At 61.8% G+C, this 57003-nt stretch carries 50 protein-coding genes, 1 tRNA gene and 1 riboswitch (1 of these 52 only partly in view); of the genes, 28 read left to right on the top strand and 23 right to left on the bottom strand.

What is annotated here, in order from left to right; genetic code table 11:
- From Q0025_RS03835 to Q0025_RS03820, 4 genes are all read right to left on the bottom strand, one after another.
- A protein-coding gene (locus tag Q0025_RS03835) for a carboxylesterase family protein (protein WP_297296187.1) crosses the window boundary here: on the bottom strand, positions 1 to 907 show its 5' portion. It extends 740 nt beyond the left edge of the window; 907 of the gene's 1647 nt are visible here — the first part of the coding sequence; its start codon is at positions 905 to 907; its stop codon lies beyond the left edge, outside the window.
- 251 nt (positions 908 to 1158) lie between these two features.
- On the bottom strand, positions 1159 to 2493 hold the full coding sequence (locus tag Q0025_RS03830) for an MFS transporter (protein WP_297296185.1): 1335 nt from the start codon (positions 2491 to 2493) through the stop codon (positions 1159 to 1161).
- A gap of 173 nt (positions 2494 to 2666) precedes the next feature.
- Positions 2667 to 3182: a flavin reductase family protein gene (locus tag Q0025_RS03825; protein ID WP_297296183.1), complete on the bottom strand. Its 516-nt coding sequence runs from the start codon at positions 3180 to 3182 to the stop codon at positions 2667 to 2669.
- 2 nt (positions 3183 to 3184) lie between these two features.
- The gene (locus Q0025_RS03820; RefSeq protein WP_297296181.1) at positions 3185 to 4678 is read right to left on the bottom strand and encodes a 4-hydroxyphenylacetate 3-hydroxylase N-terminal domain-containing protein; all 1494 of its coding nucleotides are present in this window, start codon (positions 4676 to 4678) and stop codon (positions 3185 to 3187) included.
- Between the two features lie 171 nt (positions 4679 to 4849).
- Between Q0025_RS03820 and Q0025_RS03815 the strand changes: the two genes are divergently transcribed.
- On the top strand, positions 4850 to 5464 hold the full coding sequence (locus Q0025_RS03815; RefSeq protein ID WP_297296179.1) for a MarR family transcriptional regulator: 615 nt from the start codon (positions 4850 to 4852) through the stop codon (positions 5462 to 5464).
- A gap of 15 nt (positions 5465 to 5479) precedes the next feature.
- Here the strand turns inward: Q0025_RS03815 and Q0025_RS03810 are convergent, their stop codons facing one another.
- Positions 5480 to 6070, bottom strand: a complete 591-nt coding sequence (locus tag Q0025_RS03810) for an amino acid synthesis family protein (RefSeq protein WP_297296177.1) — start codon at positions 6068 to 6070, stop codon at positions 5480 to 5482.
- 354 nt (positions 6071 to 6424) lie between these two features.
- Here Q0025_RS03810 and Q0025_RS03805 point away from each other — a divergent pair, with 354 nt between their 5' ends.
- Positions 6425 to 7102, top strand: a complete 678-nt coding sequence (locus Q0025_RS03805; protein ID WP_297296175.1) for a GntR family transcriptional regulator — start codon at positions 6425 to 6427, stop codon at positions 7100 to 7102.
- Positions 7103 to 7121: 19 nt separating this feature from the next.
- Here Q0025_RS03805 and Q0025_RS03800 read toward each other — a convergent pair whose 3' ends face one another.
- The 3 genes from Q0025_RS03800 to Q0025_RS03790 form a co-directional block, all read right to left on the bottom strand.
- Complete coding sequence (locus Q0025_RS03800) at positions 7122 to 7727, bottom strand: UbiX family flavin prenyltransferase (protein ID WP_297296173.1); 606 nt, start codon at positions 7725 to 7727, stop codon at positions 7122 to 7124.
- A gap of 48 nt (positions 7728 to 7775) precedes the next feature.
- Positions 7776 to 9200 (bottom strand): UbiD family decarboxylase, encoded by a 1425-nt coding sequence (locus Q0025_RS03795; RefSeq protein WP_297296171.1) that lies wholly within the window; start codon positions 9198 to 9200, stop codon positions 7776 to 7778.
- Positions 9201 to 9275: 75 nt separating this feature from the next.
- Entirely contained in the window at positions 9276 to 10658 is a 1383-nt protein-coding gene (locus tag Q0025_RS03790; RefSeq protein ID WP_297296169.1) for an NAD-dependent succinate-semialdehyde dehydrogenase, read from the bottom strand.
- A 378-nt stretch (positions 10659 to 11036) separates the two neighbouring features.
- Here Q0025_RS03790 and Q0025_RS03785 point away from each other — a divergent pair, with 378 nt between their 5' ends.
- Genes Q0025_RS03785 through Q0025_RS03770 form a run of 4 tightly spaced genes read left to right on the top strand, consistent with a single transcriptional unit; the run spans position 11037 to position 15827 of the window.
- A complete protein-coding gene (locus tag Q0025_RS03785) occupies positions 11037 to 12233 on the top strand; it encodes an amidohydrolase family protein (protein ID WP_297296167.1) in 1197 nt (398 codons plus the stop codon).
- Positions 12230 to 13441, top strand: a complete 1212-nt coding sequence (locus Q0025_RS03780; protein ID WP_297296165.1) for an FAD-dependent monooxygenase — start codon at positions 12230 to 12232, stop codon at positions 13439 to 13441. The genes Q0025_RS03785 and Q0025_RS03780 overlap by 4 nt, the downstream gene beginning before the upstream one ends.
- A gap of 42 nt (positions 13442 to 13483) precedes the next feature.
- A complete protein-coding gene (locus tag Q0025_RS03775; protein ID WP_297296163.1) occupies positions 13484 to 14161 on the top strand; it encodes a DUF4286 family protein in 678 nt (225 codons plus the stop codon).
- A gap of 22 nt (positions 14162 to 14183) precedes the next feature.
- Positions 14184 to 15827 carry an asparaginase domain-containing protein gene (locus tag Q0025_RS03770; protein WP_297296161.1) on the top strand — a complete coding sequence of 548 codons (1644 nt, stop codon included), beginning with the start codon at positions 14184 to 14186 and terminating at the stop codon, positions 15825 to 15827.
- A 113-nt stretch (positions 15828 to 15940) separates the two neighbouring features.
- Here Q0025_RS03770 and Q0025_RS03765 read toward each other — a convergent pair.
- The 3 genes from Q0025_RS03765 to Q0025_RS03755 form a co-directional block, all read right to left on the bottom strand.
- Positions 15941 to 16015: transfer RNA gene (locus Q0025_RS03765), tRNA-Gly, on the bottom strand.
- 231 nt (positions 16016 to 16246) lie between these two features.
- Positions 16247 to 17863 carry a Na+/H+ antiporter gene (locus Q0025_RS03760; RefSeq protein ID WP_297296159.1) on the bottom strand — a complete coding sequence of 539 codons (1617 nt, stop codon included), beginning with the start codon at positions 17861 to 17863 and terminating at the stop codon, positions 16247 to 16249.
- 80 nt (positions 17864 to 17943) lie between these two features.
- Positions 17944 to 19119, bottom strand: coding sequence for a 2'-deoxycytidine 5'-triphosphate deaminase (locus Q0025_RS03755; protein WP_297296157.1), 1176 nt, complete (start codon positions 19117 to 19119; stop codon positions 17944 to 17946).
- A gap of 115 nt (positions 19120 to 19234) precedes the next feature.
- Positions 19235 to 19314: riboswitch (SAM riboswitch) on the top strand.
- A gap of 96 nt (positions 19315 to 19410) precedes the next feature.
- Here Q0025_RS03755 and Q0025_RS03750 point away from each other — a divergent pair.
- Positions 19411 to 20646 carry an O-succinylhomoserine sulfhydrylase gene (locus Q0025_RS03750; RefSeq protein WP_297296155.1) on the top strand — a complete coding sequence of 412 codons (1236 nt, stop codon included), beginning with the start codon at positions 19411 to 19413 and terminating at the stop codon, positions 20644 to 20646.
- Between the two features lie 102 nt (positions 20647 to 20748).
- On the top strand, positions 20749 to 21774 hold the full coding sequence (locus Q0025_RS03745) for a cytochrome c peroxidase (protein ID WP_297296153.1): 1026 nt from the start codon (positions 20749 to 20751) through the stop codon (positions 21772 to 21774).
- 1 nt (position 21775) lies between these two features.
- Here Q0025_RS03745 and Q0025_RS03740 read toward each other — a convergent pair whose 3' ends face one another.
- Positions 21776 to 21937, bottom strand: coding sequence for a hypothetical protein (locus Q0025_RS03740; RefSeq protein WP_297296151.1), 162 nt, complete (start codon positions 21935 to 21937; stop codon positions 21776 to 21778).
- Positions 21938 to 22185: 248 nt separating this feature from the next.
- Between Q0025_RS03740 and Q0025_RS03735 the strand changes: the two genes are divergently transcribed.
- Entirely contained in the window at positions 22186 to 23229 is a 1044-nt protein-coding gene (locus Q0025_RS03735; protein ID WP_297296150.1) for a DoxX family membrane protein, read from the top strand.
- Between the two features lie 91 nt (positions 23230 to 23320).
- Here Q0025_RS03735 and Q0025_RS03730 read toward each other — a convergent pair whose 3' ends face one another.
- Positions 23321 to 23692, bottom strand: a complete 372-nt coding sequence (locus tag Q0025_RS03730; RefSeq protein ID WP_297296148.1) for a hypothetical protein — start codon at positions 23690 to 23692, stop codon at positions 23321 to 23323.
- Positions 23693 to 23982: 290 nt separating this feature from the next.
- Here Q0025_RS03730 and Q0025_RS03725 point away from each other — a divergent pair, with 290 nt between their 5' ends.
- The 5 genes from Q0025_RS03725 (at position 23983) to Q0025_RS03705 (ending at position 30007) form a co-directional block, all read left to right on the top strand.
- The gene (locus Q0025_RS03725) at positions 23983 to 26742 is read left to right on the top strand and encodes an EAL domain-containing protein (protein WP_297296146.1); all 2760 of its coding nucleotides are present in this window, start codon (positions 23983 to 23985) and stop codon (positions 26740 to 26742) included.
- A 75-nt stretch (positions 26743 to 26817) separates the two neighbouring features.
- Positions 26818 to 27498, top strand: a complete 681-nt coding sequence (gene rpe / locus Q0025_RS03720) for a ribulose-phosphate 3-epimerase (protein ID WP_297296144.1) — start codon at positions 26818 to 26820, stop codon at positions 27496 to 27498.
- Between the two features lie 15 nt (positions 27499 to 27513).
- The gene (gene purB / locus Q0025_RS03715) at positions 27514 to 28821 is read left to right on the top strand and encodes an adenylosuccinate lyase (protein WP_297296142.1); all 1308 of its coding nucleotides are present in this window, start codon (positions 27514 to 27516) and stop codon (positions 28819 to 28821) included.
- A 4-nt stretch (positions 28822 to 28825) separates the two neighbouring features.
- The gene (locus tag Q0025_RS03710; protein WP_297296140.1) at positions 28826 to 29455 is read left to right on the top strand and encodes a hypothetical protein; all 630 of its coding nucleotides are present in this window, start codon (positions 28826 to 28828) and stop codon (positions 29453 to 29455) included.
- 3 nt (positions 29456 to 29458) lie between these two features.
- Positions 29459 to 30007: an alpha/beta fold hydrolase gene (locus Q0025_RS03705; protein WP_297296138.1), complete on the top strand. Its 549-nt coding sequence runs from the start codon at positions 29459 to 29461 to the stop codon at positions 30005 to 30007.
- Positions 30008 to 30105: 98 nt separating this feature from the next.
- Here the strand turns inward: Q0025_RS03705 and rpsD are convergent, their stop codons facing one another.
- Together rpsD and Q0025_RS03695 are read right to left on the bottom strand one after the other, a co-directional pair.
- Positions 30106 to 30723, bottom strand: a complete 618-nt coding sequence (gene rpsD, locus Q0025_RS03700; RefSeq protein WP_297296136.1) for a 30S ribosomal protein S4 — start codon at positions 30721 to 30723, stop codon at positions 30106 to 30108.
- A 285-nt stretch (positions 30724 to 31008) separates the two neighbouring features.
- A complete protein-coding gene (locus Q0025_RS03695; protein ID WP_297296134.1) occupies positions 31009 to 31860 on the bottom strand; it encodes an MOSC N-terminal beta barrel domain-containing protein in 852 nt (283 codons plus the stop codon).
- Between the two features lie 264 nt (positions 31861 to 32124).
- On the opposite strand from Q0025_RS03695, the gene Q0025_RS03690 reads away from it, so the two are divergent.
- Positions 32125 to 33285, top strand: a complete 1161-nt coding sequence (locus Q0025_RS03690) for an NAD-dependent formate dehydrogenase (protein ID WP_297296132.1) — start codon at positions 32125 to 32127, stop codon at positions 33283 to 33285.
- Positions 33286 to 33351: 66 nt separating this feature from the next.
- Here Q0025_RS03690 and Q0025_RS03685 read toward each other — a convergent pair whose 3' ends face one another.
- Positions 33352 to 34299: an AraC family transcriptional regulator gene (locus Q0025_RS03685; RefSeq protein WP_297296130.1), complete on the bottom strand. Its 948-nt coding sequence runs from the start codon at positions 34297 to 34299 to the stop codon at positions 33352 to 33354.
- Between the two features lie 114 nt (positions 34300 to 34413).
- On the opposite strand from Q0025_RS03685, the gene Q0025_RS03680 reads away from it, so the two are divergent.
- The 3 genes from Q0025_RS03680 (at position 34414) to Q0025_RS03670 (ending at position 36594) form a co-directional block, all read left to right on the top strand.
- Positions 34414 to 34704 (top strand): hypothetical protein, encoded by a 291-nt coding sequence (locus Q0025_RS03680; RefSeq protein WP_297296128.1) that lies wholly within the window; start codon positions 34414 to 34416, stop codon positions 34702 to 34704.
- On the top strand, positions 34701 to 36176 hold the full coding sequence (locus Q0025_RS03675; RefSeq protein ID WP_297296126.1) for a multicopper oxidase family protein: 1476 nt from the start codon (positions 34701 to 34703) through the stop codon (positions 36174 to 36176). The genes Q0025_RS03680 and Q0025_RS03675 overlap by 4 nt, the downstream gene beginning before the upstream one ends.
- A gap of 64 nt (positions 36177 to 36240) precedes the next feature.
- Complete coding sequence (locus Q0025_RS03670) at positions 36241 to 36594, top strand: carboxymuconolactone decarboxylase family protein (RefSeq protein WP_297296236.1); 354 nt, start codon at positions 36241 to 36243, stop codon at positions 36592 to 36594.
- A gap of 10 nt (positions 36595 to 36604) precedes the next feature.
- Here Q0025_RS03670 and Q0025_RS03665 read toward each other — a convergent pair whose 3' ends face one another.
- Together Q0025_RS03665 and Q0025_RS03660 are read right to left on the bottom strand one after the other, a co-directional pair.
- Complete coding sequence (locus Q0025_RS03665; protein WP_297296234.1) at positions 36605 to 37612, bottom strand: NAD(P)H-quinone oxidoreductase; 1008 nt, start codon at positions 37610 to 37612, stop codon at positions 36605 to 36607.
- Between the two features lie 251 nt (positions 37613 to 37863).
- Entirely contained in the window at positions 37864 to 38376 is a 513-nt protein-coding gene (locus Q0025_RS03660; protein WP_297296124.1) for a DUF1097 domain-containing protein, read from the bottom strand.
- A 166-nt stretch (positions 38377 to 38542) separates the two neighbouring features.
- On the opposite strand from Q0025_RS03660, the gene mobA reads away from it, so the two are divergent.
- A complete protein-coding gene (gene mobA, locus Q0025_RS03655; RefSeq protein WP_297296122.1) occupies positions 38543 to 39205 on the top strand; it encodes a molybdenum cofactor guanylyltransferase MobA in 663 nt (220 codons plus the stop codon).
- Here mobA and Q0025_RS03650 read toward each other — a convergent pair.
- Positions 39177 to 39410, bottom strand: coding sequence for a sulfurtransferase TusA family protein (locus tag Q0025_RS03650; protein WP_297296233.1), 234 nt, complete (start codon positions 39408 to 39410; stop codon positions 39177 to 39179). The two genes, mobA and Q0025_RS03650, sit on opposite strands and share 29 nt — an antisense overlap.
- A 31-nt stretch (positions 39411 to 39441) precedes the next feature.
- Between Q0025_RS03650 and Q0025_RS03645 the strand changes: the two genes are divergently transcribed.
- Together Q0025_RS03645 and mobB are read left to right on the top strand one after the other, a co-directional pair.
- Positions 39442 to 40209, top strand: a complete 768-nt coding sequence (locus Q0025_RS03645; protein WP_297296120.1) for a class I SAM-dependent methyltransferase — start codon at positions 39442 to 39444, stop codon at positions 40207 to 40209.
- Positions 40210 to 40716, top strand: coding sequence for a molybdopterin-guanine dinucleotide biosynthesis protein B (gene mobB, locus Q0025_RS03640; RefSeq protein ID WP_297296118.1), 507 nt, complete (start codon positions 40210 to 40212; stop codon positions 40714 to 40716). It abuts the gene before it with no gap.
- Positions 40717 to 40939: 223 nt separating this feature from the next.
- Here the strand turns inward: mobB and Q0025_RS03635 are convergent, their stop codons facing one another.
- A complete protein-coding gene (locus tag Q0025_RS03635; RefSeq protein WP_297296116.1) occupies positions 40940 to 41794 on the bottom strand; it encodes a LysR substrate-binding domain-containing protein in 855 nt (284 codons plus the stop codon).
- Between the two features lie 147 nt (positions 41795 to 41941).
- On the opposite strand from Q0025_RS03635, the gene Q0025_RS03630 reads away from it, so the two are divergent.
- Complete coding sequence (locus tag Q0025_RS03630; RefSeq protein ID WP_297296114.1) at positions 41942 to 43153, top strand: cupin domain-containing protein; 1212 nt, start codon at positions 41942 to 41944, stop codon at positions 43151 to 43153.
- Positions 43154 to 43361: 208 nt separating this feature from the next.
- Entirely contained in the window at positions 43362 to 45002 is a 1641-nt protein-coding gene (locus Q0025_RS03625) for an OFA family MFS transporter (RefSeq protein WP_297296112.1), read from the top strand.
- Here the strand turns inward: Q0025_RS03625 and Q0025_RS03620 are convergent.
- Positions 44999 to 46993, bottom strand: coding sequence for a P-loop NTPase fold protein (locus Q0025_RS03620; RefSeq protein WP_297296110.1), 1995 nt, complete (start codon positions 46991 to 46993; stop codon positions 44999 to 45001). The genes Q0025_RS03625 and Q0025_RS03620 overlap by 4 nt on opposite strands.
- A 357-nt stretch (positions 46994 to 47350) precedes the next feature.
- Between Q0025_RS03620 and ettA the strand changes: the two genes are divergently transcribed.
- A complete protein-coding gene (gene ettA / locus Q0025_RS03615; RefSeq protein WP_297296108.1) occupies positions 47351 to 49003 on the top strand; it encodes an energy-dependent translational throttle protein EttA in 1653 nt (550 codons plus the stop codon).
- A 101-nt stretch (positions 49004 to 49104) separates the two neighbouring features.
- On the opposite strand, the gene Q0025_RS03610 is transcribed toward ettA, so the two are convergent.
- Entirely contained in the window at positions 49105 to 49389 is a 285-nt protein-coding gene (locus tag Q0025_RS03610; protein WP_297296106.1) for a hypothetical protein, read from the bottom strand.
- A 570-nt stretch (positions 49390 to 49959) separates the two neighbouring features.
- Between Q0025_RS03610 and Q0025_RS03605 the strand changes: the two genes are divergently transcribed.
- From Q0025_RS03605 to Q0025_RS03590, 4 genes are all read left to right on the top strand, one after another.
- Complete coding sequence (locus tag Q0025_RS03605) at positions 49960 to 50988, top strand: metalloregulator ArsR/SmtB family transcription factor (RefSeq protein ID WP_297296104.1); 1029 nt, start codon at positions 49960 to 49962, stop codon at positions 50986 to 50988.
- A gap of 59 nt (positions 50989 to 51047) precedes the next feature.
- On the top strand, positions 51048 to 51908 hold the full coding sequence (metF, locus tag Q0025_RS03600; RefSeq protein ID WP_297296230.1) for a methylenetetrahydrofolate reductase [NAD(P)H]: 861 nt from the start codon (positions 51048 to 51050) through the stop codon (positions 51906 to 51908).
- Positions 51909 to 55628, top strand: coding sequence for a methionine synthase (gene metH, locus Q0025_RS03595; RefSeq protein WP_297296102.1), 3720 nt, complete (start codon positions 51909 to 51911; stop codon positions 55626 to 55628).
- A gap of 198 nt (positions 55629 to 55826) precedes the next feature.
- Positions 55827 to 56177: a helix-turn-helix domain-containing protein gene (locus Q0025_RS03590; protein WP_297296100.1), complete on the top strand. Its 351-nt coding sequence runs from the start codon at positions 55827 to 55829 to the stop codon at positions 56175 to 56177.
- 4 nt (positions 56178 to 56181) lie between these two features.
- Here Q0025_RS03590 and Q0025_RS03585 read toward each other — a convergent pair whose 3' ends face one another.
- Positions 56182 to 56997 carry an N-acetylmuramoyl-L-alanine amidase gene (locus Q0025_RS03585; RefSeq protein WP_366939394.1) on the bottom strand — a complete coding sequence of 272 codons (816 nt, stop codon included), beginning with the start codon at positions 56995 to 56997 and terminating at the stop codon, positions 56182 to 56184.
- Positions 56998 to 57003: the final 6 nt, after the last annotated feature.

The raw sequence follows: 57003 nt of genomic DNA, 5'->3' as shown, positions 1-57003 counted from the left end.
CCACCTTCGGCAGGATCGCGCCATCGGCAATGTTGTTGGCCATGAACGACGGGCGCGCAAAGGAAAGAATCTTGGCCGCCGGAAGCTTGCGTAGACACGCCGCAACGGCCGACGCTGTGCCAGCCCCGCAGCCTGCAGCCACGGAAAACGCCACGCCCTTGGCTTCCGCAAAGGACAAGGGTGTCAACGTCGGCATCGCACCGCTTTCGAGGATAGCGCGTGTGAACAGACCTTTGTCGAGCGGCGAGAGAACCTCGGCGCCGACATTTGTTGCGCCCGCCGATTGACCCGCGATTGTGATGTTTGTCGGATCGCCGCCAAAGGCCGCGATATTGTCATGCACCCAGCGCAGCGCGAATTGATTATCGAGAATGCCATAATTGCCGAACAAATGGCCTTCATGATCAAGCGCCGGACTGGCTAGAAAGCCGAAAAGGTTGAGGCGATAGTTGAAGGTGACGATTACGGCGTGTCCCTGAAGCGCGAGCTTGCTTCCGTCGTAATCATTGCTTTCCCCTTCGAAGTCGCCACCGCCATGACTCCAGAGGATCACCGGCAATTTCTTATTCTTCGCGGCCGCGGGCGCAAAAATATTGAGGTAAAGACAATCTTCGCTCGTCGAGGTCGGCCCGGAAAAGGGCGAATTCTCAATCTGCGCGCAGGTTGGTCCAAAGGCCGTTGCCCTGAGAACGCCTCTCCACGGCGCATGCGCGACGGGTGGCCGCCAGCGCAAACTTCCGATGGGTGGCGCCGCGTAGGGAATGCCGAAAAACTCGGCGAGACCGTTCTTTGTGACCCCCTGAACACGCCCCTGCGTCGTCTGAACTATGGAGCTGTAGCCATATTCGGAGCCATTCTTGGCGCGAGCGCGCTCAATCGTCTGCGCACCGAAGCAGCCGATTAGCATCGCTGTAACAACCAGGCGCCAAAAAGTTGGGCCGCCTTCCGTCATCCCGCCCCCAATCGTTTTCCAACCCGAACGCCAGCTTATTCGACCGCCAGCTTTAGCTATCCGACTTGTGACTTATTGTCTTATTGTCGGACAATCCCAAATAGACTAAGCATGGTTTTGTCGAGAAATCCAGCGCACGACGCGGTCGCTTCGGATTTTTTTGATGGAATTTTGCGAATTCGGCTAAATCGCAGCCGGGTTCGCTCTCATGCAGCCGGCTTGAATTTCAACATCGGCAAAAGCGCCAGGGATCCGAGCGCGCTCGCAACTACGATCACGAGCAGACCGGACCGATAGCTCCCTGTTCCTGCGACGATAAAGCCGATTACCGCCGGCGCGCAGGCGCCGACGAGATTGCCGACGCCATTGATGATTCCAATGCCTGTTGCCGTCGTGCCAGCCGGGAGAACGCGCAGAGCAAGGCCATATTGCGTGGGCGTCGCAACCCCCCAAGCGGCGGCACCGAAGGCAATGATCACCGCCGCTGCCTGCGGATCGGCGACGTGCGTCCCGATGAACGCAAGCGCACCTGCCGTCAGCAGGCCGCCGCAAGCCAATAACGCATATTTTCCGGTACGATCTGCGACGTATCCCGCAATAATTTCCGCGAAGAACATCAAGACGAATGGCAGCGCCGAATAAATCCCCATATGGTGCAGATCGAAATGGCGCACACGCTGCAGATAAGTCGGCAGCCAGCTGTTCAGGCCCCAAAGATAGGTTAGCAACCCGGCCCCGAAGCCCGTTAACATCCACACTTTCTTGTCGGAAAGAAGCGAGCGAATGTCGGCGACCTGCAGCCGATCGCTTGGTCCAACCGGTTGGGAAAACGCATTCCCGGCAACGGGTGGTTTATCGCGCACAATGCCGAGTACGAGCGGCATGACCACGAAAAAATTGAAGGCCCCAAGTACGTAAAACGAAGCGCGCCAGCCATAATTTGCGACGAGCCAAAGGGTTAGCGGAAACCCGACGGCTGAACCAACCGGGCTCCCCATCATCCAGACCGCGTTGGCGCGCGTTTGCTCGTTTTTTGGGAACCAGCGTTGGACAGTTTTGGAAATCAGCGAGAACTGCGGCCCTTCCGCGAGGCCAAGCAGGACACGATAGAAAATCATGCCGGCAAACGAACTGCAGGCGCCCATCGCGAACATGAGCAAGCCCCAGACGCCTGAGGCGCATCCCAGCGTGCGTCGTGGTCCAAAAAGATCGCCACCGACGCTCAAAAGAAGCGCGGAAGCGGCGTAAGCGAGGAGAAACGCCGTCATCAACATACCAAGAACGGCCGGATGAAAATTCGTCCCCATCGCGGCATTGAAGCCCGGATCGGTGAACAACACGGCAACACTGATTCGATCGAAAAAGCCCGATACCACCGAAACGAAAAGAACGGCCGCGATCCCCCAGCGCAACGGCGAATATCCCGATTTCTCTGAAAGCATGGACGGCGCCGCGGCGTCTTTTTTGTGCAAATCACTTTTGTCGTGCACAGCGAACTCCGTCATGACATGCCCTCCGCCGAGCCAATCGGCATCGACCATTTTGTTTTAATGTCTGACGATTTGCAATCAAGAATCAGGCCATCGAGGCGGACTCTGGAGGAGGCGCGAAAAAAACACCCGCCGGGCGGCGGCGGGGCGAGACGGCTGCATATCGGCGAGGTTTGACCGGAAAAATGCCGCAACGTGACTTTTGCGATATCAAACGGCGCCCTTCACCGTTTCGCCTCGCCTAGCCGATGATAGGCGCTCTTGAAAAAGACGAGCGGGCGCTTGCCCTCGTGCGGATTGCGCGCCAACGAAAGAATACGTCCAAGAATGAGAAGGTGATCGCCGCCATCGTATTGGGCGAACTTGACACATTCGAACCAGGCGAGCGCCTCTTCGAGAAGCGGTGCTTCGATAACGAGCCCATGGCGAGGCGAGAGGTCGCTCCATTTATCGCTGAGCGGCCGCGCAAATTTCGACGACAGATGTTCTTGCTCTTCGGCCAGGACATTGACCGCAAAATGGGCCGTCGCGAGCCAGTCGCCAAAGGAATGCGCTGACTTTGCGAGGCCGAAGGAGATCAGCGGCGGGTCGAGCGAGACCGAAGCGAATGAACTCACGGTCACGCCGAGTCGTTCACCTCCCGCATTCAGCGTCGTGACCACGGCGACACCGGTTGGAAAAAGGCCAAGTGCGTCGCGAAATTCGCGCGGCGTGAAGGGAGACATATCCCGGACGCTCACTCTCACGCCGGGAGAGCCAGCGCCGTATCGACGAGCTTTGTGGCGCGATCGAAATCGTAGGCGCGAAACATATTTTGCTTCACGAGGAACGACGCGCCTCCATAGAATTTTTCATATTGCTGAGAGCGGTTGCCGAATTCGGACCCGATGAAATCCCACGCCATGCGCATGAGTTGGATGCGCTCGCGCGCCCCGGCCGTCGCGCTCTGCATATAGCGCTCCATATCCGCCGCGGTTTCCGGGCTTTCGAGATCTCTGACCGATGAAGGCAAGGTGATCATGGCGGCGCCGCTCAATTCGCGAATGATCTCGACCATGCGCGGATTGATCTCCGACTGTAGCGCCATGACCGCATAGAGAGCTTGCCGCGATGGCCAGACGACACCATTGCCGTCGATCTGCGCCTTCACCTCCTGCGCTTCCAGCATCGTCTCCACAATGGAAACGAGCGCAGCAAGTTCACCCATCTGCACCATAACCGGAGGCACGGCATCGTTCCCGGTCATTTCGTTGATGCGTTTGGCAAGGCCGATCATGAAGCGCAGTTTCGTGACGTAACGCGCCTGCGCCTGTAAGTTGCCATAGAGATGCGCGGGTGTCTTCCACCACTGGTTCCAGCAGACCTGCAGGTTCCGATAAATGAAGACCCGCTCCCACGGAACGACGACGTTGTCGAGCACGACAAGACAATCAGATTCGTCGAAACGGCTCGAGAGCGGATGATCGAACGTGTTCGTCGCCTGCATGGCGAAGGGGCGCCGCGGATAGAGCCGCAGCCCCTCCGCGTTCAACGGGATAGCGACGCCGAACGCATAGTTTTCGTCGCCCGGCTTCAGTGGATGAATGCAGCTGAGATAAAGATAATCGGAATAGACGCCCGCCGACGCCAATTGTTGTGCGCCGGAGATGACGATGCCGCCGTCCGTTTCCTTAACGACGCCTGCATAGAGCGTCGGATCTTTCTGCTGATGCGCAGGCTTTGAACGGTCGATCTGCGGCGGTACGATCGCATAGGTTGCCCAAAGATGATTGTCCCGGAGATGTTCGTAAAACGACACGACGTTTTCCGCATACGCCTTACCGCCTTCGGCAAAGACCTCGGGCACGGCAGCGAAACCGGCGAAGAAACCGGACACGTGATCTGGCGAGCGGCCGATAAGCCCGAAGGAGGCTTCGGACCATAGCTCCGAGGCAAGACGCTTGGCGCGAAGATCTTCATGCGTCCGCGGAATTTGATAGGCCCGCCATATCGGCTGCCCCGATGGCGAGGCAATAGTCATGCGCTCGCGATTGGCGGGATCGGCGGCAATGTCGAAGAGCCGCGCCGAGGATTTCGCTGCGCCGGCAAAGGCCGGATGCGCGGCAACGTTCTTCACGCGCTCGCCGTCGAAATAAACCGAGCGGCCGTCGTCGAGGCTGCGAAGGAATTCCTCGCCGGTGCGCAGGTCCCGCGTTGCGGGCGCAGGCTCCGTCTTTGGCAATGCGGACCCGATCATCATGCTCTCCAAAACGACGGCGCACACGGCGCGAACAAAGGATTATATGTACATAATGTACATATATTCGCGCGTCAACGCGAATCCGTCCGTTGAATTGCGATGACGCTCCGGTCTAGGAATCACACCGCATAAGTGTTGAGGCGAATGCAGCGATCCGACGGGGGTCATTTGACCAGACGTAAGCAAGAAGCGGTCCGCGCAGACAAACCGCTGCGGCGCAAGTCGCAGCCGCGACCTTTTGTGCCGCCGGTTACGATCTCGAACGAGGCCTTCCTGGTCGATGGCCGCGACGATTGGCTGCGCGAGACGCTTTATCTCATGGTTCTGTCGATGAACCGGCTGCACGCGTTCCGCGAGGCGTTCGGGCGTGCGATGGATTTAACGCCACCGCAATTCGCGGTGCTCATGGGCACAGCCTATACACAGGGGACCGATGGCGTCAGCATCGGGACCCTTGCCGCGCACGTGCATCTCGCCCCCACGCATGTCACGACCGAAGTCGGCCGCCTCATTCGGCTCGGCTTGCTGGAAAAGCGTCCCCATAGCGAAGACCGGCGCAGCGTCCTCGTGCGCCTCACTTCTCAGGGCGAAAAGGCGATCAATGCCGTCATCCCCCTGGTTCGTTCGGTCAATGATCAGCTTTTCGACGGCGTGACGCGCGATGAAATGCAGGCAATTCTGCATTTCTTTCGACGTTTCGCGCACAATGGCGACATTGCCCTCGCCAGAATTCGAACCGCAGACCCATCAGTCCGAAAGCCTGCAGCAAAGTTACCGCGCTGACGCCGCAACCGCCTCTCAGGCGGGTGCCTTCACTGCCGCGCGCTGCTTGCGAACGTCCTCGATGGTGAGGCCGCCGACGCGTGCATTGAGTCGGCCGCCTGTCGCAAAACAGAAGATCAAGGCGATTTCATCGGGCAAAGGCGCGTCCGGGAGCGCCAAGCTCATCGTGCCGTAATGCGAGCGGATATAGACGTCGTCGATGGAATTCATCGGCACATCAACCAGTGCACCGGGCCCAGCGATCTTGGTCACTGACGATATCCATGCGTCGCCACCACCGATCGCATCGCGAATGGGGTTGGCGAAAACCGTCGTCAGCAGGGCATTTGCGTGCTCCGTTTCGCCATTGAGGCCGACAATGCCGGCCTTGCCATAAGCCTCGACCGGAATACCGCCCAACGCCGCCAGCGCTTGCGCCCCCATTTTCTTTCCGAGGCCGATGCTCGCTTCGGTAAGTTCGGAAAGATCCTCGACATAGCGACCGGCGTAGGGGTTCTTGAGAACCATGACCGAGGCGACTTTCCGCAGCGGCTTATCGGCCCTGCGGCCGGCTTCATAAAAGTGATCCTCCACGATTGTCGCAACTTTTCGAATTTGAATGTCCATCTAACCCGCTCAGTTTCCAAAATCAGCCGGCGCTAGTGTTCATATTGTATGACAACCTGTCAATGGCCCAAACCCGCGCCCGTGTTCACGACACCGAGGGTTGAACGTCGCACCGCCTTTCTCTCAAATCATAAAGCGCAATGCCGAAGCTCGGATGGCGACTAGGCGCAAAGTCGGGACCAGGGGTGGCCGCACATATCTTGAGTACGGGCATGGCCTCGTTTATGCTTGAATCACTTGCTGTTGTTGCGGACGATAGGGAAAGGGCGATTATCGAATTCCGTCACTCCGCGCCATGATCAGGTCCGGCCGCGGATCAGGGATTACGGAATCTCGATTTCGTCTAGGATTACAATGGATTTTAAAGTCTCGCCTCAAAGCGTCCAGGGACAGGCGGTCAGTAAGCTCCGCGATGCGATTGTCGCGGGCATATTCCAGCCAGGGGACCGGCTCGTCGAATCCGATCTCTGTGCGCGGCTCGGCATCAGCCGTCCGTCGGTGCGCGAGGCTCTGCGCAGCCTCGAAGCGGAGCGTCTCGTCGTCATCGTGCCCAACCGCGGGCCGATGATCCCGATCCTGACCGTTGAAATGGCTCGCCAGATCTACGACGTCCGTGCCCTGCTCGAAGGAGAAGCCGCTGCGCTATTTGCCGCGCAGTCCTCCACCGCCGCCGTCGCCGAGATGCGCCGTGCGCTGGAGGCCTTCGATGATGCCGTCAAACACGGTGACCTGAACGAAGAGATCCGCGCCACCCGGCGTTTCTACGAACCGATGCTGCTTGGGTGCGGCAACCGCGTGATCTACGAAGTGCTTGAAACGCTGAGCGCCCGAATCACGTTTCTGCGCTCGAAGTCCATGTCCTTGACCGGCCGCGCGCAAAAGAGCGCCCGGGAAATGCGGGCGATCCTCAAGGCCGTGGCCGCAGGAGATGCAGAGGCGGCTCGGGCCGCGGCGGTTGCCCATGTCCGGCAGGCCTGCAATGCCGCGGTGAAGGCTTATTCCGCGGATAAGGCGCCAGTGCCGAAATCCTGAGTCCGCCACGGCGGCCAGGTCAACTTTCGGCCGTTTCAAATAGCGGGACCGTCCCGGCCCAACGCGTCGCCAACGGCAGGGCGATGCCGAACTGATCGGCAATTCGGCCCACAGTCTGATCGACAATGTCGTCGATCGTTTTCGGCAGGGTATAAAAGGCCGGCACCGGCGGGCAGATGACCGCGCCCATGCGTGAAAGCTTCAACATGTTTTCGAGATGAATGTCGTTCAACGGCATTTCTCGCACCGCGAGCACCAGTTTGCGGCGCTCTTTCAGGACGACATCGGCGGCGCGCTGAATAAGGCCGCTGCCATGCCCATGCGCAATCGAGCCGAGGCTTTTCGCGGAACATGGCAGGATGACCATGCCGATCGTCTGAAACGATCCGCTGGAGATCGGCGCGCCGAGATCGTTATCCGAATAGCATTCGTCCGCCAGCCGCCGCACCGATGCGCTCGTATAGGAGGTCTCGTATTTGAGGGTTTGAATTCCCCATTTGCTCATGACCAGATGCGTGCGGATCGGCGTTTCCCGCAGCGCTTCGAGAAGACGGATGCAATAAATGGCACCGCTGGCCCCTGTGAGGGCGACGACCAGATCGGCGGACTTGGTTTGAATGCTCATCGCTCTCCAATCATGCGGGCAGAGCCCAGCGTCGAATAGGGGGTGAGGCTAACGTAGCAGGTCGCCCCATTTCTCTTCAATCGCGCGCGCCGCCGCCGGCGAGAGCGCGCTCGCGCGCGGATAGTCAGCAATATTGTGAAACGGCTTGCAGGCGTCGATAATCATTTTAGAGTTTGCCGTCGCCCCCTGCATCCGCGCGTCGGCGCTAAGGCGTGGATCGAGCGCCGAACTCCAGCCGTTGCGGATGATATCGACGGATTCGGAAGGCTCGGCGCGGGTCGTCACCGCCCACATCACGTCGGCGAGATTCGACGGATCGATATCCTCATCCACGACGACGACGACACGGCCCATATAGCTGTTGGCCGCGGCAACGAGCCCTGCGCGTTTGGCGTGGCCTGCGTAACGCTGCTTCAACGCGACGACCGTCATAAGCTGCGAAACATGCTGCCAGACACCGGTCACGTCCGAAATCCCTAGCGCCTCGAGATTGGCCCAGATTCCGGCCGCGCGGAACGGCAGGCCAAAATGAAACCGCGGCGGCTTCAGCGGCGGCGACCCGAAGAGGATCGGGTTGCTGCGATAGTGCATGCCGGCCACATCCATGACGGCGGCGGGGCGCCGATCCGCCGCGTAATAGCCGGTAAACTCGCCAAATGGTCCTTCCGGTAGACTATTCTGCGGAAACGGCAGCAATTCACCTTCAAGAACGATTTCGGCACGCGCCGGCAGCGGCAGACCGGTCACGGGCCCCTTCATCACTTCGATGGGAAAGCCCTTGATCGCGCCGGCGAAATCATATTCCGACTGGCCGCCCGGGAGATATTCGAACCCGGCAATGAACAAGGCCGGGTCCTGCCCGATTACGATCGCCACCGGACAGCCCCTACCCTTCGCCCAATATTTGTGGGCGATCATCGATCCGTGCCGCCCCGAATGATCGAATTGGATCGTCACGCGATTGCGGGAATGGACCTGCACGCGATAGATCGAGGCATTGACCCAGTTTTCATCCGGATCGCGCGTGACGATCAATGCGCCAGAGCCGATATAGGGGCCGCCGTCCTCCGGATGCCAATGCGGCGCGGGAAACATCGCAAGGTTGACATCATCCTCGCGCGCCGAATTTTCCATGAAGTCCGCCTCGCCGACGACGACAGGCGGAATAGGTTTCAGGCTGGTGCGCTTTTCCTTCCAAAGCTTCAGCGCGTCGAGCGGCCGCAAGTTCGGATCGAGCCCCAAGGCCAACGCCGCGCGCTTTGCGTTCGTCGTCGCGTTGGTGAAGACTCGAAATCCCTTGGCATAGCCAGGAATGTCGTCGAAGAGCAGCGCCGGGGCATGAACAAGGCCGGCGGCGACTTCTGTTATGCCACCGATCTCGTGAAAGACCTGCGCTCCAGCAATATGGCGCACCGAGCCGATCTGCTCGGCGAGCGCGATGAATTCCCGAAGATCCTGATAGGCGACGCTCATAACGCTCCTATTTTTACGAATTGCGGTCAGCGCGCATACCGCAAAATTCATTCCATCCAATATTTAGACTGCGGCCTAAAGCCGGTCGCGCCAGACTGTCTGGACGTTTGCAAATTCCGTGACGCCAAAGGTTGAGAGTTCGCGGCCATAACCGCTTAATTTGACGCCGCCGATGGGGACGCGCGGATCAGACGACGAGAAGCCATTGATAAAAACCCCGCCCGCCTCGACGCGCCGCGCGGCTTTCGCGGCGAGGTCCAGATCATTCGTCCACAAATTGCTGCTCAGACCGTATTCGCTGTGGTTGGTCAGAGCTATGGCTTCATCGAGGTCCTCGACGGTGGTCAAAGCGGCGCAAGGGCCGAAAGTCTCCTCATCGAAGGCCGCCATACCTGGCTTCACGTCGCCCAAGACGGTAGCCTGATAGAAGTACCCTTTGCGATCGGCACGACCACCGCCGGCGAGAAGTTTTGCACCGGCCCGCTTTGATTCCTCAACCTGCTTATGAAGCCCCTCGCGAAGATCAGCTCGCGCCATCGGCCCCAGGAACGTGTCACGATCGAGCGGATCGCCGAGTTTCAAAACGCGGACGCCCTCGACGAAACGCTCGGTGAATTCATCGGCGATCGGCTTTTCCAGGATAAAGCGCTTCGCTGCGATGCAGACTTGTCCGTTATTCTGAAAGCGAGCCTTGATACCAGCGGACACCGCCCTGGATAGGTCGGCATCCTTCAAAACAATGAAGGCGTCCGATCCGCCGAGTTCGAGAACGGACTTCTTTAAAAGTGCGCTTGCCTGCGACGCCACAGCCGCGCCGGCCTTTACGCCGGCCGTCACCGTGACCGCGGCAACGCGCCGATCGGCAACCACGCCCGCAATCTTCTCCTGCGGAATATTGAGCACCGAAAACAAGCCCTCAGGCAAGCCACTCTCCCGGCACGCATCCGCCAAGTTGAACGCCGAGCGCAGAACGTTGCGCGCCGGCTTCAGCAGGAACGGGTTACCCGCAAGCATGATTGGCGCCGCGGCGCGAAGAACCTGCCATAGCGGAAAATTCCACGGCATCACGCCGAGCACGGTCCCCAGCGGCAGATAGGAAACATAAGCCGTGCCGGTCGCGACCGGCATCGGCCGGTCTGCCAGCATCGCCGGACCATGTTCCGCATACCATTCGCATTGGCTCGCGCATTTCAGAACTTCGGCTTCAGCTTCGCCGATGGTCTTGCCCATTTCGAGGGTGATGACCAGAGCCAACTTGTCGAGGTTTTGCCGCAGCGCGGCGCCGAGCCTGCCGAGCATTTCGGCGCGCCGCGCAACCGGCGTTTCCTTCCAGACGCGAAACGCGCCGCCGGCGCCGGCGAGTCTCTGCTCGAGATCCGTATCGCTCAGATCGGGAAACGTCTCGATCGTCTCTTCGGTGAAGGGATTGATCGAGATCGCCTGGTCGCTTGCTCTCATGGTCTTAAGCTTCTCATCTCGCCGCCGGAACAGCATAGGCGCCGGGCCACAGCGATCCGGGTTATGATCGAAGGGCCGTCACAACTATATTGTCATACAATATGTCAATATGGACCATCGCCGTCAACGCGCCGCCTGACCCAACCACGGCAAATTGCCTAAAAGCCTTGCTGCCGATGATTATTTGTTGGACGCCATCCAGCTTGACGGTCAGAGGCCCACAATTTTAAGATCGTCTGACAATAAAGCGGAGCTCGGTTCTCGTGGCTCGGTCGATTTTGGTCCGCGAAATGGCCGCGATGGGTTAACAGGCTAACGTCGACAGGCTTGCCAGGATTGGCACGCTAACCGCATCGCGTACCTAAACTGGGGCACTGGATGAAGACTGCGATCGTCAATATCGGCCGAATTGTCAGCGGGGATTGGAAAGAGCCGTTTCAATCCGGCGATGCAATTCTTTGTGAAGACGGCCTCATCCAATCGGTCGGCAGTCTATCGGCTCAGGAAATAGGCTCCGCCGATGTCGTGATCGACGCCGACGGCGCGGTCGCGATTCCCGGCCTGATCGACAGCCATGTGCATATTACGTTCGGCGATTATACGCCGCGGCAGAAGACGGTCGGCTATCTCGAAAGCTATCTCCACGGCGGCGTGACAACGGCGATCTCCGCGTCGGAAGTGCATGTGCCCGGCCGCCCAAAGGACCCGGCTGGCGTCAAGGCACTGGCCGTTGCCGCGGCGCGCTGTTTCAAGACCTATCGGCCGGGCGGCATGCGCGTCCACGCAGGCTCGGTCATTCTCGAGCCGGGTTTGACCGAGGCGGATTTTGCCGAACTGCGCGATCAGGGTGTCTGGCTCGCCAAAGCCGGGTTCGGCGCCTTTGCGACGCCGTTCGATTATGCCGAGCCAATCGCCTGGGCCAAACGTGCCGGTATGGTCACGACCATGCACACGGGCGGTTCCTCCATTCCGGGTTCGTCCGGAATCTGGGCGGACCATCTCCTCGCTGCGCGCCCGCATGTCTCGTTTCATGTGAACGGCGGCCCGGTTGCGATGCCGGACAGGGATTTTCCTCGCCTTGTCGAAGAATCCGAAATCGCCCTGCAGGTCTGCACAGCGGGGAACCTGCGTACGACGCTGCTCGTCGCCAATCTGGCGCGGAAGGCCAATGCGTTCCATCGGCTGTTGATCGCAACCGACACGCCGACCGGCAGCGGCATCATGCCGCTTGGCATGCTTTATACGATCTCGCATCTGGCGAGCCTCACCGATCTCGCGCCCGAACTCGCAATCGCCGCGGCAACAGGAAACAACGCCGAGGTCTATAGGCTGAACGCCGGTTTTCTCAAAAATGGCCGCGACGCGGACATTGTCCTCATCGATGCCTGCGCCGGCGGCTCGCAAGACGACGCACTGTCCGCGCTCCGCAACGGCGATGTCACCGCGGTCGGGGCTGTCATCACCGGCGGCATTCCGCGCTTCGTCGGTCGCAGCCGCAACACGCCGGCGACCATCCGCCGTATCCGCGTCGCCGAATGCCGTCTGCCTATGGATTTCTCGGGAGCGGAACATTGAGCAAAGCACCCAAACTTCTCATCGTCGGCGGTGGTCCGGTCGGAATCGTCTCGGCCGTCGCCGCGGCGCAGGCCGGTTTCGCGGTGGAGCTGATCGAGGCCGCAAACGAAATCGACACGCGGCCGCGTGCTTCAACGACGCATCCGTCGACGCTCGAGATGATCGACCGAATCGGCCTGTTCGATCGCTTCGTCGCCGAGGGCCTGGTCGCGCGAGAGTTCCAGTTCTGGGATCGTGAAACAAGCACGCTCGTCGCGACCTTCGATCACGAGATCCTGCGCAACGACACGCGCTTTCCATTCGTCGTTCAAACCGAGCAGCACAAGCTCGCCCGAATGGGACTCGACAAGCTCCGCGAATATGGCGTGAACGTGCGTTTCGGCGTGCGCGCCGTCGCCTGTCGGCAGAATACCGATCGCGTCCTCGTCGACGCCGAAACGGGCGAAGGCCCGGAGACGCTGAACGCCGATTGGGTTATCGCTGCCGACGGCGGCCGCAGCGCGATGCGCAAATCGCTCGGAATTTCCTTCGACGGCTATACTTGGCCCGAGCGTTTTGTCGTTCTCACCATCCTCGACGACATGCATGCGATCAATGGCTACGCCTTCCGGAGCTATTTTGCCGGGACCGGCGAATGGGCCAATCTGTTCAAGGTCGCCGGCGACGACGGCAAAGGCCGCTGGCGCGCGGTCTTTCCCACGGCGGTCGAGGAGACCGACGAAGAGGCACTGTCCGACAGCGCCGCCATGGCGCGCCTCAACCGGCTCTACCCGTTGGAGCGGCCCTACCAGATCGTCCACAAGAACCTTTACGCCGTCCATCAGCGGGTCGCAGAAACCTTCCGGATCGGCCGCGTTCTGCTCGCCGGCGACTCGGCTCATGTCAACAATCCGATCGGCGGATTGGGCCTCAATTTCGGCATCCACGATGCGATGGATGCCGTTGGGACGCTGTCAGCGGTCGCGTTGCGCGGCGAAGATCCAGCGATGCTCGATCATTATTCGCGGCGGCGCCGGTTCTTGAATGTGAAATTCGTCCAGGAGCAGACGGTCGCCAATAAAAAGCGTCTCGAAGAAAAAGATACGGCATCGCGCCAAGCGAGCTTCGACATATTGCGGACGACCGCCGCCGATCCCGCGCGGGCCCGTGCCTTCCTTCTGCGTTCATCGCTGATCGACAGCGTCCGTGAAGCGGCGGAAGTCGCCTGAGACATCATAAGAGCCGGCTTCCCGCCGCGACAAGGAGATATTATGCAGGGCGCATCGGTTTTGTTTTCGGAAATGACGCCGCCAGCAGGCCAGGAGCAGCGTTTCCACAACTGGTATGACGAAGAGCACATCCCGCTGCGCATGGATGTTCCGGGCTTCGTCTCCGCGCAGCGCTATCGTGATCTTGCGGACGACGCGAAAGGCTTTCTTGCCGTCTATGAAATGACCGACCCCGGCGTCATGAAGACGCCTGCCTATCAAGAGGTGAAAACGAAACCGAGCGAGACGACGCGCGAAATGCTGAGCACCGTCTTAGGATTCACGCGCTATATCGCGGCCGAGACCAGCGTGCGCCGGCAGCCGAACGAACGCGGCATCAGCGCAATCGATGCACCGCTCCTTTATGCGGTCTGGTTCGAAGTGCCGGAAAGCGCGCAAGCCGATTTCGACGCCTGGTACGAGCTCGATCACGTTCCACACCTGATGGGCTGCAAGGATTGGCTGATGGTTCGCCGCTTTCGCGTGATCGACGGCGAGCCGACATCCGCCAACCGGCTCGCGTTGCATTATCTTGGCGACCGTTCGGCGCTCGATTCGCCGGAGCGCGCGACCGCCCGCAAGACGCCGTGGCGCGAAAGGCTCGCCGCCCTTCCCTGGTTTTCCGGCCGCTATAGCCTGTTCGAGCGGCTTGGTGCCCGCCAGATCGGCTGCTTACGCTGAAAGCGATTAGGCGGGGCCAACGATGAGCAAAGTGCGTATCGCGCATATCGCCGGCCCCACGGCGACAATTCAGAATACACCGCCGCTCGTCACCTCAAACAAGGCGCGCGAGAAACATGGCCTCCCCGCGCGCCACAACCCCGATGGGTCTCTGCCGGCGTTTGATGCGCTGCGGCCGCAACGCTTGGCCGCGCCGGCGCGCATCTATGTGGAACAATTTTCCGCGCATCCGCTCGAAAGCGATGCCGCGGCGCTTTACGACGCACCGGACGGCTATATCGGCGAAGATGGAATCTTTCGCCGCGTGCGGGCTAAGGCCGGCGACAGACCTGTCTACGAAGTCGAGCTTCGGCCGGAGGACGGCCTCTATCCGTTGCCTTACATGGCCCGCCAGGCAAACGGCGAGCCGTGGGAGGACGAATGCGCCACACCGGGCGCGTCGGCCGAGAGAGCCCGGCAGACTTTCTTCCCGGACGGATCACGTCTTTTCGAGGAGATCGATCGGCTTTCGGTCGGTGGCGACGGCATGGCCAGTCCCATCTCGTCCATGGCCGATATTTCGTTTTATCGTGCGACACCCTCCGCCGGTGCTGCACCCGAGCGACGCGGCAGAGATTACTTTTCCTATCGCCCGCTGCATCTCGCCACGCAGGCGCCGCGGCCGGCACTCGCGACGATCACCAATGAGGTGCAGAAGATCGCCGCCAGCGGCGCGCATGACGGACTGATTTGGACGCAGGGCAGTCCGCAGATCGAAGAGACATCCTACTGGTTCAATCTGTTGATCGACACGACGCTGCCGATCTGCTGCAACGCCGCACAACGTCCGCAAGGACAGATGAGCCATGACGGCCCGAAAAACATCGCCGACTCCGTCCGCTTCCTTGCTTCGCGGGTGTGGGCCGACGCCGAGGGCCGTAACAAATGCGGGACCGTCGTCATCCAGGAGCAGCAGATTTTCGCGGCGCGCGACGTCGCCAAGGGCGACGCGCGTCCGGGCGGCTATATTGCGACCGGCGGTGCTGGCGGCATTCTCGGCCAGGTCGGCCATCTTGGCGCGGTCGCCCTGACCTATCTGCCCGCTTATAAACATACGTATCTATCGGATGTGAACATCAACCGCCTGCCGGAAAACAGTCGGGCCGTTCGCAGGCATACAGCGGCCACGATCGAAACCTTCGAAATCGCCATCAAGGACGCGCGCAACAACCTCCTTCCCGAGGCGATCCCCGTGGTTTCGATCGTCAAGGACGGCGCCTATTCGACGCTCGACTATGGCGATGATCCGGCGCTCGAAGGTGATCTGAAAGCCTCGATCGACCACAAGCTTGGCCTCGACCGTCTCGCTGGCTTCGTCATCGAAGGCCTGGCGCCCTATGGCCACAGCGCTTCGACGGCGCGCGAGAAAGTCCTGCTTCAGGCAGTGTTCAGTGGACTTCCCGTGTGCCGGGTCGGCCGCGGCGCGCAGGGCTTTGCCGATCCGCATCCCTATCAGATAGCGGCTTCCAACCTCACCGCCACGAAGGCACGCCTGTTGCTTATGGCCTGTCTGATGAAGTTCGGCAGCCTGCCGCCCGCCGAGGATCCGAAAAACCCCACCGCCCACGAGTTGGCGCGAATTCGTGCGGAATTAGCGGCGTATCAGGCGATTTTTCTTTCGCATTAAAGGGGCGCCCCACCAGAGCAACCCGTTGCGTTGACGCACCAGCAACAGCGCGGATCGCGAAGAAAACCGACAAGACTGGCTGCAAAACAATTTGACGGAATACAGCTAAGTCATGGAGCGGGCGAAGGGAATCGAACCCTCTTATGCAGCTTGGGAAGCTGCCCGTTCTACCATTGAACGACACCCGCGCCGATGGGCAATCCTTCCCTTCGCGTTAACGAATCCAGCAATAGCTCTCGTCTACAGGCTGATTATTCCTGCGCTTCCGGCGCCGGTAAAAACCGGCACGTAAGCCGAACGAAGCCGATGTTCGAGGCGCCTGTCTTCCCCGGCTCCCCCTTCGACCCTGCGCGGCAAGACGACGACGGACCTGTCAGCGGATTTGAGGAGGGCTTCGATCGCGCGAACCGCCCAAACGATCACGGCATCAGATCGTCGCCGCGCAGCGGCAGGCTGCTGTCATAGGCATGGCGCGCGCGCGCGTCCTCGAGATCGAGTTCGCGCTCGATCCGCCGCCGCGCTTCGTCCGTGATTGCGTCCTTGTCGTAAAGCTCGGCGATCTTGCGCCGCTCGGCCTCAATGAGACTCAATTGGACTTTGAGCCAATCCTCATACTGATCGTCGACCCGTTTTAGCGCGCTGATCAGCGTATCGCGACGGTCGCGTTGGCGATTCTTCAAAACGCGCATCGTTCCGGACGATATGCCATCAGAACCTACGCCATTGAGCTGCGCGAGTGCCGCCTCGACTCCGGCGACACGGGCGCGGATTTCGCGATCCTTGGCCGTTGCGAGCTCACGCCGTCCCTCAACGTCAAGGCCGAGCTTGCGCACCACGAAAGGCAGGCTCAGCCCCTGCCCGACCAGCGTGGCAAGGATCACGGCAAAGGTGATGATGAGCACGACGTCGCGCTGCGGAAACGGCGCGCCATCGACCATGAACGGGATCGACAAAGCCGCCGCCAGCGAAACGACGCCGCGGATGCCGGTGAAGCCGATGAAGATATCGTGCTTCCATGGCAGCGCCCGGCGGCCGCGGCTCTTGCGCACCAGATCGCGCGGAATCCGGGTCAGGACCAAAACCCAGATCAGCCGCACCGCGACGGCGGCGAGAATAACGACCCCGATGGCGAGCGGCAGTTTTTGCCACGACTCCTGGCGCAGACTCGCAATGATCGGCCAAGCCTGCAGGCCGGTGATGACGAAAATCGAGCCTTCCGTGACATAGACGACGAAGCGCCAGAAGAAATAGCCCTGCAAACGCGTCGCAGGCGGAATGGAACCGGCGCCGTTGGCGCTGACATAGAGCCCCGCCGCCACCGCCGCCAAAACGCCCGAGCCGCCAAGCGCCTGCAGCGGCCAGAAGGCGATATAGGGCGTGAGCAAGGCGATGGTCAGTTCGATTTGCGGATCGCCCATATGCCGGCGCAGCCGCAAGGTGGCCCAGCCGACGGCAAGCCCCCAGGCGACGCCGGCGATGGCGACGACGATGAAAAGGCCGGCCGCCTCCGGCAGGGAAAAACTGCCGCGCTCGACCGCGGTGACCGCAAAGCTGAACAGAATGAGCGCCGTGGCGTCGTTGACGAGGCCTTCGCCCTCGAGAACGGTGACGATGCGCCCCGGCAGCGCCAGCCCGTCGGTGATCGCGATCGGCGCCACGGCATCCGGCGGCGCGACGATCGCGCCGAGGACGAAGCCGAGCGCCAAGGGCCAGCCCAAGAGGCCATGCACCGTGACGGCGACCGCCGCCGCCGTGGCGCAGACGCAGCCGACCGCCAGCAGGAAAATGTCGCCGAACTCGCGCTTGAAGCCGCGCCAACTCATGCCGACGCCAGCAATATAGAGCAAGGGCGGCAGCAAGACCTGAAGAACGATGTCAGGTTCGATCGGAATGCGCGGCAAGTGCGGCAGAAAGCTCGCCGCAATGCCGAAGATCACCAGGAAGATCGACGACGGCATACGCAGCCTGCGCGCCATGATGGCGCCGATCGCCGTCAGGGCGATAAGGGCAAAGGTGATCAGCGCAGGGTGCGACATGTCGCGGTCCGGTTAAAGGGCCTGAACGGGCAAGGGCGGCGCCCTTTTAGAACGGGAACGGCCGGGAGCGAAGTGCAGCCTTACGGCATGCGGAAGTGCTTGGAGAGTTTCAGGCCTTGGCCCTGATAATTCGAGCCGCCGACCTGGCCATAAAGCGCCTGCGGCGCCTCGGCCATCTTCTCGTAGACAAGCCGGCCGATCACCTGTCCGTCCTCAAGGATGAACGGCACTTCGTGGCTGCGTACTTCGAGGACGCCGCGGCTGCCGGGATCGCCGCTCTCGGTATAGCCGAACCCCGGATCGAAGAAGCCGGCGTAATGGACGCGGAATTCGCCCATGGCCGGGTCGATCGGCACCATCTCGGCAGCAAGGTCGCGCGGGATATGCAGCTTCTCTTGCGAGGCGAGAATATAGAATTCGTCCGGATCGAGGATGAGCCTCTTGTCCGGCCGGGCGCGGATCGGCTCCCAGAAATCGCCGATGTCATAGGCGCCGACGCGATCGACATCGATGATGTCGGTATGTTTTTGCGCCCGGTAGCCGACGATCTCGCCGATTGTCTCGGTGCTCAACGCGACGCTGAGCACGAGGCCGTCGCGCAGGTTCAGCGTTTCGCCATCGACGAGCTTTTGCTCGCGATGGCGCAGCGCAAGGTCCTTGTCGCTCAGCGTGAAGTCGGTATGCGAAAGCTGCGACGAATTGAGCCGGCGAAAGCGGATTTGATTGAGCTTGCTGCCCTCGTGGACGCGCACGCTGAAGCTGCGCGGCGAAACCTCCGCATAAAGCTGGCCCTTATAGCCTCTCGCAACGACATCAAAGACTTCGCTTTCGTCGGTGATAAGCCGGGTGAAGATGTCGAGACGCCCGGTCGAGCTTTTCGGATTGGCGACGGCCGAAATGCTGTTCGGCAGCACGAGCGATTCCAGCAGCGGGATGACATAGACGCAGCCGCGCTCCAGCACGGCGCCCGGACCGGTCAAACTGATCTCATCGAATTTCAGGTTTTGCAATTGCGCGGCGACCGTCCGGCTTTTGCCTGGCAGAAAGCTCGCGCGCACCCGATAGGCCTTCGGGCCCAGCCGCAAGTCGAGACTCGCGGGCTGTTTCTGCGAAGCCTCGATCGCGTCGCGCGCGCGGATCATCTCGCGCCGCAGCATGATGTCTATTTTCTCGCGGCCGAGGAGGCCGAATGCGTTCCCAAAAAGTAGGGAGGCACTCTCGTCCTCGAAAAGGGCGGAGAGGGTCGCTGTTTCCATGTCTATCGGCTCGGAATGGTCACGTGAGCAGGCCCGCCGGGCGTCTGAGCGTCAAGGCGTAAGCCCGGCTGCCAACAGCTATTTTCCCTTGAGCCGGGCAAAGGCAAGGACTATTGTGCAGGGACGTGGTCATTTGGGCCGGCCGGCTTGCCGCCACGTTAAACAAGGGACTAAAAGGGCCGAGGCTGCGAAGCATTCCCCCTTTTCAATCCGTCCTTTGCGATCTGCCGTCCGGGCCGCGCCCCCGCCGGACCGCGCTTGCCCCGTGCGGCCCGCGAGCAGGAGAAGAGAATGACAAAAAAAACGCCGGGCGATGCGCTGAAGGACCCGAAGAATTGGCGCGAAGCCACGCGGCTGATCCATGGCGGGACGTTGCGTTCGCAGTTCGGCGAGACCTCGGAGGCGCTCTTTCTGACCCAAGGCTTTGTCTATGACACGGCTGAAGCCGCCGAAGCGCGCTTCAATGGGCAGGACCCCGGCTTCATCTATTCGCGCTATTCCAACCCGACCGTCGCCATGTTCGAGGAGCGCATGTGCCTGCTCGAAGGCGCCGAGGCGGCGCGGGCGACGGCAAGCGGCATGGCCGCCGTCACCGCCGCGCTGCTGGGCCAACTCAGGGCCGGCGATCATGTCGTCTCGGCACGGGCCCTGTTCGGCTCCTGCCTTTATGTGGTCGAAGACCTGCTGCCGCGATTTGGCGTGGCGGCAACGCTCGTCGACGGCGCCGATCTCGCCCAATGGGAAGCGGCAGTGCGGCCGGAAACCAAAGCCTTCTTCCTCGAAAGCCCGACCAACCCGAGTCTCGACGTCTATGACATCGAGGCGATCGCCGCGATTGCCCACCGGCACGGCGCGCGGCTCGTCGTCGACAATGTCTTCGCCTCGCCGATCCTGCAGAAGCCGCTGCAACTCGGCGCCGATTGCACCGTCTATTCGACGACCAAGCATATTGACGGCCAGGGCCGATGTCTCGGCGGCATCATCCTGTCGAGTCGCGAATTCATCGACACCCATATGCAGACGTTCCTGCGCCAAACCGGCCCGGCCCTTTCGCCGTTCAACGCTTGGGTCATGCTGAAATCGCTGGAGACGCTACCCTTGCGCGTCAACCACCAGGCGGCGAGCGCGGCGCGGATCGCCGATGTCCTGGCCGAACACCCGAACGTAACGCGGCTCACTTATCCCGGCCGGCCCGATCACCCCCAGGCGGCGATCGTGCGGCGGCAGATGAAGGGCGGCGGCACGGTCGTAACCTTTGAAGTGCCGGGCGGCAAGGCCGGCGCTTTTGCGGTGGCCAACGCCCTTTCGATCATCAAGATTTCAAACAATCTCGGCGATGCGAAAAGCATCATCACCCATCCGGCAACGACGACCCACCAGCGCCTGACGCCGGAGGCACGGGCCAAAATGGGGATTAGCGACGGGATGCTGCGGCTTTCCGTCGGCCTCGAAGATGCCGATGATCTGCTCACCGATTTGACCCAGGCGCTCGCGGCGCTTGCGCGGCCCGGGCTGGCGGCCGAATAGACAGACATTCGAGAAACTTATTTTACTTCGACGCAAAATTTGGCGGACTTCTAACGAATTTTCAACCATCTGCGCGGCACGGTGTGCGCTCCGGAGACCGCGATGATGTTGAAATTTCGCAGTCTATTGGTGTCGCTGGTCCTGCCGCTTATGGTCGTCGCCTCAGGCTTCGAGAAAGCGCCGGACCAGGCCGACGCTAAACTGCGCCAGCAATATGTGCGGCCGACCGCGACGCCCTATCCGGACGACGATCCCTATTCGCCGGCCAAAGAGGCGCTCGGACGCACCATGTTCTTCGATCCTTTGCTGTCGGGATCGGGGACGCATAGTTGCGCGACCTGCCACGATCCAAAATTGTCGTTCACGGATCACCGTCCGCGTGCCATCGGCGATGCCGGGCGTCCTATGGCGGTCCGCTCGCCGACGCTGCTCAACGTGGCGTTCATCGATCGCTATGGCTGGACCGGAAAATTTGCGACCCTGGAGAAGGTGTCGTTTGCGCCGATTATGGCGGCGGGCAATCTCAACCTCACCGAAGCCGCCTTGATCGCCCGCCTCTCGGCGGTGCCGACTTACGTGCAGGCTTTTTCGACGACCTTCCCGGATCATAAGATTGACCGCAAGAATATCGCGATGGCGCTTGCGACCTATGTGCGTTCGATCCAGTCGACGCCGGCGCCCTTCGACCGCTGGATCATGGGCGATGAGAATGCCATCAGCCCGGCCGCGAAACACGGCTTTGCGATTTTCAACGGCAAGGGCAATTGCGCGCAATGCCACAGCGGCTGGGCCTTTACCGACGGTTCCTTCCACGACATCGGTGTCGCCAAGGGTAACGACATCGGCCGCGGCGCATTTTTCAAATCGTCGGTCAAGCTGCGCTATGCGTTCAAGACGCCGACGTTGCGCAACGTCGCCGAGCGCAGCCCCTATATGCATGACGGATCGGTGCCGACGCTCGAAGCCGTGATCGATCTCTATGACCGGGGCGGCATCGATCGGCCGAGCCGTTCGGAACTGATCCATCCGCTCGGGCTGACTCCAACGGAAAAAGCCGATCTCATCGCTTTTCTGAAAACGCTGACCAGCGAGACGGAAGTCGTCGCTTTGCCACCGCCGCCGCGTTGATTTAGCAGCCGCGCGGCACCAAGAGTCCAATCAGCACAAGGCCCGCGATGAAAAGCGTGCCGCCGGATTGTTCGAGCCGCAAGCTGTAGCTCGGCATTCGTGGCGCGGCATAGGCTAAGCCTGTGCCGAGGAGAAGATTGAATAGACTCAAGGCGAGGATCATGCGGGCCTCGTTGCGACTCCGAATTTCCTCGATGATCGGACTTCGGCCTTTAGCAATTCCTTTCGAGGCCGAGCTTTCTTCCATCAACGTTAATGTCTTGACTTCTTCGGTTAACCAATTGTTAAGAACAAGCGCGACCGATCGTTAAAATTCGATTAAATTGACGTCGTTTTGGAATTACCAACGGGGAATTGCGAATGTTGGGTCGGTGGGGCAGCCGTCGCATAGCGGCCGCGGGCGGGCTCGCTTTGAGTGCAAGCACTTTTTGCACCGAGCAGGCGAGCGCCCACGTCAAGTGGTTCTGCGCTTACAATGTCGCCGGTCAGCCGCGCGGCCTCGAAAATGTCCTCTGTCCGGACTTCGAAGTCCTGATGCTGGTGGCGTTTACGATGCTGCTCTTCGGCTACATTGTCGAATGGAGCGCGATCGGGACGGCTTTGCTTGCGGCGCTGAACCGTGTCACCAGCGGCTTGCGCGCCGATACCGAAGTCATCGTGCGTGCTGCTTGCGGCTTCTTTTTCGTGGCCTGTTGGGCAAACGGCGGCGTCATTCTAACGCCCGAACTCAAGACCGCCTCGCCGCTCATTCCGTGGATTCAGCTTGCGCTGGCGGCCGGACTGATCTGGCGCGAAACGCTGATTTTCACCGCGCTCGGCATCGCCGGTTTGTTCTTTTATGCCGTCTACGAATACGGCATTTTCCATCTGCTCGATTATCCGATCTTCCTCGGCATCGCGGCTTATCTCGGGCTGACGGGCCTGAACCGCGACTTCTTCGGCATGCGGCCGCTCGACCTCATGCGCTACAGCGCCGCCGTGACCTTGATGTGGGCCTCGGTCGAAAAGTGGGCCTATCCGCAATGGACCTACCCCCTGTTCGTCACGCATCCGGACATGAGCTTCGGCTTTACGCCGGAGTTCTATTTGCGTGCTGCCGGCATGGTCGAATTCACGCTGTCCTTCGCCTTGATCCTGACGCCGCTCGTGCGTCGCGTCGCGGCCATCATTCTCTGTACGATGTTCGTCGCGGCGGTGCCGGAATTCGGCAAGATCGACGCGATCGGCCATGCGCCCATCATCGCGGTCATCTTGGGCATTATCGGCGATGACGCGCCAAGCCGGCGGCTCGTCCATTTGCGGCTCGGTATCAAGGAAAATCTGGCGCGCTTCAAAGTGGCGATATCGGGTTGGGATTTCCTTTTGATCCCGGCAGCTTATTGTGCCGCCCTCGCCTGTTTCCTTGTCGCCTATTATGCGCTGCATTCCGTGCTCTACGGAACGCATATTGCCTAAACTGCGGTTGCGGAAAATCCGTTGCGATCGCAAAGGTCCGAACCGCTAAGCTGAAGCGAGAAGAAAGCTCCGGAACACCGCCGGAGCTTTTTCATTTGACGACGACGACAAGCTTCATCTTAGGATGGATGCCGCAAAGGACATTGAACGTTCCCGGCACCGAGAAGACGATGTCCGTCTTACTGCCGGGCAATTGGTCGCCCGAGTCGAAATTGAACGAGTCCGACTCGACATAGGCGTGGTGCAGAAGGTCGCCGTCATCGTTAACGATGCGCACCGTGTCGCCCTGTTTGATACTGAGAAAAACCGGATGGAACGCCCGCCCGCGCTGCGAAACGACATAGGGCACAGATCCCTGTTGCGTCCACGCGGCGCCGCCGGCAATCAATATCAGCGCCCCCGCCGCGCCCAACATCGAGAGCCGGGCGGGCCGATATCCGATCAGAGACCTGAAAAGGGGCATTCACGTCATCCATCGCCGTCAGACCGGCGCAACCTTTCCGAGCAGCGATTCGCGATTCGGTTAACTAAAGGCGAAATCAGCACTTTTTGGCTTCGTTAGGCAAGTAAATTTAGCCTCGTCTTAACCTGAAATAGCTCAAAAGAGCCTATTCAAGTCGAGTTATTTTGATGAGTAGCCATAAAGCTTCGCAGGCCTTGCGCGTAACAACGGGCAAACCACGCTCGCCCTTGGGCCAATTAGCCCAGCTTGCGCAAACGATTCGCGGTCGGATTCTCACGGCTTTCCTTGCCATGAGCGTGATCACGGCCGCGCTTGGCGGCTATGCCGCGCTCGGGATTCGCCGCGCCGGCGTGCTGGTTTCGAAGACCTTCGATGAATCGCTGATGTCGATCAATTATGCGCGCGCCGCCTCTGCCGATTTTGCGGCGATGCAGGTGGCTTTCGCGCGGCGCTGGAGCGCCACGCATCCCGAGATCCGCGTCAAGCTGGATAAGACGATCGCCGATCTTGAGGAAAATCTGTCGGAAGATCTGCAGATTGCCGCCGAACGTTCGCAATCGTTGCGCGCGGCGCGGGCGGCCGCCGAGGTGCAGTCCGCCGCCGACACCTGGAGCGATGCGCGCCGCCATCTGCCGGACAACCTGTCGCTCAATGCCGCCTGGGAAGCCCTCGACCCTTATGCGGAGACGGTGTCGGAGCAGATCGATCTCCTCGTCAATTACACGGCGGGCGATGGCTTCACCTATCGCCAAAGCGCGCGCCAGCAAGTCGCGGTTGCGACCGATCTCGCGCTCCTCGGAACCGCCGGCGCGCTGGTGCTCTCGGGCCTCGTTGTGCTGTTGCTATCGCGGCGGATCACCAAGCCTGTCGCCACGGCCTCTGCCGTCGCCAAGCGTATCGCCAGCGGCCAGCTCGACGTCGAAATCCCCGCCGGCAGCGCCGACGAGCTCGGCGCCTTGCTCGACGCCATGCGCACCATGCGCGACAACATCCGCGCGATGATGGAGCGCGAAGTCGCTCAACGCCGCACGGCGCAGGTCCGCCTGGCCGACGCCTTGGAGAGCTCGCGCGAAGGCATTGTCGTCGTCGATGCCAACCATCGCATTGCGCTCGCCAATTCTCAGGCCAATGAATTTTTCGGCAACGTCATGGGCCTGCTTGAGCCAGGCCGATCCGCTGGCGCCGCCGCACAATCGAACGATCTTGCCTCGGCGACCCTGTCGGCGGAAGGAATCTCGCCGGAGACCGAGGAAATCCGGCTGCCCGATGGGCGCTGGCTGCGCGTCAGCCGCAGCGCTACCCATGACGGCGGCTTCATCACCGTCTACAGCGATATCAGCGTCCTGAAGGACCAGGAGGCAAAGCTCAAGACGACAAATCTTTTGCTCGATGCCGCGCTCGACAACATGTCCCAGGGCCTTTGCCTTTACGATAGCGAGCACAGGCTGAAGGTCGTCAATCGCCGCTTTTGCGAAATCTTCCGCCTGTCGCCGGCACAATTGCGCCCCGGCATCGTATTCCGCGATGTTCTCGCGCTGAGCGTCGCCGCAGGCAATCACGTCGATGTCACCGCCGACGAACTGTTCGCCCAGGAAAGCCCGCTGATCGATCAGCGGATCGCAGCGACGCGGTTCATGGAATTAAGCAACAGCCGCGTGATCCTCATCGCCCGCCAGCCGACTGCCGACGGTGGCTGGGTTGCGACCTATGAAGACGTGACGGAGCGTCGCCGCGCCGAAGAGCGCATTGTCTTCATGGCGCGACACGATGCGTTGACGGGTCTGCCCAACCGGGTCTTCTTCGCCGAGCGGATCGAGACGGCGATCAGCCAGATCGGCCGCGGCAGCTCCGGCTTCGCCGTTCTCAGTCTCGATCTCGACCATTTCAAGCAGATCAACGATACGCTGGGACACCCCGTCGGCGATGAACTGCTCCGCTCTGCGGCGGAGCGGCTGCATGCCTGCGTGCGCGAAGTCGACACGGTGAGTCGGCTCGGCGGCGACGAATTCGCCATTCTGCAAGCCGGCCTCGAAAAGCCCGAGGACGCGGCCTTGCTCGCCCGCCGCATCGTCGAAATCTTGAGCGTGCCTTATGAGATCGAGGGCAATCGCCTGACGATCAGCGTCAGCATCGGCATCGCGGTCGCGCCGGGCGACGGCATGGCCTACGACAAGCTTTTGAAAAGCGCCGACGTCGCGCTCTATCTCGCCAAAGCCGATGGACGCGCGACCTGGCGCTTCTTCGAGCCCGAGATGGATGTGCGCCTGCAAATGCGCCGCGCGCTCGAACTCGATCTGCGCGACGCTTTGGCTAATAACGAATTCGAAGTTTACTATCAGCCGATCTTCGATCTGCGCGAAAACCGGATCGGCGGATTCGAAGCTCTGCTGCGCTGGAACCATCCAACGCGCGGGCAGGTTTCGCCCGCCGAATTCATCTCGCTCGCGGAGGAAATCGGCCTCATCGTGCCGCTTGGCGAATGGGTCCTGCGGACCGCCTGCGCCCAAGCCGCGACCTGGCCGAAATATATCAAGATCGCAGTCAATGTCTCGGTCGTGCAGTTCAAGAACGACCAGTTCGTATCCATGGTCACGAACAACGTGCGCGCCGCGGGCTTGTCGGCGCGGCGGCTCGAGCTCGAAATCACCGAATCCTTGTTGTTGACCAACACCAATGCGACGCTCGCCAAATTGCACCAATTGCACGATTTCGGCGTTCATATCGCCATGGACGATTTCGGCACCGGCTATTCTTCATTGAGCTATCTGCGCAGCTTCCCCTTCGACAAGATCAAGATCGATCAGTCCTTCGTCCGCGCCATGTCGGACAAGGACGGTTCGCGCGCTATCGTTCGCGCCATGACCGCAATGGGCAGCAGCCTCGGCATTCGCACGACGGCCGAGGGCGTCGAGACCCAGGAGCAGCTTGCCTGGTTGCGTGCCGCGGGCTGCGATGAGGCGCAAGGCTATTTGTTCAGCCGTCCGGTTCCGTCGAACAAGATTCCGCGGCTGCTCACGGAATGGAACGGCCTGAAACGCGAGGCGGTCTAGCCTCCGACCGCCCCTCGACGCGCATGCGCCGCCCGTGCTAATGGCCTGCCTTCCCCGAAGGATGCCCGAGGCCCGATGCGTCCGCTTGCCATTCTGCCATCCGTCCTCGCCGCCGATTGGACCGCCATGGGCCAATCGGTGAAAAGCGTGATGGCCGCCGGCGCCGATATCGTCCATCTCGATGTGATGGACGGGCATTTCGTGCCGAATATCAGCTTCGGCCCGGATATGGTGAAAGCCATCCGCAGCATCACCGATGCGCGGCTTGACGTTCACCTGATGATCGCGCCGGTCGATCCTTATATCGAAGCCTTCGCCAAAGCCGGCGCCGATGTGATCACGGTCCATCCCGAAGCCGGGCCGCATCTGCATCGCTCTCTGAGCGCCATCCGCGAGCTCGGCAAAAAGGCCGGCGTGGCGCTCAATCCGGCGACGCCGGTTTCCGCACTCGAACATGTTCTCGACGAACTCGATCTTATTCTGGTGATGAGCGTCAATCCTGGCTTCGGCGGCCAGGCCTTTATCCGCTCATCGCTGGAAAAGCTCGAACTCGTCCGGGCGATGACAGCCGGCCGCGATATTGATATCGAGGTGGACGGCGGCATAACGGCCGAAACCGCCGGCCTCGTCGCCGGCGCCGGCGCCAATTGGCTTGTCGCGGGCTCCGCTGTGTTCAAGGGCGGCCCCGATGCCTATGCCGGCAATATCGCCGCCATCCGCAAGGCCGCGCAGATCGCGCGCGGCGAAATCGCTTAACTCGAGTCAGGTTCTATGATCCCGCGCTATTCCCGCCCTGAAATGGCTTCGCTTTGGGAGCCGCAGACGCGCTTTCGCATCTGGTTCGAAATCGAAGCCCACGCCTGCGATGCGATGGCCGAGATCGGCATCGTGCCGAAAGCCGCCGTCGAGATCATTTGGGCCAAGGGCAAGCATCTCGATTTCGATGTCGCCCGCATCGATGCCATCGAGAAGGTGACGAAGCACGATGTCATCGCCTTCCTGACATATCTCGCGGACGAGATCGGCCCGGAGGCGCGATTTCTTCATCTCGGCATGACCTCGTCAGACTTGCTCGATACGTGCCTTGCGGTGCAGCTTTCGCGCGCCGCCGATCTCCTGATCAAGGATTTGGACGGCCTTCTCAAAGCGCTGAAGCGCCGCGCGCTGGAACATAAAATGACGCCCAGCATCGGCCGTTCGCATGGCATTCATGCCGAGCCGGTGACATTCGGGCTGAAGCTCGCGGAAGCCTATGCGGAATTCTCCCGCGCCCGCGCCCGCCTCGTTGCGGCGCGAGCCGAGATCGCGACCTGCGCGATATCCGGCGCCGTCGGAACCTTCGCCAACATCGATCCGCGCGTCGAGGACTATGTCGCACGCAAGCTCAGCCTGACGCCGGAACCGGCTTCGACGCAGATTATTCCGCGCGACCGCCATGCTATGTTTTTCGCGACGCTCGGCGTCGTCGCCTCGTCGGTCGAACGGCTCGCCACCGAAATCCGCCATCTGCAACGCACCGAAGTGCTCGAAGCGGAAGAATATTTTTCCGAGGGGCAAAAGGGCTCCTCGGCCATGCCGCACAAGCGCAATCCCGTGCTCAGCGAAAATCTGACCGGCCTCGCCCGCCTCGTGCGCGGCATGGCCCTGCCGGCGATGGAAGACGTGGCGCTCTGGCACGAACGCGACATTTCGCATTCCTCGGTCGAGCGGGTGATCGGCCCCGATGCGACGATTGCGCTCGATTTCGCGCTGACGCGGCTCGCCGACGTCATCGATAAGCTTGTCGTCTATCCGGAGAATATGAAAAAGAACCTCGAGGCGCTCGGCGGCCTCATCCATTCGCAACGCGTCCTGCTGGCGCTGACACAAAAAGGCCTGGCACGGGAGCGCGCCTATACGCTCGTCCAGCGCAATGCGATGCCGGTTTGGCGCGGCGAAGGCAATTTTCTCGATTTGTTGAAGAAAGATGCCGACGTCAAGGCGGTGCTGAGCGATGGCGAACTCGAAAGCCTGTTCGACCTCGGCTATCATCTCAAGCACGTCGATTATATCTTCAATCGCGTCTTTGGTGAGAGTTAAGTCAATGAATGCTAACGACCGCCTCGCCGCGCTGATGCCGATCGTCGTCAATGACGATGAACTGCACGCGCGCTGGCTCAATACCTTCTCCTATCTCGAATATGTCGGCTTTCGCAAAATCATCAAAAGCCAGCGCGCCGATGTATTGAGCCGGGCGTTTCTCAATCATGCTTTGGAGGAAGGCGGCCACGCTTTCCTCCTCAAGAACATGGCGGTGAAGGTCGGCGGCAAGGCATTCGATTATTATAAACCGGAGACGATGCTCTGCGCCGAGGCCGCGCGCGCCTATTTCCAGACCCTCGATCACGGTTGCGACGAAAAATTCGCTAGCCTGCCTGACTTGGAGCGATCGCAGATCGTCTACCATTATGTCACCTGGCTGATCGAGCGGCGCGCCCTCGATGTCTACGGCCGCTACAAGAATGCGCTCGGCGCCTCGCCACTCGCGGCGCAGCTCGATGATCTGCTCGGCGAAGAGGTCGGCCATTTGCGCCAAGTCGAGGCCTTGCTTGCCGCCAGCGATCCGGACCATGAAAAGCGGGCGCCGGCGCTCGAAGCATTCGAGCAGGATCTCTTTTCGGCGTTCGTCGCAGCCTTGGCGCAAGAGATCGCGCCGGCCAAACATCCTGCCTGACTGATGCGGACGAGCGACGCCGATATTCTCATCATCCCAGGGCTGGGCGGTTCGGGGCCCGACCATTGGCAGAGCCGCTGGCAGGCCAAGCTTTCGACGGCGCGGCGCGTCGAGCAAAAGAATTGGGATCGGCCGCATCTCACCGATTGGCGTGATGCCATCGCCACCGCCATCGCCGAGGCAGAGCGCCCGGTGATCCTCGTCGCACACAGCCTCGGCGCCGTCACCGCCGCCGACGTCGCCGCGGCGTTCGGCGACAAGATCAAGGGCGGCTTCCTTGTCGCGCCGCCGTCGCTGCGCGCCATCGGGGAGATCGCGGCGATCGATCCGCGCTTCACCGAAATATCGCACGCCGCGTTGCCCTTCCCGAGCGTCCTCGTCGCAAGCCGCGACGACCCCTATGCGACCTTCGCGGAATCCGAGGATTTCGCCCGCACTTGGGGGGCGGAGATCGCCGATGCCGGCAATGCCGGCCATATCAACGCGGCAAGCGGCCACGGCCCCTGGCCGGAGGGGCTGATGCGGCTCGCAAGTTTTCTTAAAACCCTGTGAGTCATTCTGCGCTTCTCGACTTTGGCCAGCCCCCAACGCTAGAAGCAAAACAAAAAAGCCGCCCGAGGGCGGCTTTTGATCGCGTTCGCGCCGAACACTCAGCGTGAATAAAATTCGATGACGAGGTTCGGTTCCATCTGCACCGGATAGGGCACTTCCCGCGGCAGCGGAATGCGCGTCAGCTTCGCGGTGAACTTATTGTGGTCGACCTCGAAATAATCCGGCACGTCGCGTTCGGCGAGGCCGACGGCCTCGAGGACGAGCGTCAACTGGCGCGAGGATTCCTTCACCTCGACGACATCGCCGACCTTCACCTGATAGGAGGCGATGTTGACGCGCTTGCCGTTCACCTTGACATGGCCGTGGTTGATGAACTGGCGCGCCGCAAAGACGGTCGGCACGAATTTGGCGCGATAGACGACTGCATCGAGGCGGCGCTCCAGGAGGCCGATCAGATGATCGCCTGAGTCGCCCTTGAGGCGGATCGCCTCGGTGTAATATTTGCGGAACTGACGCTCGGAAATATTGCCGTAATAGCCCTTGAGCTTCTGCTTGGCCTTGAGCTGCGTGCCGAAGTCCGAGAGCTTGCCCTTGCGGCGCTGGCCATGCTGGCCGGGGCCATATTCGCGGCGGTTCACAGGGCTCTTGGGGCGACCCCAGATATTCTGCCCCATGCGGCGGTCGATTTTATATTTGGCTTCTGCGCGTTTGGTCATCGCGTCCTCAAAATTGCGGGCGAGAACGCGCGCGTATCACCCGGCCTTGCCGGGCATACCGCCAATCGCGTCCCCGCCGTGGGAATAAGCCGCCGGAAATCGCATGATTCCGGCCTATGGCTTGGCGGAGGTCCGCGCCCTCCTCTGCAAGGAAACCTTGCCGACAGGCGCTCGTCTCGAACAAAGTTCAAGAAGCGCCACGGGTGCGCATGGCGGCAAGCCGCCATGAAAGAAGGCGCCCGAAGGCGCCCGCTGAGAAGCCTGTAAGAAGAATGCCGCGGGAAGTCAAGCGGATAGCTGGCTCGCGGGCGGCGCGGCGGCGCCCTTGGCGACGGTTAGAGGCTCAAGGATTTCAAGGGCGTCGCCGACATTGAGCGTTTTGCCCCCTTGATCGCCGTGCGGCCGCGTATTGACCGATAAGCGATAATACGGGGTCATCCGCTCGCGCACCACCCAGGCCGGCAACGTATCGCGCCGGAAATGGCGAAAACGCTGGGTGAAGGTCGGATCGTCCGCACCCGTCCACGGGTTTCGCGGCGGCACGGTGCAGCGCATGCACGGATTGACACCTTCGAAAATCACGTCGCCGATGCGGAATTTGATGGTCGTGCCCTCGATGCCGAAGAGCCGCTCTTCCCAGAACGCGGGAACTCCGTCGACTTCGAGATTGGCGCGAAACCGCCGCCGGGCCTCGTCGACCGAAAAGTCGAACCAGCCTGCCACCGTCGCCAGCGTCGCCGTGCTGATGACGGTCGGTCCGGGAGAATTCGTGTCGTCAGGGAAGCCCTGCTCCGTGTTGGCCTTCAGCGCGACGGGAAAGCCGAAATAACTCTCGAGCCATCTTTCGAATCCGCTCACATCTTCGCTGAGCCCGAACGTGTCGGGCGCGAGCCCGCATTCGCTCTCGTCTCGCAAACTCACTGCCGGCGCATCGAGATGAATCTCGGCGCGGATGCGGTGGATCGTCGGATAGGCCTTGGCGTTGACGAATTCGCCCTTGCCGTCAAAGAGCGCCCAGAGGCGATCGTGCTCAAGCGCGCCGCTCGGCAGCACGCGCGTCTTTTGCAGATCGACCCGGTCCAGCGATTTGATCGGATAGATATCGATGCGAGCGAGATAGGGGGTAGGCTCGGTCATGATGTGCCGTCTCTCTTCGCCAGAAGCAGACATCGCGCGCCGGCCCATGACCACGTCCAGATTTTAATTAAAGCATCGGTCCAGCCGACCTATTCACTGTGCGGCAAGCACCCGGCGGTGGGTCAAGACCGTCAGCGCATTGATAGAGCCGGGCAATCACCATACGTAACAATCAATTGGCGCTTGGCGCCGATCGGCGCCAATCTCCGCCAGCTGTATCGACAGCAATATAGCTGAAACGACAGCATCCTCAGGGAGGAAGACATGGCGAAGATCATTTGCGTTCTCTATGACGACCCGGTCGACGGCTATCCCGAGACCTATGCCCGCGACTCGATCCCGGCGATCAAATCCTATCCCGACGGCCAGACGGCGCCGACGCCGTCGGCAATCGATTTCAGCCCCGGCGCGCTGCTCGGCAGCGTCTCCGGCGCCCTCGGCCTCAAGAAATGGGCCAAGGACAATGGCCACGAGCTGATCGTGACCTCGGACAAGGACGGCGCGCATTCGACGCTCGACAAGGAACTGCATGATGCCGATGTGGTGATCTCGCAGCCGTTCTGGCCGGCCTATATGACGGCCGAACGCATCGCCAAGGCGAAGAATCTCAAGCTTATCGTCACGGCCGGCATCGGCTCCGACCACACCGATCTCGAAGCCGCGAACAAGCACAAGGTCACCGTCGCGGAGGTCACCTATTCGAACAGCATCAGCGTCGCCGAACATGTGGTGATGATGATCCTGAGCCTCGTGCGCAATTACATCCCCTCGCACGATTGGGTGCGCCAGGGCGGCTGGAACATCGCCGATTGCTCGGAGCGCGCCTACGATCTCGAAGGCATGCATGTCGGCACCGTCGCGGCGGGGCGCATCGGCCTTGCGGTGCTGCGGCGCCTGAAACCCTTCGATGTCAAGCTCCATTACACCGATCGGCATCGCCTCCCGGCCACGGTCGAGAACGAACTCGGCCTCGCCTTCCACGCAAATCGCGAGGACCTCTTCAAGGTGTGCGACGTCATCACGCTCAATACGCCGCTGCATCCCGAAACCGAGCATATGATCAACGATCGAACTCTCGCGACGATGAAGCGTGGCACCTATCTTGTGAACACGGCGCGTGGCAAGCTCTGCGACCGCGACGCGATCGTCCGCGCGCTCGAAAGCGGTCAGCTCGCGGGCTATGCCGGCGATGTCTGGTATCCGCAGCCGGCCCCTAAGGATCATCCCTGGCGGACCATGCCGCACGAAGGCATGACACCGCACACATCCGGCACCACGCTTTCGGCACAGGCGCGCTATGCCGCCGGTACGCGCGAAATCCTCGAATGTTTCTTCGCCGGCAAGCCGATCCGCGATGAATATCTCATCGTCCAGGGCGGCCATCTCGCCGGCGTCGGGGCGCATTCCTATAGCGTCGCGCAATAGCCAGAAAGGTCCGGCGCGCTCTTAAACGCGCCGGACCACGATATGAGACCGCTGAATCGCGCGGGCTTACGACGCAGGCACGCCGCGTGCCTCGCCAGGCCGCATGCCGAAGCGACGCTGATAGGCGCGGCTGAAGGCGCTCTCCGATTTATATCCGACCGCGTCTGCGACCGCGGCAATGGAGAGAGCCGTGGTGGACAGTTTGCGCCGGGCAAGTTCAAGCCTGAGCTCGGCGAGGAATGCGAGCGGCGCTTGCGCCGCCGTGCGCTGAAACATGCGCACAAGGCTGGCGCGCGAAGCATTGGCGCAAGCGGCAAGCTCATCCAAGGTCCAGCTCTTGGCTGGATCTTCCAAAATCGCCGCCATTGCGCGTCCGGCCTGCGGATGCGCCAGCAGCCCCAGTAAGCCGCTGCTATAGTCTTCGCGCTCGAAATGGATGCGCACGACCATGACGAACAATGCGCTCGCGAGGTCGTTCGCAATGGCCTCGGCACCGGCGCGGGCGTTTTCGAGCTCTTCCTGAATGGAGACCATCAAGAGGCGCAGACGCGACGCGACAGGTTCATGGGCGTTGGCGGACACCACGATGACGTCAGGCAGCGCAGCCAGGACGAGATTGTCGGGCGCGAGTTCGAAACGCAATCGGCCGCAGATGAGCTGCGTCTCCGGTTCTTGGTCGGTGTTGACCACAAGATCGATGGCGCCGCGTGGGTCGGAGCGGATATCGAAGGGGCCAACCGCACCGGCCGGTGTCGTCTGTCCTCTGATGCTGTGGCTGCCGCCATGCGGCAGAACGACGACGTCGCCCGCCGAAAGCGGGATCGAGCGTCGGATGTCATTCAAATCGATGACACAGGTGCCCCGCGTGACAAAGTGAAACGGCGCCCAGTCGCCCGCGTCTGCCGGTTGATGAGACGCCCATTGCGCCCCGAATCGACACACCTGCTGCAGCACCGGGCGCACGCGAAGCAAAGGCGCCAAGCCACTTAAACTATCGGCCGATCGCGCCACCATCACGATGCCTCGAAATTGATACGCTTGGCCATATGCGTGAGCCGCGCGGCCATTCGCCCGCCTTCGCGCCCGGTTTAGTCTTGCGGCCAGCCGCTGCTTCAGCAGGAAACCATGATGCTATTCGATCAAAAGGGCGATTGCGAGAATGGAGCCAAGGCCTTCGTCCTGCGCATTCTCGTCACCAAGGTCAGCGCCCATTGGCGCGTCCATTTGCCCATTGCGCTGACCGCGGCGATTGTTGCGCGCATCCAGATCTCCGGCGAGATCGGTGATATGACACTGGAACGTCAGGAGACCGTCACACTCGTGCTCGGCATCATCCCGGCGTCAGGCTGGAAAATCCGGCTGGTTGGGCTGCTGCGCGATGCGAGCGATCCCCTTGACGAACCCTGGAGACAGTCATGAGCAAGCCTTTCTCCCGCCGTGCGTTCCTCGGTGCGGCCTTGGCGGCGAGTACGCTACCGGCGTGGCCGGCCGCCGCATTCGCGGGTGCGAAACGCCTTGTCGCCGGCACGCGCACGCTCGAGGTCAATGGCCGGACCGCCAAAGTTTTCGGTCTCACCGGGCCGAATGGACGGCCGGGCATCAGCCTTGCGCCGGGCGAACGGTTCAATGTGACTCTCGCCAACGAGACCGGCGTCGAGACGCTCGTCCATTGGCATGGGCAGCTTCCGCCTTGGACCCAGGACGGCTTTCCCTGGCCGCAAACGCCGCCGCTGGCGAATGGCACCGCTCAGGCCTACGATTACGCGCCGATTCCCGGCACGTACTGGATGCACTCGCACCACGGCATGCAGGAACAGAATTTGCTGACCGCGCCGCTCATCGTCCACGACGACGCGGCACTGCGCGAGGACCGGCAGGAGATCGTGCTCATGCTGCACGATTTCACGTTCCGTACACCCGATGAATTGCTGGCGGATCTGACAGGCGCAAACAAAGCCTCAGCCCCTGCCACGATGCCGATGGCAAAAAATCCGCAGCCTATGTCTCGCATGACTGACATGCCCGATATGCCGGGCATGGATATGTCCGGCATGCACATGTCCGGCGACATGCCTATGGATCTGAACGATATTCACTACGATGCCTTCCTTGCCAACGACCGGACGCTCCGCGACCCCGAGGTCGTGCGGGTCGAACGCGGCGGCCGGATCCGGCTCCGCATCATCAATGGGGCATCTTCGAGTCAGTTCTGGATCGATCTCGGCGCCCTTGTCGGCCGTGTCGTCGCAACCGACGGCCATCCGGTCCATCCCATTGCGGGCAGCCGTTTCCCCATCGCGATGGCACAGCGGCTCGACCTGCTGATCGACCTGCCGAAGGGCGGTGCTTTTCCGATCTTGGCCAGGCTCGAAGGATCCGACCGCCAGACCGGACTGATCCTCTCGACTGCGGGCGCGCAAGTCCAGCGCCTTGCCGAGAGCGGACGCCCTGCTCCAGCCGTCGATAATTCGCTCGAGATGCGGCTGATGGCCGTTCAGCCGCTGGCCCCGCGCCCGGCGGATATCGTTCGCACGATTGCGCTCGGCGGGGCGATGAAACCTTATGCCTGGTCAATCGACGGCGCATACTGGCCGCACGTCGCGCCGCTCATGCTGCGCAAAGGGCAGCGTATCGAGATCGATCTGGTCAATCATTCGATGATGGCGCATCCGATGCATCTGCATGGCCATGCATTTCAGGTGATCGCCATCGACGGCCAGGCGATCCGCGGCGCGGTCCGCGACACCGTCCTTGTGGCGCCGATGATGGGCCGCGTCAGGATCGCCTTCGATGCTGACAATCCGGGGCGCTGGGCGTTCCATTGCCACAACCTCTACCACATGATGACCGGCATGATGACGGAGTTCCGCTATCAGGGAATCGCTGCCTAGCGATTTGCTCTTTCCTCACCCGCACGCCAGCCGTTGGTCATAACCGTCGGAGAACAGAGCCATGATGCTCGATTGGAATGAATATCGTCAGCAGCTCGCCGGCGGCGTCCGCGAAATCGGACAGCTCAGCCCCGGCACCGTCAAAGGCTATCTTGAACTCGGCTCGGCGGGGCAGAAGACCGATTTGCTCGGCGCGAAAATACGCGAGCTCATCGGGCTCGCGGTCGCCGTCACGCTACGCTGCGACGGCTGCATTGCAGTCCACACCGAAGCCGCGCTCCGCCACGGTGCATCGGATGAAGAGATTGCGGAAGCGCTGGGCGCCGCCGTCGCCGTCAATGCCGGGGCAGCCCTCGTCTATTCGACACGGGTCATGGATGCGGTCAAGGAATATCCGTCGCATCGATTGACAGCGTGACGCTCGGCAATCATTTCCCGGTTTCGAGCACGATCTTGCCGACGTGCTTGCCGCTTTCCATCAATTCATGCGCCGCGCGCGCATTCTCTAATGGAAAGGTTGCTTGCACGGCCGGCAGCGCCTTGCCGCGCTCGAGCGACGGCCAGATTTTATCATGCAGCGCACGGCCGACCTCGGCCTTCTGCTCGGCCGTGCGGATGCGCATGGTCGAACCGGTGAGCGTCAGGCGCTTCAGCATGATCGGCAGGAAGTCGAAAGCTTCGACGCTGCTGCCCTGCTGGAAGGCGATTTGCACCAGCCGGCCCTCGAGACCGAGAAGCGCGAGGTTTTTCTGGATATAGCTGCCGCCGACCATGTCGAGGATGACATCCACGCCGCGTTTCGCCGTCAGTGCTTTCACCTCGGTGAAGAAATCATGGGTCTTGTAATCGATGGCATGATCGGCCCCGAGCGTCCGGCAGAAGGCGCATTTTTCCGCCGAGCCTGCCGTCGCGATCACCTGCGAGCCAAAGAGCTTGGCGAGCTGAATGGCGGTCGCTCCGATGCCGCCGGCACCGCCGTGGACGAGGAGGGTTTCGCCGGGCTTCAGCCGTCCGCGCGTAAATACGTTATCGAAGACGGTGTAATAAGTCTCTGGAATTGCCGCCGCCTCGACAAGACTCACGCCGCGTGGCACCGGCAGGCAAACCCGCGCATCGGCGACGGCATATTCGGCATAGCCGCCCGAGCCGACGAGCGCGCAGACCATAGCGCCGAGATGCGGCGATGACACGCCCTCGCCCAAAGCGACGACGCGGCCGGCAATCTCGAGTCCGGGCACCTCGCTTTCGCCCGCCGGCGGCGGATAGTGCCCCTCCCGCTGGAGACAATCCGGCCGGTTGACGCCGGCCGCAACGACTTCAACGAGAACTTTTCCCGGGCCCGGCGCGGGAAGAGCCGTTTCGCGCAGACGGATCACATCCGGGGCGCCGGCACCATCGAAAACGATCTCGCGCATCAGTTTTGGAAGAGCCAAGATGAACTCCTGTTCTTGCGCGAGAACCGCGCGGCGGCTTTGGCGTCACCAAACAGGCAAATAGGCGGGACGTCCGCCGCTTCTTACTGCGTGTCGCCGCGCGAAACAAACATGCCGCAACGCGCAAGTTTCCATGCGGTTGCGCGGAGCCAAGAGCTGACGATGATCGGAATGTGCGCAATGGCTATGGCAAAGGCGCGTTGCGCCCTCGGGCTTGCCCGCGCCGCCAGGACGGCGCGGACGTTGCGTTCGCGCTATTTCGCTTTCAATTTCAGCGCGCCGGCCAATTGAGCCATGAGGTAGCCGAGAATGACGCCGGCGATCGCGGACAAAATGACGAGGACGAGCGGGTTGGCTGCGCTGACCTCGGTCACGGTGGCGAGCTTGCCCGCCGAGAGAGTGTAAGCGACCACCATGGCGAAGCCATAGATATTCGCCGGCACGAACGAAAGCTGTTCGATGGACGCGACAATGACGAGGAAAAAGACGAAGAAGCCGACGACCAAGGCTGGCCAGATCGTGCCGAGGCTCGGCATCGGCACTTTGTCAATCACGAGCAACGTGATCCAACCGACGATGGCGCCATAGATGATACCCGCAAGCGTCTTCACCAACGCATTATTGTCGCCGCCCGCGGCAAAGAAACAGGCGGCCGTGATGAATCCGCCCCAGACAAAGACATAAGGCGCGAGCGGACCCAACGCGAGATACGCCCATATCGCACCCAGGACCGCGACACTGATTGATAAGGCAAGCAATTGTGACATCGACCTCTCCCCGGATATTGATCTTTTAGGAGCATGCGGCCGCTTCGGAGGCGTTTGTGTTGCCGAACGCTCCGGTTAAAACGCTAGCATAATGCCCATAGGCTAGCCATCGAAGCCCCGCCCGGGACGGTATAAAGTTGTGCACATTGACCAGAGAGCGAGCGCCGTGGTGAGGCCGGTTGCGGTACCGACGGCCGCGATCATCCTTGCCGGGGGCCGCGCGACGCGCATGGGCGGCGCCGACAAGCCCTTGCAAAGGCTGGGATCCAGGCCGCTCATCGGGCACGTGATGGCGGCGCTCGCGGCGCAATGCGCGAGCCTTGTCATCAATGCCAATGGCGATCCTGCCCGCTTTGCGACGCTCGGCGTCCCCGTCGTCCCGGACGAGTTGCCGGACTTTCCCGGCCCTTTGGCTGGCATTCTCGCCGGCCTCGATCATTTTGCGGCGCAGCGTCCCGATCTCGAATTTGCCGTGAGCGCCGCGACCGATACGCCCTTCCTCCCGGACGATCTCGTCACCCGGCTTCACGCGGCACGCATGGCGGCAAAGGCCGAGATCGCCATCGCGCGCTCGGACAATATCGTTCATCCGACCTTCGCATTGTGGCCGATCCGCCTGCGGAGCGATTTGCGCGCCGCGCTTGTCGAGGAGGATTTGCGCCGCGTCACCAGCTTCTTCGCGCGCCATGCCTGCGCCTATGCCGATTGGCCGATCGCCCCCTTCGATCCGTTCTTCAACGTCAACACACCGGATGACTTGCAGCGCGGCGCGGAAATTCTCGCGGCGCGCGACGCCGCCGTCAGCCGCGCCGCACAATCTCAAACATGAAAACCTCACCTTCGGCGCGGCTGTCGGCGAGACGATCGCCCGTCTCATGAATTAAGTGCGGAATATCGATCTTGGACAAAGGATCGGTACAAAGGACAATGAGCCGGTCACCCGCGGCAAGCCGGGCGAGCGCCTTGCGGGTATGCAAAACCGGCAAGGGACATTTGAGCCCTTTCAAGTCCAATTCTTTGACGCGATCTGTCATATTATACATGTACAGGATGAGGAGGACGATGATGACCAGTGGCCATGCCACGCTGGTAACCAAGCAATTCGGCGCCCGTGCAGACGCTTATGTCGAAAGCAGCGTGCACGCGCAAGGCGCCGATCTCGACCAGGCGGCAGCCTTGCTCACGGGCCACAATGCGGCGCGCGTGCTCGATCTCGGCTGCGGCGGCGGCCATGTCTCGTTTCGCGCCGCGCCGCTCGTCGGGACGGTCGTGGCTTACGATCTTTCGGCCGACATGCTCGCAGCCGTCGCCCGCACTGCGACGCAACGCGGCCTCGCCAATATTACGACGCGACAAGGCCGCGCCGAGGCCCTGCCCTTCGCCGATCGCGATTTCGATTTTGTCCTGAGCCGCTACAGCGCGCATCATTGGCACGGTTTTTCGCAGGCGCTCGCCGAAGCGCATCGCGTGCTGCGGCCCGGCGGCACGGCGTTGTTCATGGATACGGTCTCGCCGGGGACGGCGCTCTTTGATACCTATCTGCAGGCGGTCGAACTGATCCGCGATCCCTCGCATATCCGCGATTATGCGACCGCGGAATGGCTGAATGCGCTTGCCGCCGCCGGCTTCACGCTCAAGAACGTCACGGCGCGCCGGGTGAGGCTCGAATTTTCGTCTTGGGTCACCCGCATGGCGACCCCGGCGCCGCAGGTGACCGCGATCCGGGCGCTGCAGGGGCAGATGGCGGAAGATGTCGTCAACCATTTCGCCATCGAGGCCGATGGCAGTTTCACGATCGACACCGCGGCGATCGAAGTCGCGCGGGAAAGCTAGATGCGCATCATCGGCTTTGCCGGCTGGAGCGGCGCGGGCAAGACGACGCTGATCGTCAAATTGATCCCGGCCCTGATCGCGCGCGGCTTCAGTGTCTCGACGCTCAAGCACGCGCATCACAATTTCGATGTCGATAAGCCGGGCAAGGATTCTTATGAACACCGCATGGCGGGGGCGAGGGAAGTGCTTGTCGCCTCCGACCTGCGCTTTGCCTTGATGCACGAATTGCGCGGCGCGCCGGAGCCGTCGCTCGCCACATTGCTCGGCAAGCTCGCCCCGGTCGATCTCGTTCTCGTCGAAGGCTTCAAACGCGATTCACATATGAAGCTCGAAGTGTATCGCGCCGCCAACGGCAAGCCGCTGCTCTACCCCGAGGATGCGCATATCAAAGCTCTGGTCAGCGACTTGCCGCCGAATGACGTGCCGGCCGATGTGGCGCGCGCCCATATCGACGATGTCGAGGCGGTCGCTTCGCTGGCTCTGCAACTCGCGACGCCGTGGCCCTAGATCGCGATGCCTTTTAGGTTGAATCAACCTAAAGGCATGAAGCGCGATCGATTGTATTAGGTTAGAGCGGGATTCATTGCGAAAAGCCGCTCACGCTTTTTCGCATCCCGCTCTAGAGCATCGGCTCGAAACGTGCGTAGCGGTTTTCGGACAAATCCGATGCGATAAAAGAGACGTAAAAGCGCCAAGCGATCCAATCTGAACGTCCGAGGCTCTCCAGCGCTCACGACGCTTCAAGATGGGCGCGGGCGCGAATGGCGGCGCTCAATGCGGCGGCGGCGCCGCCCGGCGCGCGGCGGCCTTTGAGAAGCACGAATTCGACCGGTCCCAAATCGGGCAGGCCCTGCAGCGGCGCAAGCTCGGCAAGCCCCTCCGGAATGAGACGGCGCGAATGCGCCATGAGTCCGAGACCGGCGCGCGTTGCCGCGGTCAGGCCATTGAGGCTACTGCTGGTGCAGGCGATCCGCCAAGGAATGCCGGCATGTTCGAGCGCCGCCAGGGCGGCCGAGCGGGTGATGGCCGGCGGCCGGTAGACGACGAGCGGCACAGGGCCTTTAGGACGCCGCCAATCCGTCTGCGATGCGACCCAGACGAGCTTGTCGCGCCAGACGAGATCGCCGCGTTCGTCACCTGCCCATCGCTTGCAGAAGGCGATGTCGAGATCGCCGCCGTCGAGTCTGTTCATCAGCACCGCACTCAAGGCGACGGTGAATTCGAATTCGACAAGCGGATGTTTGGCGACGAAATCGGCAAGCACTTCCGGCAGCCAGGACGGGACCAGATCCTCCGACGCGCCGAAGCGCAGACGCCCGCGCTGCTCGCTGCCGGCAAAATAATCTGTGGCCCGGTTGTTCGTCTCGATGATGTTGCGGGCGAATTCGACGAGTGCCTCGCCTTCCGACGTCATGGCGACCGAATGCGTGTCACGAATGAACAGCCGATGCCCGATACATTTCTCGAGCTTTTGCACATGCTCGCTGACCGTCGATTGACGCAGGCTGAGCCGGCGGCTCGCTTCGGAGAAGCTGTTACCTTCAGCGATCATCAGAAATGTTTGGAGCAAAACCGGGTCGAGCATTTGCTTATCGGAAGTCGCGATAACACTCAGCGGTTTCTACGGCGTTCCGCATCGCAAAAGCAATTGCGATAGTGCGGCGATCAAAAGATTTCGCAGCGAAGCTCTCCGTTCGCAACGGAGACGCTTGCGCGAGACAGGGAGGAGACGATGCCGCTCTATTCACGCCGTACTTTGCTTTCGACCGGCGCCGCCGCCGGCGGTCTGCTCGTCGCGGCAAGCCAGACCTATGCCGCAAATTATGACAATGTCCGCGATGCGTCGCAGACGCCGGGACCGCATGATGCGCGCGAAGAGGCGCTCAACCCCGACGAATTGAATCCCCCGCCGACCGATCACGGCAATCTCGGCACGCTCAAATATTCCTTTTCCGAAGCGCATAACCGCCATACCGATGCCGGCTGGGCGCGCGAGGTCACGGTCAGAAACTTTCCGATGTCGAAGGAAATGGCCGGGGTCGACATGCGCTTGCCAAAGGGCGCCGTGCGCGAGTTGCATTGGCATAAGGCCGCCGAATGGGCCTTTATGACCTATGGCAATGCGCGGATCACCGGCATCGACGCACAGGCGCGCAAGTTCGTCAACGACGTGAAAGCCGGCGACCTCTGGTTCTTCCCGTCCGGCATTCCGCATTCGATCCAGGGACTGGGGCCAGACGGCGCCGAATTTGTCCTCGTCTTCAACGACGGCAATTTCTCTGAAGACAGCACATTCTTGATCAGCGACTGGATGCGCCACACGCCCCCCGAGGTGCTCGCCAAAAACCTCGGCGTCCCGGCGAGCGCCTTCGCCAATCTCCCGAAAAAGGATCTTTGGATCTTCAACGCGCCCCTGCCCGGCTCGCTTGCCGATGACCTGGCGCAAAGCAGCCAGCCAATAGTGCCGGATTCCTATTCTTTCCCGCTGATGGACCAGCCGCCGATCAGGACCAAAAGCGGCACCGTGCGGATCGCCGACAAAAACAATTTCAAGGCCTCGAATGTGATGTCGGCGGCGCTTGTCGAGGTGCAGCCGGGGGGCCTGCGCGAATTGCATTGGCATCCGACCTCGGATGAATGGCAATATTACATCGAAGGCACGGCGCGGATGACGCTGTTTGGCAGCGAAGGCCGCGCCAATACCGTCGATTTCGCCGCGAGCGATGTCGGCTATGTGCCGCGCGCCATGGGCCATTATATCGAGAATACCGGCAACGACGTGCTGCGCTTCCTCGAAGTTTTCCACGTCGGCGAATATGCCGACCTGTCACTGACCTCATGGATGGCGAACACGCCCAACGAACTCGTCGCTGCGCATCTGAACATCGACGAAAAGATCGTGCGCAACCTACCGCGTACGAAGACGCCGGTGGTGCCGGCGTGATGACTGAGCGCCGCCGCTGTCATTTGACAGTGAGCGGCGCTTTTTCCGCATTGCAAACTGACCGAATCGCCGGGCAATCAATTTAAATATATCTTGCTCGATACAAGCAATTGTGCAGTTTAGTTGCTGGTAAGAGCGCGTCCCGAAACGCGCCGAAAAGATGGCGGGACAATCTTGCGAACCGCCGCCCAAGGAATGAGGAAAGCCCATGAGTACATTGGTTTCCCCCGCCGCTGGCGCTGCGTCCGGCGGGCTTCTCGATCGCTCGCGCACCATCGCCGGTCCCCGCTTCAACCGGTGGCTCGTGCCCCCCGCCGCGCTGGCAATTCATCTCTGCATTGGCATGGCTTACGGCTTCTCAGTGTTCTGGTTGCCGATGACGAAGCTTCTGCCAGCCGCCAATGCCGCGGCGTGCAAAGGCCAAGGGTTCATCGGCGAACTCTTCACGACAAGTTGTAACTGGACGGTTCCGTCGGAAACGCACGTCTTTGAAATCTTCATCGCCATGCTCGGCATTTCCGCGGCGATTTGGGGCGGCTGGCTCGAACATGCTGGACCGCGCAAAGCCGGCTTCTACGCGGCGATCTGTTGGGGCGGCGGTCTCATCCTGCTCGGCCTCGCCGTCATGTCGCATCAGCTTTGGCTCGTCTATCTCGTCGCCGTCTTCTGCGGCATCGGTCAAGGCATCGGCTATATCACGCCGGTTTCGACACTCATCAAATGGTTTCCTGATCGGCGCGGCATGGCCACGGGCTTTGCCATCATGGGCTATGGCGGCGGCGCAATGATCGGCGCGCCGCTCGCGGTCTGGCTCATGGCCCGCTTCGCCGCGCACGGCGTGCCGGGCGTGCCGCAGGCATTAATGGCGATGGGCGTCATCTATTTCATCGCCATGTGCCTCGGCGCCTTCGGCTTCCGCGTCACGCCGGCGGGCTGGGTGCCGGCCGGGTGGACGCCGCCGACCAACAACAAGAGCCTCATCAGCCGCAACAGCGTGCATCTCAACACGGCATGGAAGACGCCGCAGTTCTGGTTCATCTGGGGCGTTCTCTTCTGCAACGTCACCGCCGGCATTGCGGTGATCGCGATGGCGAGCCCGATGTTCCAGGACATTTTCGGCGCCAAGCTCGTCGGCGTCGTCGATGCGGCAGCGGCCCTGACCCCGGCGCAGAAAGCGGCCATTGCCGCGGCTGCGGCGGGTCTCGTCGGCCTCATCAGCCTTTTCAACTCGCTCGGCCGTCTCTTCTGGGCGTCGTTGTCGGATTTCCTCGGCCGCAAGAACACCTATTATACGATCTTCGTCTTGGGCATCATCCTCTATTGCCTGCTGCCGAATTGGGGCCATGCCGGGCTTGCGGCGGCGTTCGTCGCGTCGCTCTGCATCATCCTCACCATGTATGGCGGCGGCTTCGCGACGCTGCCGGCCTATCTCGCCGATATTTTCGGGCCGCAGATGGTCGGCGCCATCCATGGCCGCTTGATCACGGCCTGGTCGGCCGCCGGCGTCGTCGGGCCATTCGTCATTGCCTCGCTTCGGCAATTCGGCATCGATCACGGCGTCGTGCATACGCGGCTCTACGACCTGACGCTTTACGTCATGGCCGGTCTGCTGTTCGCGGGTCTTATCTGCAATGCCTTGGTGCGGCCGGTCGATTCGAAATATTGGATGTCGGAAGAAGAAGTTGCGCGCGAGCGGGCGCTTCTGAAGGAAGACAGGGTCGCGGCAAATGCGGCGACGGCGGCGCGGGGCCAGTTCGGCATCGTCGGCGCCATCGCCTGGGCTGCGGTCGGCATTCCCTTCCTGATCGGCCTCTATATCGCTCTGTCGAAAGCGGCGGCGCTGATCTAAGCGCCGCTCCCCGTCGAGAAGGCCCGCGCGATCGCCGCCGTGCGGCGCGCGGCCCCTACGGTGACGAGCCCGTCAAGGCTTTGCGCTGCATCGAGCCCCTGCATCAGCCGCGCTCCGCCGCCGTTGAGATCGAGCGGCGCATTGGCGTCGCGCCACGATAAAGCCCGCCGCAACGTGCCGATCTCGTCGGCCGTTCCCCCATTGAACAGAGCCAGAAACAGCGCCAACGTTCCCCGGTTGGCCCCCGCCTGCCCGCGCGCAATGCGATAGAGATTGACGAAGCGCTTGACAGCGCGCGGCGTGCCGCCGGCGAGCGGTGCCAGCCCGGCGAGAAGCGCCGATTCCTCGGCCGAAATCGACCAATCATGCACCGGCGCGATCGGCCCCTTGCCTGCGGCGTCCGGCGTGCCGGCGCGGCCGATCGCCTGCTCGACGAAGCCGGCATAATCGGCACTCCCCGCCGCATCGAGGCGGAACGGCACCTGAATCCATTTGTCGAACGCATCGGCCTCTTCCGTCAGCCGTGCCGGGTCGGCGGCAATGATCGTCACGAAGCCGCGATGGGCGAAGGCGCGGTGCGCCGCTTCAAGCAAGGCGCGCATCTGCGCGGGCGGCAGGGCATCGACATCGTCCAACGCGATGAGAATGCGGTCCGGCACCGACAAGGCGCCAGCCGTCGCCTTCTGGGTCCCGACGAGATAGGTGGCCAGCGAAGCGAAGAAATGTTCGGCCTGCGCCTTGGCGCCGCGCTCCTTGAACGGCGATGGCTCGCTCTGCAGTGCGCCGCGCACGGCATTGCCGGCGCGCCGGTCGGCCTCGGCCGCAGCGCGGGCCGCAAGATCGACGTCGGCCTCCAGTCCGTCGACGCGGCGCGTTTGATGCGCATAGAGCTGATCGAGCGCCTGGCGCCGCGCAGCCACGTCGCTTTTCAGCAAACTGACGCCGCGGAACAGCGGGTTGAGGAAGAGCACGCCGCGCAAAATATTGGTGGCAAGCGCGGCCGCGGCGCCCAAATAGGCCAATTTGCCGGCAAAACTCAGCCAGCCGATATGATCGCTGAGCCAAGCCGACAGTGGGACGAAGCCCTTACCGGACTTGGCGAGGGACGCGAGCCAGAGGTCATGCTGGGCCACCGCATTATCGAGGCCAGCGCCGACAAGAAACAGAACCAGCGCGGCGATGAGCAGCCGGCCCTGGCCGGCAAAAGCCCAGAAGGCCCGCAGCGCCGCCCCGGCCCGTCCCAGCGCACCGCCGGCATCGGCAACATCGCGCACCATCGATTTATAATTGGCGATGGGATCGCCGGTAATGCCGAAGCTCGCCAGCCGGCTCTCGATCTTGCCGCGGTTGGTTCGCGCAAATGTGTCGACTTGCGATCCAGCCGATTCAAAGAGAATGGTTTCGGTCAGCCGCCCGCGGCGGTTCTCGATTTCGTGTAACGATTGGCGTTCGGAATCGAGCCGGCGCCGGGCCTCGTCGAGCCGCTGCGCTGCCTCGCGCGCGACGACATGCGGGTCACGGACCGCATGGGCCGCTTCACGCACGAATTCCGGATAAGCGGCGCCCAATTTGTCATAGACCGCTCCGGCAAGGGCCACGCTCGGCTCGCCGTCGAGCGAGGCGGCATCAATCCGCACAATATGGATCCGCCGCACCATCGTCTCGCCGGGCGCGGCACTCAGCGCCTCGACATCGCCGAGCAGTGCCGCCAGCGCAAAGCTTTTGCCCGCCCCGGAGCGGCCAAGAAGGCCGATGGTCAGCGGCGTCTCGGCATCGCGATGCGCCGCGAGTTCGGCAAGAGGCCGCAGGGCAGCCATCTGCCCCAGGGAGTCGGTGCCGCGCGGGAGATCGGCGGCGAAAATACTGCCGCGCGGTTTTGCCGGCGGCGGCGGCGCCGCGTTCGAACGGTTCGGCTGCGCCGGAAGGCTCGGGGCGATCGGCTCGGCGCGGGCCGGATTTTTGCTGAGATCGCGCGTTTCGACATCGGTCACGTTGCCGTTCCTTTCGAGCACATCCATATGGAATTTGTGGCCTTTCGGCCTAAAGCGGGAGACGGAAAAAGTCGATGCCGGTCTTTCGCAAGGTCCCGCTCTAAATCGAGAATCGACCACGTTCATTATTTTGGATCAACCGAACTTCGCCGCGCGGGCTCGGGCGCGCCAAACCAGGTTGCTCCGATCAGGGTGATCTCGGCGCGCAAGTCACCACCCGATTGTGACGACCAAAAGACCAAGCTGTCATCAAAAAACAAGCTTGTTTGCACAATGTCGATGCCGCTGGACCGCGGCCGTCGGGACGATTAGAAAGCGGCCAATTCCCAACAATCAAATGAGTGAGAAAAGCCTGCTATGGCGCGGCAATTTATCTATCACATGCAAGGTTTGACCAAGACCTATCCCGGCGGCAAGAAGGTCTTGGAAAACGTCAACCTTTCCTTCTACCCGGATGCCAAGATCGGCGTCCTGGGCATCAACGGCGCCGGCAAATCCACGCTCCTGCGCATCATGTCCGGGATCGATAAGGAGTTCAGCGGCGAAGGCTTCGTCGCGGAGGGAGCGCGGACGGGCTACCTGCCGCAGGAACCCCAGCTCGACGAAGATCTCGACGTGCGCGGCAACGTCATGCAAGGCGTCGCCGCCAAGCAAGCGATCCTCGACCGCTACAACGAACTCGCCATGAATTATTCGGACGAGACGGCGGACGAGATGACCAAATTGCAGGACGAAATCGAGGCGCAGGGCCTGTGGGATCTCGATTCCCAAGTCGATCAGGCGATGGAGGCGCTCGGCTGCCCGCCCAACGACTGGCCGGTCGACAAGCTCTCGGGCGGCGAGCGCCGCCGCGTCGCGCTCTGCCGGCTGCTGCTCGAAAAGCCGGAATTGCTGCTGCTCGACGAGCCGACCAACCATCTCGACGCCGAGACCGTCAACTGGCTGGAGGGGCACTTGCGGGCCTATCCCGGCGCTATCCTGATCGTCACTCACGACCGCTATTTTCTCGACAATGTGACCGGCTGGATCCTAGAGCTCGATCGCGGCCGCGGCATTCCTTACGAGGGCAATTATTCTGCCTGGCTCGTGCAGAAGCAGAAGCGCCTCTTGCAGGAATCGCGCGAAGAAGCCGCCCGCGTCAAACAATTGGAAGCGGAAGCCGGCTGGATCGCGTCAAGCCCCAAGGCGCGGCAGGCGAAATCGAAAGCGCGCATCCAGCGCTATGAGGACTTGCTCGCCAAGCAGAACGACCGCGCGCCGAGCGCCGCGCAGATCGTCATTCCGATCGGCGAACGGCTGGGCAACAATGTGATCGACGTCGAGAACCTGTCGAAGGGGTTCGGCGACAAACTGCTCATCGACAATCTGTCGTTCAAATTGCCGCCGGGCGGCATCGTCGGCGTCATCGGTCCGAACGGGGCCGGCAAAACGACGCTCTTTCGCATGATCACTGGCCAGGACAAGCCGGATGCCGGCACGATCACGATCGGCGAAAGCGTGCATCTCGGTTATGTCGATCAGTCGCGCGACGCGCTCGATCCCGGCAAGAACGTGTGGGAAGAGATTTCCGGCGGCAACGATCTGATCCTGCTCGGCAAGCGGGAGGTGAACTCGCGCGCCTATGTCTCGGCCTTCAATTTCAAAGGCTCGGATCAGCAAAAGAAGGTCGGCCAGCTCTCCGGCGGCGAGCGCAACCGCGTCCATCTTGCCAAAATGCTGAAATCAGGCGCCAATCTGCTCCTGCTCGACGAGCCGACCAACGACCTCGACGTCGATACCCTCCGCGCGCTCGAGGAAGCGCTGATGGAATTCGCCGGCTGCGTGTTGGTGACGTCGCACGATCGCTTCTTCCTGGACCGGATCGCGACGCACATGCTCGCCTTCGAGGGCGACAGCCATGTCGAATGGTTCGAGGGGAATTTCGCCGATTACGAGGAAGACAAGAAGCGCCGTCTCGGCATCGACAGCGTGATCCCGCACCGGATCAAATATAAAAAATTCTCGCGATAACGCTGGGTCCGGAACGCGACAGCGGCTTTCCGACGAAGACCGCGCACAAGCGTAGAGAGGGCTGGAACGCGAAACCGCGTTCCAGATCCGAAATCCGAAAATCAGGCCCGCATCAATTTGACGGCGAGGCCGCTGACACTGACCCGCTGCAGCGTCGCCGCGCCGGGCAGGTCGCCATCGTCGGCATGGTCAACGCCGTAATCGACTTCGATGATCGCATCGGCATCGCAATCCTCGGCGACGTCGACGAGGTTCTCGAGCGCCTTGGCCTTGTAGAATTCTTGAGTCACCGCGGAGCGGCGCCCGTGCCAGCCCGAAGCGGCATGAATGCGGCCGATCGGCACGACCTTCACCCCTTCGATGTCGTTATCGTAAATGATCCGCATACTTCTCATCCTTCATTCGTCCGGTTCTGAACGTCCGCCCGTTCAACACCGTCGGCATTTTCTTTCAGGTCTCTTCGGGCCTCTCTCCCTTGCGACGCGCTTCGCTTCTCATTGGCGTTCGCCGCAGTCTCTTCAACGTGCTCGCGCTCCGCGGCGCAAACTTGATGAGATTGTGGCTTTGTCGGCGCATTGTACGTGTCGCTGAAACTATGCGTTCACAATGCTTTAAAACTTCGTTTCGAATCGCACGCACCATGTTGATTCGAACGAACAACAATTTGCTGCGTGCGGTTAACGAAAGCTATGTGAAACTGCACAGCCTCGCGTGTTTGTCGCTTGATGTGTTGTCTGTGCCATGCCCGCGACGTGTGTTCCCACACAACAGAGACACTTCACCATTTATTTCGTCTCTGTAATTCGAGTACACGCGCGCTCGCATGACATCCATGCGTATAAGTCGCCCTAGCTGAACGGCAGCCAAATACATTCCGGCGAAAACGTGAGCGCGTGCCGCGCTCTGGGCGACCCTTGGAAGGACCTTTTCACTTTACAATATAAAGATATCTTTATATGGTATCTGTAATGACCCAGGCGACAGACCCGGCGCTTTCCTTCGACTCGCTGCTGACGGCACTCGCCGCGGCGGGCGAGCCGACGCGCTTGCGCCTGCTGGCCTTGCTCGCCGAAGCCGAATTGACGGTGACCGAACTGGTCACGATCCTCGGCCAATCGCAGCCGCGAATCTCACGGCATCTCAAGCTCTTGGTCGAAGCCGGATTGGTCGAGCGTCACCGCGAGGGCGCCTGGGTCTTTTTCCTTGCGGCAAGCAGCGGACCGGCAGGCCGGCTGCTTTCGACCGTCCTCGCCATGCTCGCGCCGGGCGACGCGACCCGCTCCGCCGACCGCGGCCGGCTTGCCGAAGTCCGGCGTCTCCGGGCCGAACAGGCCGCCCGTTACTTTGCCGCCCATGCGGCGGATTGGGACCAGATCAGAGCACTGCATATCCGCGAGGAACGGGTCGAAGCTGCGATCAATGACTTGGTCGGCCGGACGCCGCTCCATGCCCTGCTCGACCTCGGCACGGGCACCGGGCGGATGCTCGAACTTCTGGCGCCGCGCGCCGGCCGTGCCGTCGGCATCGACCAGTCGCCGCAGATGCTCGCCCTCGCCCGCGCCCGGATCGAGAAGGCCGGGCTGCGCAATGTCCAGCTCCGCCAGGGCGACATCTATGCACTACCGGTCGAGCATGATGGCTACGACCTCGTCATCGTCCATCAAGTGCTGCACTATCTTGACGATCCCGCCCGTGCCGTGCGCGAAGCCGCGCGTGCCCTGCGCCCATCCGGGCGTTTGCTGATCGTCGATTTCGCCCCCCATGAAGAAGAAAGCCTGCGCACGGCGCATGCGCACCGCAGGCTCGGCTTCTCGGGCGAGGAGATCGCCGACCTGCTGCAAGAGGCTGGTCTGGAGGTCATCGGACGGCGCGATCTTGTGCCGAGCAAGAAGGATGGCGGCAAGCTCACCGTCTCCCTTTGGCTCGGCCGCGACCGCCGCACCATCGCCGACCCCGTCCCGCTCACCAATCGCGAGTTTGCCTGATGGCTCTGGCCGACTTTTCCGCTGCCCTGCCGCGCGCCAGCCGCCGCATCTGCACGGGCATGAACGTCTCTTTCGAATTCTTCCCGCCGCAGACGGAGGAGATGGAGCGGACGCTGTGGACCTCGATCGAACGGCTGGCGCCGCTGGCGCCGGAATTCGTCTCGGTGACCTATGGCGCCGGCGGCGCGACGCGCGAGCGCACCCATGCCACGGTCGCCCGCATCGTTCGCGAGACCACGATCAAGCCCGCCGCGCATCTCACCTGCGTCGGCGCAACCTGCGCCGAGGTCGATGAAATCGCCCGCTCCTATTGGGAGATCGGCGTACGCCATATCGTGGCCTTGCGCGGCGATCCGCCGGGGGGCGTCGCAGGTCGGTTCCACCCGCATCCCGAAGGCTATGCCAGTTCGACCGCCCTGGTCGCCGGGCTGAGACGCCTCGCCGATTTCGAGATCAGCGTCTCGACCTATCCCGAGGGCCATCCCGAAAGCGCCTCGATCGATCAGGATATCGACGCGCTGAAAGCCAAGATCGATGCCGGGGCGACGCGGGCGATCACCCAGTTCTTCTTCGAGAACGAGGTCTATTTCCGTTTCCTCGACAAAGCCCGCGCCAGCGGCATCAATATCCCGATCATTCCCGGCATCGTGCCGGTGCAGAACTTCCGCCAAACGGCGCGGTTCGCCGAAAGGGCCGGCGCCAGCGTGCCGGCTTGGCTCGCCGAGCGTTTCGAAGGGCTCGATGACGATCCGACGACGCGCCGCCTGATCGCCGCGACGATCGCGGCCGAGCAGGTGTTCGACCTCGTTGACGCCGGCATCGAGCATTTCCATTTCTACACGATGAACCGCGCGGATCTCGTCTATGCGATCTGCCACTTGATCGGCCTGCGGCCGAAAGCCGAGACGAAAGACCTCTGAATGCCCAAAGTCCCTGTGTCCGAGATTGAGAATGAACTTCGTGCGGCCGCCAGGGAGCGCATCCTGGTGCTCGACGGCGCCATGGGCACGATGATTCAGACGCATAAATTTTCGGAAGCGGACTTTCGCGGCAAGCGTTTTGCCGATTGGCCGAGTGACCTGCGCGGCAACAACGACCTTTTGGTCTTGACGCAGCCGCATGCGATCGAGGCGATCCACCTCGCCTATGCCGAGGCCGGTGCGGACATTCTCGCGACCAACACGTTCTCCTCGACCCGCATCGCCCAGGCCGATTACGGCATGCAGGAGTTGGTCGCCGAATTGAACCGCGAAGCGGCACGCCTCGCCCGCCGCGCCGCCGATGCGGCGATGGCGAAAGACGGGCGCCGACGCTTCGTCGCCGGTTCGATCGGCCCGACGAACCGCACGGCCTCGATCTCGCCGGACGTCAACGACCCCGGCTTCCGTGCCGTGACCTTCGACGAATTGCGCGCGGCCTATGCCGAAGCAGCCGAAGCGCTGATCGAAGGCGGTGCGGATATTCTGCTGATCGAGACGATTTTCGACACGCTCAATGCCAAGGCCGCCTATGCCGGCCTCGACGACGTGTTCGAGACGATCGGTCGCAAGCTGCCGGTGATGATCTCGGGCACGATCACCGATCTTTCAGGCCGCACGCTCTCCGGCCAAACGCCGGCGGCCTTCTGGTATTCGCTTCAGCATGCGGCGCCGTTCTCGATCGGTTTGAATTGCGCGCTGGGCGCGCGCGAGATGCGGGCGCATCTCGCCGAGCTTTCGCGCATCGCCGATACGCTGATCTGCGCCTACCCCAATGCCGGCCTGCCCAACGAATTCGGCCTCTATGACGAAAGCCCCGACTATATGGCGGGCCTCATCGGCGAATTCGCCGAGGCAGGCCTCGTCAACATCGTCGGCGGTTGCTGCGGCACGACGCCGGCGCATATCCATGCGATTGCCAAGCGCGTCGGCGGCCTTCGCCCTCGCGATATTCCCGAGATCGAGCCGCGGCTGCGCCTCTCAGGCCTCGAACCCTTCACGCTCACGCCGGACATCCGCTTCGTCAATGTCGGCGAACGCACCAATGTCACCGGTTCGGCGCGCTTCCGCAAACTGATCAAGGACGGCGATTTTGCCGCCGCGCTCGACGTGGCTCGCGATCAAGTCAGCAATGGCGCGCAGATCATCGACGTCAACATGGATGAAGGTTTGCTCGATTCACAGCAAGCCATGGTCGATTTCCTCAACCTCGTCGCGGCGGAGCCCGATATCGCCCGCGTGCCGGTGATGATTGATTCATCGAAATTCTCGGTGATCGAGGCCGGTCTCAAATGTCTGCAAGGCAAGCCGGTCGTAAACTCGATATCGCTCAAGGAAGGCGAGGAAAAGTTCATCGAGCAGGCCAAGATCGTGCGCCGCTACGGCGCCGCCGTCGTCGTCATGGCCTTCGACGAAAAGGGCCAGGCGGATTCGCTGACCCGAAAGGTCGAGATTTCGGCGCGCGCCTATAAAATCCTGACGGAGACGGTCGGCTTTCCGCCGCAGGACATCATCTTCGATCCCAACATCTTCGCCGTTGCGACCGGCATCGAGGAACATAACAATTACGGCGTCGATTTCATCGAGGCTGCGCGCGAAATCCGCAAGCGCTTCCCGCTTGTCCACATTTCCGGCGGCGTCTCGAACCTCTCCTTTTCGTTTCGCGGCAATGAGCGGGTGCGCGAGGCGATGCATTCGGTTTTCCTCTATCACGCCATTGCTGCGGGCATGGACATGGGCATCGTCAATGCCGGCCAGCTCGCCGTCTATGAGGACATCGACCCAGCGCTGCGCGAGGCCTGCGAAGACGTCGTGCTGAACCGCCGGTCGGATGCGACCGAGCGGCTGCTGGCGCTCGCCGAAAGTTATAAAGGCAAGGGCGCGGAGGCGAAGGAAAAAGACCTCGCCTGGCGCGAACTGCCAGTCGAGAAGCGGCTCGAACATGCGCTCGTCGCCGGCATCACCGAATATATCGACGCCGATGTTGAAGAGGCGCGGCAAAAGGCGGTGCGGCCGCTCGACGTGATCGAAGGGCCGCTGATGGCCGGCATGAATGTGGTCGGCGATCTCTTCGGCTCAGGCAAGATGTTTCTGCCGCAGGTCGTCAAATCCGCGCGGGTGATGAAACAGGCCGTCGCCTATCTCCTGCCCTATATGGAGGAGGAGAAGGCCGATAATGTTCGTTCCAGCGCCGGCAAGATCCTGATGGCGACGGTGAAGGGCGATGTGCATGACATCGGCAAGAACATTGTCGGCGTCGTGCTCGCCTGCAACAATTACGAGATTATCGATCTCGGCGTCATGGTGCCGGCGCAGAAAATTCTCGAAACGGCGAAAGCCGAAAATGTCGATGCCATCGGCCTTTCAGGCCTTATCACGCCGTCGCTCGAAGAGATGTGCTTCGTCGCGTCGGAAATGGAGCGCGAAGGTTTCGGCCTGCCGCTGCTGATCGGCGGGGCGACAACGAGCCGCGTGCATACGGCGGTGAAGATTCATCCGAACTATCACCGCGGCCAGACGGTTTATGTCACCGATGCAAGCCGCGCTGTCGGCACCGTGCAAGCGCTGCTCTCGCCCGAGAACCGCACCGCCTATATCGAGAAGGTGCGCGCCGAATATCAGAAGGTTGCCGAGGCGCATGCGCGCGCCGAGCGCGACAAGGCGCGCGTCTCGCTCGCGCAGGCGCGGGCAAATGCCTTGAAGCTTGATTTTTCCGACTATGTCCCGCCGAAGCCGACCTTCACCGGCACGCGCATCTTCCGTTCCTACGAGGTCGAGGAACTGATCCCCTATATCGATTGGACGCCCTTCTTCCGCACTTGGGAATTGCGCGGGCATTTCCCAGAAATCCTCGACGACAAGGAACAGGGCGAGGCAGCGCGCCAGCTCTACGAAGACGCGCAGGACATGCTGAAGCAGATCGTCACCGAGCGCTGGTTCGATCCGAAAGCCGTGATCGGCTTCTGGCCGGCGAATGCAGTCGGCGACGACATCCGCCTTTACACGGGCGAGTCGCGCAGCGAAACGCTGGCCGTGCTGCATAGCTTGCGCCAGCAGCTTTCGAAGCGCGAGGGCCGGCATAATCTCGCCCTCGCCGATTTCATCGCGCCGGAAGGCAGCGGCAAGGCCGATTATATCGGCGGCTTCGTCGTCACCGCTGGCGCGCGCGAGGAAAAGCTCGCCGAGCGTTTCGCCAAGGCCAATGACGATTATCGCTCGATCCTGGTCAAGGCGCTTGCCGACCGTATCGCCGAGGCGTTTGCCGAGCGGATGCACGAGCGTGTGCGGCGCGAGTTCTGGGCCTATGCCCCGGATGAAGCGCTGACCAACGAAGACCGGATTGCGGAGACCTATCGCGGCATCCGCCCTGCCCCCGGCTATCCGGCGCAGCCCGACCATACCGAAAAGGCGACGCTGTTCGAACTTCTGCAAGCCGAGCGGCGCATCGGCGTGAAGCTGACGGAGAGCTTCGCCATGTGGCCAGGCTCCTCGGTCAGCGGACTTTATTTCGCGCATCCGCAAGCCGATTATTTCGGCGTCGGCAAGATCGAGCGCGACCAGGTCGAGGATTATGCGCGTCGCAAGGGGATGAGCGCCGACGCGGCGGAACGCTGGCTCGCGCCGATCCTCAACTACGACCGCACGGCCGTCGCCGCGGAATAGGCGCGGGCAAACGATCCAGCCGTCAAAGGCAGGATTGCTAGGTTCGCGCAAGCAACGGGGCCTAGTATAAGTTCGCAGTTCGCAGAGACGGCGGTCGCCGCTTCCAGGGAGCGCGTGCACGCCACCGTTTCACACAATGCGTCAGGGTTTGCCCGAGTTCTGTGCCGCAAGGCACTGGGCTCGAAGGAGATGATCCTGATGGCTCTCACCTATTGCAGCAAGACCTGCGAGATCGTTCATGGCGCTATGGCGCGGCTCTTTGTTGCGGGTCTCATCGACAAGCAGAGAATGCTGGAATTCGATCGCCTTTGTCTGAGCGAGCAAGAGCCCGAGACTGAAGCGCCCCAAATCGGCACTGCCTTGCAATCCGCCATCGCGCTGCGTGCCTTGCGTAAGCGCGAAGGCATGAGCGTGATCGATTTTGCGCGCCGCCTCAATATCGAGCCGCGGACGATCATCGCCTGGGAAGCCGGAGTTGCGCGTCCAAGCGCGGCGGTGGCGCGGCTCCTCGAGTTCATCGCCAGGGCTGGCCTGCAAGCCCTTCACTAGGCGATTAGGTTTCAGCGCCGTCGCTGATGAGATCAAGTAAAGTCTCGCGGGTCGAACGATCGGCTTTGCCGTCGACGCGTGCCGGCCGGAAATGGCGCTGGAAGGCCGTCACCACAGCCTGCGTTTTTTTGTCATAGACGCCGGTGACCTCGAGCCCGTAGCCATAAGCTACCAATTTGCGCTGCAGGTCCCAGACCTCGGCGCCCGCGTCGCCGAGGCTTAAGCCCGTATCATCGCCAATGGCATGCGGCGACACGTAATGTCCAAGACCGGCCGCCGCGAGCTTCGCCCAGGGAAAACGTTCGCCCGGATCCCTCTTGCGGTCTGGTGCGATGTCGGAATGGGCAAGAATGTTCTGTGGCGGGATTTCGCGCCGCTTAGCGATGTCGCGGCAGAGCGCGATCAAAGCGTCGATCTGCCCCGGCGGAAAGGGCGGGCTGCCAAAATCATGGCCGCCGTTGACGATTTCGATGCCGACGGACGCGGCGTTCATGTCCGTCTCGCCGGCCCAGAAACTCTTGCCCGCATGCCAGGCGCGGCGCGCCTCGGGCACGAGCTGGAAAATCCGCCCGTCTTCCTCGACGACATAATGCGCCGAAACTTCCGAGGCCGGATCGCAAAGCCGCGCCAAGGCCGCCGGCCCTGTCGCCATGCCGGTATAGTGCAGGATGATGGCCTGCAGCGGTTTCCCGCCCCGCGAATCGTGGCTCGGCGAGGCTACAGCCTCGGCATAAGGGCTATCGGGAATAAAGCCGTGCATGGGGACGCGCCGCGGCGGGTGGCTAATATCCGTAATAGGCGACGCAAACCGGCCGCCCATAGGGAT

This window comes from uncultured Methylovirgula sp. (assembly GCF_947646745.1).
Classification (GTDB): domain Bacteria; phylum Pseudomonadota; class Alphaproteobacteria; order Rhizobiales; family Beijerinckiaceae; genus Methylovirgula.
This window is presented reverse-complemented; position numbering and strand designations above follow the sequence as displayed.

What these genes read in the sequence shown, in the direction of transcription:
- Q0025_RS03660 (WP_297296124.1), bottom strand. Translation starts at nt 38,376, where the DNA reads ATGTCACAATTGCTTGCCTTATCAATCAGTGTCGCGGTCCTGGGTGCG.
- Q0025_RS03740 (WP_297296151.1), bottom strand. Translation starts at nt 21,937, where the DNA reads ATGATCCTCGCCTTGAGTCTATTCAATCTTCTCCTCGGCACAGGCTTA.
- Q0025_RS03675 (WP_297296126.1), top strand. Translation starts at nt 34,701, where the DNA reads ATGAGCAAGCCTTTCTCCCGCCGTGCGTTCCTCGGTGCGGCCTTGGCG.
- rpe (WP_297296144.1), top strand. Translation starts at nt 26,818, where the DNA reads ATGCGTCCGCTTGCCATTCTGCCATCCGTCCTCGCCGCCGATTGGACC.
- Q0025_RS03760 (WP_297296159.1), bottom strand. Translation starts at nt 17,863, where the DNA reads ATGTCGCACCCTGCGCTGATCACCTTTGCCCTTATCGCCCTGACGGCG.
- Q0025_RS03710 (WP_297296140.1), top strand. Translation starts at nt 28,826, where the DNA reads ATGAATGCTAACGACCGCCTCGCCGCGCTGATGCCGATCGTCGTCAAT.
- Q0025_RS03830 (WP_297296185.1), bottom strand. Translation starts at nt 2,493, where the DNA reads ATGGTCGATGCCGATTGGCTCGGCGGAGGGCATGTCATGACGGAGTTC.
- Q0025_RS03820 (WP_297296181.1), bottom strand. Translation starts at nt 4,678, where the DNA reads ATGATCGGGTCCGCATTGCCAAAGACGGAGCCTGCGCCCGCAACGCGG.
- metH (WP_297296102.1), top strand. Translation starts at nt 51,909, where the DNA reads ATGCCCAAAGTCCCTGTGTCCGAGATTGAGAATGAACTTCGTGCGGCC.
- rpsD (WP_297296136.1), bottom strand. Translation starts at nt 30,723, where the DNA reads ATGACCAAACGCGCAGAAGCCAAATATAAAATCGACCGCCGCATGGGG.
- Q0025_RS03625 (WP_297296112.1), top strand. Translation starts at nt 43,362, where the DNA reads ATGAGTACATTGGTTTCCCCCGCCGCTGGCGCTGCGTCCGGCGGGCTT.
- mobB (WP_297296118.1), top strand. Translation starts at nt 40,210, where the DNA reads ATGCGCATCATCGGCTTTGCCGGCTGGAGCGGCGCGGGCAAGACGACG.
- Q0025_RS03770 (WP_297296161.1), top strand. Translation starts at nt 14,184, where the DNA reads ATGAGCAAAGTGCGTATCGCGCATATCGCCGGCCCCACGGCGACAATT.
- Q0025_RS03785 (WP_297296167.1), top strand. Translation starts at nt 11,037, where the DNA reads ATGAAGACTGCGATCGTCAATATCGGCCGAATTGTCAGCGGGGATTGG.
- Q0025_RS03690 (WP_297296132.1), top strand. Translation starts at nt 32,125, where the DNA reads ATGGCGAAGATCATTTGCGTTCTCTATGACGACCCGGTCGACGGCTAT.
- Q0025_RS03630 (WP_297296114.1), top strand. Translation starts at nt 41,942, where the DNA reads ATGCCGCTCTATTCACGCCGTACTTTGCTTTCGACCGGCGCCGCCGCC.
- Q0025_RS03590 (WP_297296100.1), top strand. Translation starts at nt 55,827, where the DNA reads ATGGCTCTCACCTATTGCAGCAAGACCTGCGAGATCGTTCATGGCGCT.
- Q0025_RS03745 (WP_297296153.1), top strand. Translation starts at nt 20,749, where the DNA reads ATGATGTTGAAATTTCGCAGTCTATTGGTGTCGCTGGTCCTGCCGCTT.
- Q0025_RS03730 (WP_297296148.1), bottom strand. Translation starts at nt 23,692, where the DNA reads ATGCCCCTTTTCAGGTCTCTGATCGGATATCGGCCCGCCCGGCTCTCG.
- Q0025_RS03800 (WP_297296173.1), bottom strand. Translation starts at nt 7,727, where the DNA reads ATGAGCATTCAAACCAAGTCCGCCGATCTGGTCGTCGCCCTCACAGGG.
- Q0025_RS03685 (WP_297296130.1), bottom strand. Translation starts at nt 34,299, where the DNA reads ATGGTGGCGCGATCGGCCGATAGTTTAAGTGGCTTGGCGCCTTTGCTT.
- Q0025_RS03790 (WP_297296169.1), bottom strand. Translation starts at nt 10,658, where the DNA reads ATGAGAGCAAGCGACCAGGCGATCTCGATCAATCCCTTCACCGAAGAG.
- Q0025_RS03775 (WP_297296163.1), top strand. Translation starts at nt 13,484, where the DNA reads ATGCAGGGCGCATCGGTTTTGTTTTCGGAAATGACGCCGCCAGCAGGC.
- Q0025_RS03695 (WP_297296134.1), bottom strand. Translation starts at nt 31,860, where the DNA reads ATGACCGAGCCTACCCCCTATCTCGCTCGCATCGATATCTATCCGATC.
- Q0025_RS03650 (WP_297296233.1), bottom strand. Translation starts at nt 39,410, where the DNA reads ATGACAGATCGCGTCAAAGAATTGGACTTGAAAGGGCTCAAATGTCCC.
- Q0025_RS03605 (WP_297296104.1), top strand. Translation starts at nt 49,960, where the DNA reads ATGGTATCTGTAATGACCCAGGCGACAGACCCGGCGCTTTCCTTCGAC.
- Q0025_RS03585 (WP_366939394.1), bottom strand. Translation starts at nt 56,997, where the DNA reads ATGGGCGGCCGGTTTGCGTCGCCTATTACGGATATTAGCCACCCGCCG.
- Q0025_RS03810 (WP_297296177.1), bottom strand. Translation starts at nt 6,070, where the DNA reads ATGGACATTCAAATTCGAAAAGTTGCGACAATCGTGGAGGATCACTTT.
- purB (WP_297296142.1), top strand. Translation starts at nt 27,514, where the DNA reads ATGATCCCGCGCTATTCCCGCCCTGAAATGGCTTCGCTTTGGGAGCCG.
- Q0025_RS03755 (WP_297296157.1), bottom strand. Translation starts at nt 19,119, where the DNA reads ATGGAAACAGCGACCCTCTCCGCCCTTTTCGAGGACGAGAGTGCCTCC.
- Q0025_RS03680 (WP_297296128.1), top strand. Translation starts at nt 34,414, where the DNA reads ATGCTATTCGATCAAAAGGGCGATTGCGAGAATGGAGCCAAGGCCTTC.
- metF (WP_297296230.1), top strand. Translation starts at nt 51,048, where the DNA reads ATGAACGTCTCTTTCGAATTCTTCCCGCCGCAGACGGAGGAGATGGAG.
- Q0025_RS03670 (WP_297296236.1), top strand. Translation starts at nt 36,241, where the DNA reads ATGCTCGATTGGAATGAATATCGTCAGCAGCTCGCCGGCGGCGTCCGC.
- Q0025_RS03750 (WP_297296155.1), top strand. Translation starts at nt 19,411, where the DNA reads ATGACAAAAAAAACGCCGGGCGATGCGCTGAAGGACCCGAAGAATTGG.
- Q0025_RS03795 (WP_297296171.1), bottom strand. Translation starts at nt 9,200, where the DNA reads ATGAGCGTCGCCTATCAGGATCTTCGGGAATTCATCGCGCTCGCCGAG.
- Q0025_RS03610 (WP_297296106.1), bottom strand. Translation starts at nt 49,389, where the DNA reads ATGCGGATCATTTACGATAACGACATCGAAGGGGTGAAGGTCGTGCCG.
- Q0025_RS03805 (WP_297296175.1), top strand. Translation starts at nt 6,425, where the DNA reads ATGGATTTTAAAGTCTCGCCTCAAAGCGTCCAGGGACAGGCGGTCAGT.
- Q0025_RS03635 (WP_297296116.1), bottom strand. Translation starts at nt 41,794, where the DNA reads ATGCTCGACCCGGTTTTGCTCCAAACATTTCTGATGATCGCTGAAGGT.
- Q0025_RS03645 (WP_297296120.1), top strand. Translation starts at nt 39,442, where the DNA reads ATGACCAGTGGCCATGCCACGCTGGTAACCAAGCAATTCGGCGCCCGT.
- Q0025_RS03705 (WP_297296138.1), top strand. Translation starts at nt 29,459, where the DNA reads ATGCGGACGAGCGACGCCGATATTCTCATCATCCCAGGGCTGGGCGGT.
- Q0025_RS03725 (WP_297296146.1), top strand. Translation starts at nt 23,983, where the DNA reads ATGAGCGTGATCACGGCCGCGCTTGGCGGCTATGCCGCGCTCGGGATT.
- ettA (WP_297296108.1), top strand. Translation starts at nt 47,351, where the DNA reads ATGGCGCGGCAATTTATCTATCACATGCAAGGTTTGACCAAGACCTAT.